The 55,162-nt window shown below is 68.4% G+C and carries 56 protein-coding genes (2 of these 56 running past the window's edge); 38 read left to right on the top strand and 18 right to left on the bottom strand.

What is annotated here, in order from left to right; genetic code table 11:
• The 7 genes from ACYQPG_RS25010 to recJ all read left to right on the top strand — a co-directional run.
• A protein-coding gene (locus ACYQPG_RS25010) for a type II toxin-antitoxin system death-on-curing family toxin (protein WP_419830508.1) crosses the window boundary here: on the top strand, positions 1-74 show its end. 334 nt of this gene lie to the left of the window's left edge; 74 of the gene's 408 nt are visible here — the last part of the coding sequence; the start codon falls outside the window, past its left edge; the stop codon is at positions 72-74.
• Positions 75-159: 85 nt separating this feature from the next.
• Positions 160-1,521: an ABC1 kinase family protein gene (locus ACYQPG_RS25005; RefSeq protein ID WP_147938510.1), complete on the top strand. Its 1,362-nt coding sequence runs from the start codon at positions 160-162 to the stop codon at positions 1,519-1,521.
• Between the two features lie 124 nt (positions 1,522-1,645).
• Positions 1,646-1,939 (top strand): aa3-type cytochrome c oxidase subunit IV, encoded by a 294-nt coding sequence (locus ACYQPG_RS25000; protein ID WP_147906694.1) that lies wholly within the window; start codon positions 1,646-1,648, stop codon positions 1,937-1,939.
• Positions 1,940-2,127: 188 nt separating this feature from the next.
• Positions 2,128-3,357: a Re/Si-specific NAD(P)(+) transhydrogenase subunit alpha gene (locus tag ACYQPG_RS24995; RefSeq protein ID WP_461231952.1), complete on the top strand. Its 1,230-nt coding sequence runs from the start codon at positions 2,128-2,130 to the stop codon at positions 3,355-3,357.
• Positions 3,358-3,381: 24 nt separating this feature from the next.
• Positions 3,382-3,837: a proton-translocating transhydrogenase family protein gene (locus ACYQPG_RS24990; protein WP_147906696.1), complete on the top strand. Its 456-nt coding sequence runs from the start codon at positions 3,382-3,384 to the stop codon at positions 3,835-3,837.
• A gap of 4 nt (positions 3,838-3,841) precedes the next feature.
• Positions 3,842-5,239: an NAD(P)(+) transhydrogenase (Re/Si-specific) subunit beta gene (locus tag ACYQPG_RS24985; protein WP_461231951.1), complete on the top strand. Its 1,398-nt coding sequence runs from the start codon at positions 3,842-3,844 to the stop codon at positions 5,237-5,239.
• Between the two features lie 136 nt (positions 5,240-5,375).
• Positions 5,376-7,199, top strand: coding sequence for a single-stranded-DNA-specific exonuclease RecJ (gene recJ, locus ACYQPG_RS24980; RefSeq protein WP_419830506.1), 1,824 nt, complete (start codon positions 5,376-5,378; stop codon positions 7,197-7,199).
• Positions 7,200-7,254: 55 nt separating this feature from the next.
• On the opposite strand, the gene ACYQPG_RS24975 is transcribed toward recJ, so the two are convergent.
• From ACYQPG_RS24975 to ACYQPG_RS24960, 4 genes are all read right to left on the bottom strand, one after another.
• Positions 7,255-7,749 (bottom strand): CAP domain-containing protein, encoded by a 495-nt coding sequence (locus ACYQPG_RS24975; protein WP_147938513.1) that lies wholly within the window; start codon positions 7,747-7,749, stop codon positions 7,255-7,257.
• A gap of 117 nt (positions 7,750-7,866) precedes the next feature.
• On the bottom strand, positions 7,867-8,940 hold the full coding sequence (locus tag ACYQPG_RS24970) for an HD-GYP domain-containing protein (protein WP_419830505.1): 1,074 nt from the start codon (positions 8,938-8,940) through the stop codon (positions 7,867-7,869).
• Between the two features lie 113 nt (positions 8,941-9,053).
• Positions 9,054-9,206: a hypothetical protein gene (locus ACYQPG_RS24965; RefSeq protein WP_187193691.1), complete on the bottom strand. Its 153-nt coding sequence runs from the start codon at positions 9,204-9,206 to the stop codon at positions 9,054-9,056.
• A 331-nt stretch (positions 9,207-9,537) separates the two neighbouring features.
• Complete coding sequence (locus ACYQPG_RS24960; RefSeq protein WP_147906701.1) at positions 9,538-10,230, bottom strand: GntR family transcriptional regulator; 693 nt, start codon at positions 10,228-10,230, stop codon at positions 9,538-9,540.
• Positions 10,231-10,717: 487 nt separating this feature from the next.
• Between ACYQPG_RS24960 and oxlT the strand changes: the two genes are divergently transcribed.
• Complete coding sequence (gene oxlT, locus ACYQPG_RS24955; RefSeq protein ID WP_147906702.1) at positions 10,718-11,995, top strand: oxalate/formate MFS antiporter; 1,278 nt, start codon at positions 10,718-10,720, stop codon at positions 11,993-11,995.
• A 91-nt stretch (positions 11,996-12,086) separates the two neighbouring features.
• Entirely contained in the window at positions 12,087-12,737 is a 651-nt protein-coding gene (locus tag ACYQPG_RS24950; protein WP_419830504.1) for a class II aldolase/adducin family protein, read from the top strand.
• Between the two features lie 20 nt (positions 12,738-12,757).
• Here ACYQPG_RS24950 and ACYQPG_RS24945 read toward each other — a convergent pair whose 3' ends face one another.
• Together ACYQPG_RS24945 and frc are read right to left on the bottom strand one after the other, a co-directional pair.
• A complete protein-coding gene (locus ACYQPG_RS24945; protein WP_419830503.1) occupies positions 12,758-13,690 on the bottom strand; it encodes a methionyl-tRNA formyltransferase in 933 nt (310 codons plus the stop codon).
• A 119-nt stretch (positions 13,691-13,809) separates the two neighbouring features.
• Positions 13,810-15,087, bottom strand: a complete 1,278-nt coding sequence (gene frc, locus ACYQPG_RS24940) for a formyl-CoA transferase (protein ID WP_147854566.1) — start codon at positions 15,085-15,087, stop codon at positions 13,810-13,812.
• A 494-nt stretch (positions 15,088-15,581) separates the two neighbouring features.
• On the opposite strand from frc, the gene ACYQPG_RS24935 reads away from it, so the two are divergent.
• Positions 15,582-15,866, top strand: coding sequence for a hypothetical protein (locus ACYQPG_RS24935; protein WP_147906706.1), 285 nt, complete (start codon positions 15,582-15,584; stop codon positions 15,864-15,866).
• A 53-nt stretch (positions 15,867-15,919) separates the two neighbouring features.
• Here ACYQPG_RS24935 and ACYQPG_RS24930 read toward each other — a convergent pair whose 3' ends face one another.
• Positions 15,920-16,621 (bottom strand): hypothetical protein, encoded by a 702-nt coding sequence (locus tag ACYQPG_RS24930; protein ID WP_419830502.1) that lies wholly within the window; start codon positions 16,619-16,621, stop codon positions 15,920-15,922.
• Positions 16,622-17,065: 444 nt separating this feature from the next.
• Positions 17,066-17,629, bottom strand: coding sequence for a TetR/AcrR family transcriptional regulator (locus tag ACYQPG_RS24925; protein WP_419830501.1), 564 nt, complete (start codon positions 17,627-17,629; stop codon positions 17,066-17,068).
• A 105-nt stretch (positions 17,630-17,734) separates the two neighbouring features.
• Between ACYQPG_RS24925 and ACYQPG_RS24920 the strand changes: the two genes are divergently transcribed.
• The 4 genes from ACYQPG_RS24920 to ACYQPG_RS24905 all read left to right on the top strand — a co-directional run bounded on the left by ACYQPG_RS24920 (position 17,735) and on the right by ACYQPG_RS24905 (position 23,412).
• Positions 17,735-18,826, top strand: coding sequence for an efflux RND transporter periplasmic adaptor subunit (locus ACYQPG_RS24920; RefSeq protein ID WP_419830500.1), 1,092 nt, complete (start codon positions 17,735-17,737; stop codon positions 18,824-18,826).
• On the top strand, positions 18,823-19,923 hold the full coding sequence (locus ACYQPG_RS24915) for an efflux RND transporter periplasmic adaptor subunit (protein WP_461231950.1): 1,101 nt from the start codon (positions 18,823-18,825) through the stop codon (positions 19,921-19,923). The genes ACYQPG_RS24920 and ACYQPG_RS24915 overlap by 4 nt, the downstream gene beginning before the upstream one ends.
• Positions 19,924-19,945: 22 nt before the next feature.
• Entirely contained in the window at positions 19,946-23,011 is a 3,066-nt protein-coding gene (locus ACYQPG_RS24910; protein WP_461231949.1) for an efflux RND transporter permease subunit, read from the top strand.
• 179 nt (positions 23,012-23,190) lie between these two features.
• Positions 23,191-23,412 carry a hypothetical protein gene (locus ACYQPG_RS24905; RefSeq protein ID WP_419830498.1) on the top strand — a complete coding sequence of 74 codons (222 nt, stop codon included), beginning with the start codon at positions 23,191-23,193 and terminating at the stop codon, positions 23,410-23,412.
• A 15-nt stretch (positions 23,413-23,427) separates the two neighbouring features.
• Here ACYQPG_RS24905 and ACYQPG_RS24900 read toward each other — a convergent pair whose 3' ends face one another.
• Positions 23,428-23,805 carry a 4a-hydroxytetrahydrobiopterin dehydratase gene (locus ACYQPG_RS24900; protein ID WP_461231948.1) on the bottom strand — a complete coding sequence of 126 codons (378 nt, stop codon included), beginning with the start codon at positions 23,803-23,805 and terminating at the stop codon, positions 23,428-23,430.
• A gap of 194 nt (positions 23,806-23,999) precedes the next feature.
• On the opposite strand from ACYQPG_RS24900, the gene ACYQPG_RS24895 reads away from it, so the two are divergent.
• The 3 genes from ACYQPG_RS24895 to ACYQPG_RS24885 are packed head-to-tail and all read left to right on the top strand — an operon-like array spanning position 24,000 to position 26,487.
• On the top strand, positions 24,000-24,983 hold the full coding sequence (locus ACYQPG_RS24895) for an ABC transporter substrate-binding protein (RefSeq protein ID WP_147938522.1): 984 nt from the start codon (positions 24,000-24,002) through the stop codon (positions 24,981-24,983).
• Positions 24,984-25,034: 51 nt separating this feature from the next.
• Positions 25,035-25,772 carry an ABC transporter permease gene (locus ACYQPG_RS24890; RefSeq protein ID WP_419830497.1) on the top strand — a complete coding sequence of 246 codons (738 nt, stop codon included), beginning with the start codon at positions 25,035-25,037 and terminating at the stop codon, positions 25,770-25,772.
• Positions 25,753-26,487 (top strand): ABC transporter ATP-binding protein, encoded by a 735-nt coding sequence (locus ACYQPG_RS24885; RefSeq protein WP_461231947.1) that lies wholly within the window; start codon positions 25,753-25,755, stop codon positions 26,485-26,487. Before ACYQPG_RS24890 ends, ACYQPG_RS24885 begins: the two co-directional genes overlap by 20 nt.
• A gap of 66 nt (positions 26,488-26,553) precedes the next feature.
• Here the strand turns inward: ACYQPG_RS24885 and ACYQPG_RS24880 are convergent, their stop codons facing one another.
• Both ACYQPG_RS24880 and ACYQPG_RS24875 read right to left on the bottom strand, forming a co-directional pair.
• Positions 26,554-28,479: a hypothetical protein gene (locus tag ACYQPG_RS24880; RefSeq protein ID WP_419830496.1), complete on the bottom strand. Its 1,926-nt coding sequence runs from the start codon at positions 28,477-28,479 to the stop codon at positions 26,554-26,556.
• A gap of 163 nt (positions 28,480-28,642) precedes the next feature.
• Positions 28,643-28,969, bottom strand: coding sequence for a HesB/IscA family protein (locus tag ACYQPG_RS24875; RefSeq protein ID WP_147856233.1), 327 nt, complete (start codon positions 28,967-28,969; stop codon positions 28,643-28,645).
• 146 nt (positions 28,970-29,115) lie between these two features.
• On the opposite strand from ACYQPG_RS24875, the gene ACYQPG_RS24870 reads away from it, so the two are divergent.
• Positions 29,116-30,372, top strand: a complete 1,257-nt coding sequence (locus tag ACYQPG_RS24870) for a deoxyguanosinetriphosphate triphosphohydrolase (protein WP_147938526.1) — start codon at positions 29,116-29,118, stop codon at positions 30,370-30,372.
• 24 nt (positions 30,373-30,396) lie between these two features.
• On the opposite strand, the gene ACYQPG_RS24865 is transcribed toward ACYQPG_RS24870, so the two are convergent.
• Positions 30,397-30,819, bottom strand: a complete 423-nt coding sequence (locus tag ACYQPG_RS24865; RefSeq protein ID WP_419830495.1) for a hypothetical protein — start codon at positions 30,817-30,819, stop codon at positions 30,397-30,399.
• A 290-nt stretch (positions 30,820-31,109) separates the two neighbouring features.
• Between ACYQPG_RS24865 and argS the strand changes: the two genes are divergently transcribed.
• From argS to tatC, 6 genes are all read left to right on the top strand, one after another.
• Positions 31,110-32,861 (top strand): arginine--tRNA ligase, encoded by a 1,752-nt coding sequence (gene argS, locus ACYQPG_RS24860; protein ID WP_419830494.1) that lies wholly within the window; start codon positions 31,110-31,112, stop codon positions 32,859-32,861.
• 49 nt (positions 32,862-32,910) lie between these two features.
• The gene (locus ACYQPG_RS24855) at positions 32,911-34,266 is read left to right on the top strand and encodes an SPOR domain-containing protein (protein ID WP_461231946.1); all 1,356 of its coding nucleotides are present in this window, start codon (positions 32,911-32,913) and stop codon (positions 34,264-34,266) included.
• Between the two features lie 310 nt (positions 34,267-34,576).
• A complete protein-coding gene (nagZ, locus tag ACYQPG_RS24850; RefSeq protein ID WP_147938530.1) occupies positions 34,577-35,584 on the top strand; it encodes a beta-N-acetylhexosaminidase in 1,008 nt (335 codons plus the stop codon).
• A gap of 172 nt (positions 35,585-35,756) precedes the next feature.
• Positions 35,757-36,032 carry a twin-arginine translocase TatA/TatE family subunit gene (locus ACYQPG_RS24845; RefSeq protein WP_147906723.1) on the top strand — a complete coding sequence of 92 codons (276 nt, stop codon included), beginning with the start codon at positions 35,757-35,759 and terminating at the stop codon, positions 36,030-36,032.
• An 86-nt stretch (positions 36,033-36,118) separates the two neighbouring features.
• Positions 36,119-36,706, top strand: coding sequence for a Sec-independent protein translocase protein TatB (gene tatB, locus ACYQPG_RS24840; RefSeq protein ID WP_419830492.1), 588 nt, complete (start codon positions 36,119-36,121; stop codon positions 36,704-36,706).
• Complete coding sequence (tatC, locus tag ACYQPG_RS24835; protein ID WP_147906725.1) at positions 36,703-37,503, top strand: twin-arginine translocase subunit TatC; 801 nt, start codon at positions 36,703-36,705, stop codon at positions 37,501-37,503. The genes tatB and tatC overlap by 4 nt, the downstream gene beginning before the upstream one ends.
• 355 nt (positions 37,504-37,858) lie before the next feature.
• Here tatC and tyrS read toward each other — a convergent pair whose 3' ends face one another.
• On the bottom strand, positions 37,859-39,130 hold the full coding sequence (gene tyrS, locus ACYQPG_RS24830) for a tyrosine--tRNA ligase (RefSeq protein WP_419830491.1): 1,272 nt from the start codon (positions 39,128-39,130) through the stop codon (positions 37,859-37,861).
• A 124-nt stretch (positions 39,131-39,254) separates the two neighbouring features.
• On the opposite strand from tyrS, the gene ACYQPG_RS24825 reads away from it, so the two are divergent.
• The 5 genes from ACYQPG_RS24825 (at position 39,255) to ribB (ending at position 45,204) form a co-directional block, all read left to right on the top strand.
• On the top strand, positions 39,255-40,394 hold the full coding sequence (locus tag ACYQPG_RS24825; RefSeq protein ID WP_461231945.1) for an anhydro-N-acetylmuramic acid kinase: 1,140 nt from the start codon (positions 39,255-39,257) through the stop codon (positions 40,392-40,394).
• 69 nt (positions 40,395-40,463) lie between these two features.
• Entirely contained in the window at positions 40,464-41,555 is a 1,092-nt protein-coding gene (locus tag ACYQPG_RS24820; protein WP_419830490.1) for a catalase family protein, read from the top strand.
• 13 nt (positions 41,556-41,568) lie between these two features.
• Complete coding sequence (locus ACYQPG_RS24815) at positions 41,569-42,192, top strand: DUF3578 domain-containing protein (protein ID WP_419830489.1); 624 nt, start codon at positions 41,569-41,571, stop codon at positions 42,190-42,192.
• 682 nt (positions 42,193-42,874) lie between these two features.
• Positions 42,875-43,972 (top strand): chorismate synthase, encoded by a 1,098-nt coding sequence (gene aroC / locus ACYQPG_RS24810; protein WP_461231944.1) that lies wholly within the window; start codon positions 42,875-42,877, stop codon positions 43,970-43,972.
• 155 nt (positions 43,973-44,127) lie between these two features.
• Positions 44,128-45,204 carry a 3,4-dihydroxy-2-butanone-4-phosphate synthase gene (ribB, locus tag ACYQPG_RS24805; protein WP_419830488.1) on the top strand — a complete coding sequence of 359 codons (1,077 nt, stop codon included), beginning with the start codon at positions 44,128-44,130 and terminating at the stop codon, positions 45,202-45,204.
• A gap of 18 nt (positions 45,205-45,222) precedes the next feature.
• Here ribB and ACYQPG_RS24800 read toward each other — a convergent pair whose 3' ends face one another.
• Together ACYQPG_RS24800 and ACYQPG_RS24795 are read right to left on the bottom strand one after the other, a co-directional pair.
• Complete coding sequence (locus tag ACYQPG_RS24800; protein WP_461231943.1) at positions 45,223-45,840, bottom strand: LysE family translocator; 618 nt, start codon at positions 45,838-45,840, stop codon at positions 45,223-45,225.
• 590 nt (positions 45,841-46,430) lie between these two features.
• On the bottom strand, positions 46,431-47,360 hold the full coding sequence (locus ACYQPG_RS24795; RefSeq protein WP_461231942.1) for a histone deacetylase family protein: 930 nt from the start codon (positions 47,358-47,360) through the stop codon (positions 46,431-46,433).
• A 182-nt stretch (positions 47,361-47,542) separates the two neighbouring features.
• Between ACYQPG_RS24795 and ACYQPG_RS24790 the strand changes: the two genes are divergently transcribed.
• The 3 genes from ACYQPG_RS24790 to ACYQPG_RS24780 all read left to right on the top strand — a co-directional run bounded on the left by ACYQPG_RS24790 (position 47,543) and on the right by ACYQPG_RS24780 (position 50,856).
• Positions 47,543-48,145 (top strand): L,D-transpeptidase, encoded by a 603-nt coding sequence (locus ACYQPG_RS24790; RefSeq protein WP_147906734.1) that lies wholly within the window; start codon positions 47,543-47,545, stop codon positions 48,143-48,145.
• A 162-nt stretch (positions 48,146-48,307) separates the two neighbouring features.
• The gene (locus ACYQPG_RS24785; protein WP_147854217.1) at positions 48,308-48,748 is read left to right on the top strand and encodes a hypothetical protein; all 441 of its coding nucleotides are present in this window, start codon (positions 48,308-48,310) and stop codon (positions 48,746-48,748) included.
• Positions 48,749-48,852: 104 nt separating this feature from the next.
• Entirely contained in the window at positions 48,853-50,856 is a 2,004-nt protein-coding gene (locus tag ACYQPG_RS24780) for an acetyl-CoA carboxylase biotin carboxylase subunit (protein WP_461231941.1), read from the top strand.
• A 27-nt stretch (positions 50,857-50,883) separates the two neighbouring features.
• On the opposite strand, the gene ACYQPG_RS24775 is transcribed toward ACYQPG_RS24780, so the two are convergent.
• A complete protein-coding gene (locus ACYQPG_RS24775) occupies positions 50,884-51,096 on the bottom strand; it encodes a hypothetical protein (protein ID WP_419830484.1) in 213 nt (70 codons plus the stop codon).
• Positions 51,097-51,099: 3 nt separating this feature from the next.
• Here ACYQPG_RS24775 and ACYQPG_RS24770 point away from each other — a divergent pair, with 3 nt between their 5' ends.
• The 6 genes from ACYQPG_RS24770 (at position 51,100) to ACYQPG_RS24745 (ending at position 54,168) form a co-directional block, all read left to right on the top strand.
• A complete protein-coding gene (locus ACYQPG_RS24770; RefSeq protein ID WP_461231940.1) occupies positions 51,100-51,222 on the top strand; it encodes a hypothetical protein in 123 nt (40 codons plus the stop codon).
• A 30-nt stretch (positions 51,223-51,252) separates the two neighbouring features.
• On the top strand, positions 51,253-51,684 hold the full coding sequence (locus ACYQPG_RS24765) for a gamma-glutamylcyclotransferase family protein (protein WP_461231939.1): 432 nt from the start codon (positions 51,253-51,255) through the stop codon (positions 51,682-51,684).
• A gap of 145 nt (positions 51,685-51,829) precedes the next feature.
• The gene (locus ACYQPG_RS24760) at positions 51,830-52,678 is read left to right on the top strand and encodes a formate/nitrite transporter family protein (protein WP_147938542.1); all 849 of its coding nucleotides are present in this window, start codon (positions 51,830-51,832) and stop codon (positions 52,676-52,678) included.
• Between the two features lie 56 nt (positions 52,679-52,734).
• Entirely contained in the window at positions 52,735-53,019 is a 285-nt protein-coding gene (locus ACYQPG_RS24755; RefSeq protein ID WP_461231938.1) for an acylphosphatase, read from the top strand.
• A gap of 82 nt (positions 53,020-53,101) precedes the next feature.
• The gene (locus ACYQPG_RS24750) at positions 53,102-53,863 is read left to right on the top strand and encodes a DUF599 domain-containing protein (RefSeq protein ID WP_147906739.1); all 762 of its coding nucleotides are present in this window, start codon (positions 53,102-53,104) and stop codon (positions 53,861-53,863) included.
• A complete protein-coding gene (locus ACYQPG_RS24745) occupies positions 53,860-54,168 on the top strand; it encodes a DUF3253 domain-containing protein (RefSeq protein ID WP_461231937.1) in 309 nt (102 codons plus the stop codon). The genes ACYQPG_RS24750 and ACYQPG_RS24745 overlap by 4 nt, the downstream gene beginning before the upstream one ends.
• Here ACYQPG_RS24745 and ACYQPG_RS24740 read toward each other — a convergent pair.
• Positions 54,105-54,932 carry a YdcF family protein gene (locus ACYQPG_RS24740; protein ID WP_147906741.1) on the bottom strand — a complete coding sequence of 276 codons (828 nt, stop codon included), beginning with the start codon at positions 54,930-54,932 and terminating at the stop codon, positions 54,105-54,107. The genes ACYQPG_RS24745 and ACYQPG_RS24740 overlap by 64 nt on opposite strands.
• Positions 54,933-54,941: 9 nt before the next feature.
• On the bottom strand, positions 54,942-55,162 hold the 3' end of the coding sequence (locus tag ACYQPG_RS24735) for an RraA family protein (protein WP_147906742.1). The gene runs 427 nt beyond the window's last position; 221 of the gene's 648 nt are visible here — the last part of the coding sequence; the start codon falls outside the window, past its right edge; it ends in the stop codon at positions 54,942-54,944.

Raw genomic sequence — 55,162 nt, 5'->3', positions numbered from 1 at the left:
GCGGCCTCGCGGCGGGCGAGATCGACGAATCCGGCCTGACCCGTTGGATCCGAGACAACTGGCCGGCCACTTGAGACGCCGCGGCGCAGCGACCCGGCGCTCTGGCGCGCCGGCCCCGAAGGCTTATGTCCGGACCTGCACCGAGGAAGATCCTGGACAATGGCCGAGACCGACCGCGAAGCCAATCGCTTTTCCGCCCGCGCCGGGCGCTACGCCAGCGTCGGCGCCAATGTCGGTGGCGTCGCCGCCCGGATGGCGATGTCCCGGCTGTTCGGCAAGGAGGGGACGACCAGCGCAGCGGCCCTGGCGCAGGCTCTCGGCGGGCTGAAGGGCCCGATCATGAAGGTAGCGCAGCTTCTGGCCACCATTCCCGACCTGCTGCCACCCGAATATGCGGCGGAGCTCCAGAAGCTACAGGCCGACGCGCCGCCCATGGGCGCTGCGTTCGTGAAGCGCCGGATGCAATCCGAGCTGGGCATCGCTTGGCAGGGTCGTTTCGGCAGCTTCGACCTGAAGCCCGCAGCCGCCGCCTCGCTGGGTCAGGTCCACCGGGCGACGACGACGGACGGCGAGCTGCTGGCCTGCAAGCTCCAGTATCCCGACATGCAATCGGCCGTGGAGGCCGATCTGAAGCAACTCGAGATCGCCTTCGCGCTCCACCGGCGCATGAACAGCTGGCTCGATACCCGCGAGATCGCCAAGGAAATCGGCGCCCGGGTCCGCGAGGAACTCGATTACGAGCACGAGGCGAAGCACGCCAGCCTCTACGGCGAGGTCCTCAAGGATATCGACGCGGTGCGCGTACCGCGGGTCTATCCGGACCTGTCGACCAAGCGCCTGCTCACCCTCAGCTGGCTCGACGGCGATAAGATCCTGAGCTTTGCCGAGGAGCCCGTCGAGGTCCGCAACCGCATCGCGCAGTCGATGTTCAAGGCGTGGTGGCATCCGTTCAGCCGCGCGGCCGTCATTCACGGCGACCCGCATCTCGGCAACTACACCGTCTTCTCCGAGGGCGGTGAGGCGGCCGGCATCAACCTGCTGGATTACGGCTGCGTGCGGATCTTCCATCCCCGCTTCGTCGGCGGCGTCGTCGATCTGTATCGGGGCCTGTTGGAGGATGACGCCGCCCGAATCGTCCACGCCTACGAGGTTTGGGGCTTCAAGAACCTCGACAAGGAAAAAATCGAGATACTGAACATCTGGGCGCGGTTCATCTACGGCCCGCTCCTGGAGGATCGCACCCGCACCGTGGCCGATGGGGTCAAGCCGGGTGAGTACGGCCGGCGCCAGGCGTTCCAGGTGCACCAGGCGCTGAAGGAGCGGGGTCCGGTGACGGTGCCGCAGGAATTCGTGTTCATGGACCGCGCCGCCGTGGGCCTCGGCGCGGTGTTCCTCCATCTTCGCTCGGAGCTGAACTATCACCAGCTGTTCGAGGCCGAGATCGAGCATTTCTCGCTGGAGGAGCTGGCGCAGCGGCAGGCTCAGATCCTGACCCAGGCCGGATTGCCGATGCCGGCCTAGTTGGCTCCACGGGAGTCCACCGAGGGGGCAATCAACTTGCGTGCGTCCGATTGCGGCAGGAAAACGCTTGAGCTACATCCCAATGCGACCACAAGAAGTCGCATCCAAGGGAAACGAGCGCACGATGGCCGAGAGTGAGACGGTGGGCGGGCACACCTACAGCCCGGCGATGGACGCAAGCACCCACGAGCAGACCTATCGCGGCTTCGTTCGCTTCGTCGAGATCGGTACCGGGGTGGTGATCTGCTGGGTGCTGGCCCTTGCAGTGGGCGGTATCCGCGAAGCTTGGCTGCTGGCGATTCTCAGCGTGATCGTGTCGGGCGTGGCCGGCGCCGTTGGGGCGCTTGCCCCCGCGATCGGCTGGCGCGGCCCCCTCGTGGTGGCGATTCTCCTGTTCCTCTACCTGGCCTTCGCCTGAGTTCGCAAAAGATAACGGCTCGCCCCATCGGACGAGCTGTCTGATGACGCGTTGAAGCGCGGCCGTCTCGTCGGCAGGCCGCGGGTTACATTCCCACTTATTCCATCAGCGCAATCTTCTTTCGCGTCTCGAAAAGCCGTGCCGGTTCGCGCATTCGGGAGGCCAAGCTTATCCAGGGGAAGCCTCGCATGCGCATCGCTGTGCTGTCTGAGACGGACTCTGCGGAGCCGCGGGTGGCCGCGGTCCCGGAGACCGTCAAAAAGTTCAAGGCGCTCGGTGTAGACATCACCGTGCAGGCGGGGGCCGGGCAGAAGGCCGGAGTCCTGGATTCCGAGTACGAGGCGGCCGGGGCCGAGATCGCCGGCAGCGCCGCAGACGCGGCACGGGATGCCGACCTCGTCCTGAAGGTTCGGCGACCGGCCGAAGACGAGCTGTCGCTGCTCAAGCGCGGCGCCACCGTAGTCGCGATCATGGATCCCTACGGCAACGAGGCTGCGCTGAAGGCGATGGCCGATGCAGGCGTCTCGGGGTTCGCCATGGAGCTGATGCCCCGCATCACCCGCGCGCAGGTGATGGACGTACTGTCCTCGCAGGCGAACCTTGCCGGTTATCGCGCAGTCGTCGACGGCGCCGCCGAATACGGCCGCGCTATGCCGATGATGATGACCGCGGCCGGCACCGTGCCTGCGGCCCGCGTGTTCATCATGGGCGTCGGCGTCGCCGGCCTCCAGGCGATCGCCACGGCCCGGCGTCTGGGCGCGGTGGTGACCGCCACCGACGTGCGCCCTGCCACCAAGGAACAGGTCGAGTCGCTCGGAGCCAAGTTCGTCGCGGTCGAGGACGACGAGTTCAAGCAGGCCGAGACCTCGGGCGGCTACGCCAAGGAGATGTCGGCGGGCTACCAGGCCAAGCAGGCCGAGCTGGTGAAAGGCCACATCGCCAAGCAGGATATCGTCATCACCACCGCGCTGATCCCGGGCCGTCCGGCCCCGAAGCTGGTCTCCGAGGACATGGTCGCCTCGATGAAGCCGGGCTCGGTCCTCATCGATCTGGCGGTCGAACGCGGCGGCAACGTAGCGGGCGCCAAGCCGGGCGAGGTCGTGGTGACCGATCGCGGCGTGAAGATCGTCGGCCACACCAACGTGCCGGGGCGCCTCGCCGCCACGGCGTCGAGTCTCTACGCACGCAACCTCTACGCCTTCGTCGATACCTTGATCGACAAGGAGTCAAAGGCTCTGGCGATCAACTGGGACGACGAGTTGGTGAAGGCCACCAACCTGACGCGTGACGGTTCCGTGGTCCACGCCTCGTTTCAGGCCAAGACCGACGGACCGGCCTCGGAGGCTGCGGCCGTGGGTCTGGCCAAGTCGGAAACGGGTAAGGCCGAGCCTGCCCCGGCCCCATCCGACGCCCGCTGAAGACCGATCGCGAGGAGAAGCAGTATGGCAAACCTTGTCGTCCCTCCCGATCAGGCCGCTGATCAGACCCGCGTCCTGGCCGACGCGGCGCGCGCAGCCGCCGATGTCGCCCGCAACGCCGCTGACCAAGCCCAGGCCATCGCGGCCGGGATGGGCCACGGGATCAGCGCCGCCACCGGCGGCGCCGTGGACCCCTTCGTCTTCCAGTTCGCCATCTTCGTGCTGGCGATTCTCGTCGGCTACTACGTCGTCTGGTCCGTGACCCCGGCGCTGCACACCCCGCTGATGTCGGTCACCAACGCGATCTCGTCGGTGATCATCGTCGGTGCGCTGTTGGCGGCGGGCGTGCCGCTCCTGGAGAAAGGCACCGGCTGGGCCCGTGCCTTCGGATTCATCGGCATCGTCCTGGCCAGCGTGAATATCTTCGGTGGCTTCCTCGTGACCCAGCGCATGCTCGGCATGTACAAGAAGAAGGCCTGAGACGATGTCCCAGAACGTCTCCGCCCTTCTCTACATCGTCTCCGGCGTCCTCTTCATCATGGCGTTGCGGGGGCTCTCGCACCCGACCACGTCGCGGCAGGGTAACCTCTACGGCATGATCGGCATGGCGCTCGCCGTGCTCACCACGCTGATCGGCCATCCGCCCGCCGGCTTCGGCGCCTGGATCCTCGTGATCCTCGGCATTGGCATCGGCGGCGGCGCGGGCGCGGTCATCGCCAAGCGCGTCCCGATGACGGCGATGCCGCAACTCGTGGCGGCGTTCCACTCGCTGGTCGGCCTTGCCGCCGTCGCGGGCGCTGCGGCGACGCTCCACGCGCCGCAGGCGGTCGGCATCCTCGAGAACGGCCACATCCACAAGCAGTCGCTGTTTGAGATGGCGCTCGGCGCCGCGATCGGAGCGATCACCTTCACCGGCTCGGTCATCGCCTTTGCCAAGCTCGACGGGCGGATGTCAGGCAAGCCGATCATGCTGCCCCAGCGGCACTTGATCAACATCGGCATTGCGGTGGCGCTGGTGGTGCTGATCGCCCTGTTCATCGGCAACGAGAGCAAGGCGGTGTTCTGGCTGATCGTGCTGCTGTCCTTCGCGTTGGGCGGCCTGCTGATCATCCCGATCGGCGGCGCGGACATGCCGGTCGTCGTGTCGATGCTCAATTCCTACTCGGGTTGGGCCGCGGCCGGCATCGGCTTCACCCTCGGCAACCTCGCGCTGATCATCACCGGCGCCCTGGTCGGCTCCTCGGGCGCGATCCTGTCGTACATCATGTGCCACGCGATGAACCGGTCGTTCATCTCGGTCATCCTGGGCGGGTTCGGCGGCGATACCGCCGCAGCCGGTCCGGGCCAGGTCGAGACGCGCCCGGTCAAGCAGGGCTCGGCCGACGACGCCGCCTACATCATGAAGAACGCCGAGCGCGTCATCATCGTCCCGGGATACGGGATGGCGGTCGCGCAAGCGCAGCACAGCTTGCGCGAGATGGCCGACCTCCTGAAGAAGGAGGGCGTCGATGTGAAATACGCCATCCACCCGGTGGCGGGCCGTATGCCGGGCCACATGAACGTGCTGCTCGCCGAGGCGAACGTGCCCTACGACGAGGTGTTCGAGCTGGAAGATATCAACGGCGAGTTCCCGCAGGCCGACGTGGCCTTCGTGATCGGCGCCAACGACGTCACCAACCCGGCCGCGAAGACCGACAAAGCCTCGCCGATCTACGGCATGCCCATCCTCGACGTGGAGCGGGCCAAGACGGTGCTGTTCATCAAGCGAGGCATGGGCTCCGGCTATGCTGGCGTCGAGAACGAGGTGTTCTTCCGCGACAACACCATGATGCTGTTCGGTGACGCCAAGAAGGTGGTCGACAACATCCTCAAGGCGTTCTGAGGCCCTCTACAGGGTGGTTTGGCGAGGGGCGGGCAGTGATGCGCGCCCCTTTGTCGTACCGGCTCGCCGTTCGATCGCGCCCGCTGTTGCTGATGCACCCGCGCGTCCGGGGCCGACACGGTGTAGGGTGCCATCCGTGTCCGCCGCCCCCGCCTCGCTGATCTCCGAACCGCCGCCGTTCCTGGGGGTATCCGCATCTGTGACAGGGCGGCGCTGGCAGGAGCGCTGTGCCGGCTCGGCAGTGCAGAACCAGATCGCCAAGATGGTCCAGGCACACGGTCTGCCCGAGTTGCTGGCCCGTGTTCTGGCCGGTCGGCAGGTGGCCCCGGACGGGGCCGCTCGGCATCTGGCGCCGCGCCTGCGCGACCTGATGCCGGATCCGGACACGCTTCTCGACATGGATGTGGCCGTGCGCCGGCTGGTCCACGCGATCCGGTGCGGTGAGATCGTCGCCGTGTTCGGCGATTACGATGTCGACGGCGCGGCCAGCGCAGCGATGCTCGCCGGCTACCTGCGCCAGCTCGGCCTTCGGGCCCCGATCCACATTCCCGACCGGATCACAGAGGGCTACGGACCCAACGTCGCGGCGATCACCGCGCTCGCAGCCGAGGGGGCGACCCTGCTGGTCTGCGTCGATTGCGGCACCAGCGGCCACGGGCCTCTGGAGGAGGCCGAAAAGTCCGGTCTCGACGTCATCGTCCTGGATCACCACGCCGCCGCCGAGGTGTTGCCGCCAGCCCGGGCCATCGTGAACCCGAACCGCCTCGACGACCTCTCCGGGCTCGGCCATCTCTGCGCCGCCGGCGTGGTGTTCCTGACGCTTGCCGCCCTAAACCGCGCCCTGCGCCGGGACGGCTTCTTCGGGCCGCATCGCCCCGAGCCGGCGCTCACAGACGCCCTCGACCTCGTGGCGCTGGCGACCGTTGCCGACGTCGTCCCGTTGGTCGGCCTGAACCGCGCCTTCGTTACCCAGGGATTGACGGTGATGCGCCACCGGGGCCGGACCGGTCTGGCGGCTCTGCTCGACGCCGCCTCGCTCAGTGAGCCCCCGGAAGCGTGGCATCTCGGCTTCGTGCTCGGGCCGCGGATCAACGCTGGCGGTCGCATCGGGGATTCGGCGCTGGGCGCGCGCCTGCTCACCACCGCGGATCCCGCCGAGGCCGCACGCATCGCCGCGGACCTCGACCGGCTCAACCGCGAGCGTCAGGCCATCGAGGCCCATGCCGTGGCCGAGGCCGAAGCCGAGATGGACCGCGCCCTGACCCACGATCCCGCGCGCGCCGTCCTGGTGACCGGGGACGCCGCGTGGCATCCGGGCATCGTCGGGTTGATCGCGGCGCGGCTGAAGGAGCGCTTCAACCGGCCGGCCTTCGCGTTCGCGATCAGGCCCGACGGCAGCGCCACCGGTTCCGGGCGCTCGATCCCCGGGGCCGATCTCGGCCTGGCCGTCCGGGCCTGCGTCGAGGCCGGGCTCGCGAGCAAGGGGGGCGGTCACGCCATGGCGGCGGGCGTCACTCTTCGGGCCGACGACATCCCCCGCTTCGAGACACATCTGGCCGCGTTGCTCGGCGCCAGCGTCGCCGTCTCGCGGGCCGCCGACGCATTGCTAATCGACGGCGGATTGAGCGCCGGCGGCGCCACCGCCGAGACCGTCCGGCTGCTCCAGCGCGCCGGACCGTTCGGTCAGGGCGCCCCGGAGCCGGTCTTCGCGCTCGGCCGTCACCGCCTGGTCGACGCCGCCGTGGTCGGCACCGGGCACGTCCGGGCGCGCCTGCGCAGTCGCGACGGACAGGCTGTGGGTGCGATCTGCTTCCGGGCAGCCGAGCGGCCGCTGGGCCAGGCCCTGCTGAGGGGCATCGGCCAGGAGATGCACGTCGCCGGTACCCTGTCCTGCGACCGCTGGCGCGGTGCCGAGCGGGCGCAAGTACGGATCGTCGATCTGGCTCCGGCCGAAGCCTGACGCATCGATCCTAAGGTGGCCGCCGGCTTACCGACAATGACGATGCGCTGATCGTTCAGCTTCCTGCCATCACCAGTGCCCAGAACCGCTTGTAGCGGGTGTTGGGCGCATCGACCCGGGCGATGCCGATCCTGCGGATCTGCGGGAGCAGCATGTTCTTGTTGTGCTCGGAGCTGGCCTTCCAGCGCGCCAGCACCTGTTCGAAGGTCTCCGAGCCGGCGCTGAGATTCTCCGCCGCGTAGGACTTCGCCAGGCCGGCCGAGGCCATCCGCGATGTGAAGCTGCCGCCGACATCGTGGCTGAGCTGGCCGTTGCGCGCGTTGTTGCCGGCCTGGAACGCGGCCGCCTTCACCAGGCCGCCGTCGACGACGACCGGGCTCAATCCGTGCTGGACCCGATAGGCCGAGATCGCGGCCGCCGCCGCGACCTCGTCGAGGATCGCGGTATGGGTCGCGTTCTCGACATTGGGCTCGGGCGTGAAGGACAGGCCGCCGCAGCCGGCAAGTGCCAGCGCCAGGGCCGCGGCGAGAGGAAGGAGAGCTTTGGACACGGTCGATCGCAGTTCCGGGAGGGATGCGTCTCCCTCGGGACCGGTTGCGGCGAAAGCGCGGCGCTGGGAGACGCCCGCAGGCGCAACAACCCGACCGTGGCACGACGGCCACGGGTCTTATGCCGCGAGCGCGTCACCCCCGAGCATGACCGGCGCGAATACGCGCAGAAGATCGGGATCCAGATGGCCAATCCCGTCGACCATGATCGCCAGCGCCTCGGCGGGGCTGGCGGGTTGGCGATAGGCGCGCCGTTCGGTCAGCGCCGAGAACACGTCGCAGATCGCCACGATCCGCACGAGATCGGAGATCGCCCGGCCGGAGAGCCGGTCCGGGTAGCCGTTGCCGTCCAGCCGTTCGTGATGATGCAGGACGACATCGATCACCTCGGCCTCGAAGCCGCCCTGTGCCCGCAGCAGGTCGGCGCCGATCACGGGATGCCGCTGCATCAGCCGCAGCTCTTCCGGATCCAGATGGCCCGGTTTGTTCAGGATCTCCGTCGGGATCCGCGATTTGCCGATGTCGTGGAGCAGGGCGGATCGCACGAGGCGGGCGAGATCGATCCGGCTCAAACCGATCTGCGCCCCGAAACTGGCAGCGTGGCCCGCGACCCCGAGGGTGTGCTGGTAGACGCCGACATCATGGCGCCAGACTTCGGCGAGCCAGGCCGTGATCCCGGCCTCCGAGACGGCAGCCAGAACCAGTTCGATGCCACGCTCGACATCGGCGCGCTGCAGGCCCGCCCCGAGCGCCGCACTGTCGAACAGCTCGGCCACGATCCCGGTGGCATCCGTGACGCGGCCGACGAGGCGCTGCATGCGGGTTTCCACCGAGCGCGTCACCGCCTCGATCATGGCGAAGACGTTGGCCAGCACGAGCTGGCGCGGTGCGGCGGCGGGCAACTGCCGAAGATGCGGCGCCGGGCTGAGCGGCTCGCCGCGGACCAGGACCAGGCGCGGGATCGGACGGCCGCGATGGGTCAGGGCCGGCTCGAAAGCCGCGGCCTGCGCCGGATGCAAATCCAGGATGATGAGGTGCGGGCGCCCCGCCGGGATCGCCGAGCCGGCGGCAACCGCCCGGCAATCCATGACCAGCGCGATGGCGCGCTCCAGGGCCGCCCGCTCGGTCGGGCGATCCGAAATCAACAGCACGAACGGGCTGTTTGCGGTCTGCGCTTGTATGCCGAGGGCCAACGCGGTTGCTCCCCGGTCCGCATGGTCAACGATATGTTGACGCTAACGGAAACCTTTGAGCAAAGTGTTAACCCTACGCAATCTGCCGGCGTATAGGCGCCGAAAAACAGTGTTTACGCGAGGCTGACGGCGCCGTCCTGCCGGGTCTGCTGCGCGACGGGCTTGCCGGCATCGGACGCCGGGCTCAGTACGTCGGCGAGCTTGACGGCCAGGAGGGCCTGGCAGGCGGCGAAGGCGGTGAATACGACGACGAAGTTGGCGATCATCGGAAGGCTCCGGTACGGCTCGGCTGGACGCTGAATGGTGCGATGCAAGAAGTGCCATGCCGCAACGCAAACTGGTATGCCAAATACCGAATGCCAAATATGTCGAGAGCGCATGCCCTCGCCGAGGCGGTGAAACCGACCGGCCGACGCATTTCCGAAGGGGATCGCCGCTTTGTAAGCGACAGCCTCGTGCGATCCGCGAGCGACGTATTGCACCGCAAGCGCGGCTGCAATCACAGGCACGGCTGAGGATTGAGGTCGCTTGTAGCGTGCCGTGGCGTTGAACGGACCGCTGAGCGTTGTCGCGCCAATCCCCGCTTGGGACGGACGGTCAGTCCAGATAATCGCCGTAGGTGTCGACGTGTTGCGCCAGTCCAAGACCGTGCTCGCGCACGAGCCGCTCGGCCGTGTCGGCGTTCCGGGCCTCCAGCGCGGCGATGATCGCCACGTGCTCGCGGATCGAATGCTGCGCGCGGTCGCCCTGCCGCAACGCGGTGCTGCGAATTCCCCGCACATGCATCAGCAGATTGCTGGTGAGCTCCGCAATCGGCTCGCAATGTCCGAGCGCGATGATCCGCTGGTGGAAGCGGATGTTGGCATCCGAATATTCGTCGATGTGCTCGGACGGCTGTCCTTCGTAGAATTCCGGGAATGATTCACGCAGGGCACGTAGCTGCGCGTCGGTGGCCCGGGTGCAGGCGAGCCGGGCCGCCATGCTCTCCAGCGCCGTCCAGGCGTGGATCATGCCGACGATTTCGCCCTTGTTCTTCTTGATGACGAACACGCCGCGGCGCGCCTCGGACCGGACGAACCCCTCCTGCTCCAGCACGGTGAGCGCCTCGCGCACGGGTGTGCGGCTGACCCCGAGATCCTGCGACAGTTTCCGCTCATCGAGCCGCACCTCATCGGGCCGCCCGTAGATATCCATGTTGGTTATAGCAGTTTTGAGCGCTTCATAAGCCAAGGTCCGTAGACTGGAGCTGGCGACGATCGGTTTAACGCTCAACGGTTCTGAGTTCGACATGCCTCGTCCAGCCGGCCCACGCCCATATTGTCTCGCACGTGTTCTCTATCGTGCGCTCGTAAAACGAACTAACGCAAACCTTTTCCCGATCCTAGTCAATTACGAGCCGACCCACAGACCCTTGGGCCTGAGCGCAGTCCGGCCTGTGCGCCGTCGAGGAGCACTATCTGGAACGGTAGTTCCGGATTTGGCCCGTACGAATGACGGCGCGCATTAATCCAGCGGCATATTCGTGTATTTTTATGCAGGATCGATTGACAGAATCTCCCGCCGCCAGCACCATCCTTCTGGCATACCGTACACCAGCATGTTTTCGGTGACGGGGTGCGACGGTCAGTGATAACACCGGCAGAGTTTTCGTTTGTCTGTCGGTCAAGAATTTTTCAAAGCATGCCGTTCGCTTTGTTCTGACAAGGGCGGCCGTGTCCGGGCATAAACACCGCCGGGATTAGATACAGAATAATAAATCCAGCCAGGAGGGAAGCGTATGTCCGAGATTCGCAAACCGGTTGGGGCGGGCCGATGGCTGCAGCTCGCATTCGGCGTCGTCTGCATGTGCATGATCGCCAACATGCAGTACGGCTGGACCTTCTTCGTGAATCCGATGCAGGAGCGTCACGGCTGGGATCGCGCCGCGATCCAGATCGCGTTCACGCTGTTCGTCGTCACCGAGACCTGGCTGGTCCCGATCGAAGGCTGGTTCGTGGACAAGTACGGTCCGCGGATCGTCACCTTGTTCGGCGGCCTGCTGTGCGGCATCGCCTGGGTGATGAATTCTTACGCCGAAACGCTGACGATGCTCTACGTCGCCGCCGCGATCGGCGGCACCGGCGCCGGAGCGGTCTACGGCACCTGCGTCGGCAATTCGCTCAAGTGGTTCCCGGACCGCCGCGGTCTCGCCGCCGGCATCACCGCGATGGGTTTCGGCGCCGGTTCGGCACTGACCGTCGTGCCGATCCAGGCGATGATCAAGTCGCAGGGCTACGAGGCCGCGTTCTTCTACTTCGGCATCGGCCAGGGCGTGATCGTGATGCTGATCGCCCTGTTCCTGCGGTCGCCGGCCAAGGGCCAGGTCCCGGACGTCGCCCGGGTCAGCCAGTCCAAGCGCGACTTCAAGCCCGGCGAGATGGTGCGCACCCCGATCTTCTGGGTGATGTACGCGATGTTCGTCATGATGGCCGCCGGCGGCCTGATGGCCACCGCGCAGCTCGGCCCGATCGCCAAGGACTTCAAGATCGCCGACGTCCCGGTCTCGCTGCTGGGGATCACGCTGCCTGCGCTTACCTTCGCGGCGACTCTCGACCGCGTGCTCAACGGCGTGACGCGGCCGTTCTTCGGCTGGGTCTCGGACCATATCGGCCGCGAGAACACGATGTTCATCTCCTTCGCCATCGAAGGTTTGGGCATCTACGCGCTGAGCCAGTTCGGTGAGAACCCGATCGCCTTCGTGCTGCTCACCGGCCTGGTGTTCTTCGCCTGGGGCGAGATCTACTCGCTGTTCCCTGCGACCTGCGGCGACACGTTCGGGTCGAAATACGCGGCGACCAATGCCGGCCTGCTCTACACGGCCAAAGGCACCGCGGCCCTGATCGTGCCCTATACCAGCGTGCTCACGACCATGACCGGAAGCTGGCACACGGTGTTCCTGGTGGCGGCCGGTCTCAACATCCTGGCGGCGCTCCTGGCCCTGTTCGTTCTCAAGCCAATGCGCGCAGCCTACACCAAGGCCCCGCAGACGAGCCTGGCACCAGTTCTGGCCCAGTAACGGCAGGACCCATCCGCTCAGAGGCCCGGCGCCGCTTTACGGCGCCGGGCCTTCATGCGTACCGGATGCCGGCTGCAACCGGAGACCGGGCATGGACAAGGACGAACGGATCGCGCGCGAGGGCGTCGTCGCGGCGGCGCGGGATCTCGACGCGCAGGGCCTGAACCGGGGCACCTCGGGCAACGTCTCGGTGCGGTTCCGCGACGGCCTGCTGATCACCCCCTCGGGGGTGCCGACGGCGCGCATGGGCCCGGACGACATCGTGCCGATGGCACTCGACGGGACCTACCCGGCGGGGCTCAGGCCGTCCTCGGAATGGCGCTTCCATCGGGATATCCTGGCGGCGCGGCCCGAGGCTGGCGCTGTCGTCCACGCCCACCCGATCCACTGCACCGCCTTCGCCCTCTGCGGGCGGCAGATCCCGGCGGTCCACTACATGATCGCAGCCTTCGGCGGCCCCAACGTGCGCTGCGCACCCTACGCGCCCTACGGCACCGCGGAGCTGTCGGAACTAGCGCTCGCCGCCCTCGAAGGCCGAAACGTCTGCCTGTTGGCCAATCACGGCATGATCGCCGCCGGCGGCAGCCTAGAGAAGGCCGTGTGGCTGGCCGTCGAGTTAGAGACCCTGTGCTGGCAATATGCCGTGGCGCTTCAGGTCGGGGCTCCGAACGTCCTGTCCGACCACGAGATCGCCAACACCGTCGAGCGCTTCCGCGGCTACGGGCTCAATGCCACCGACTGATATCGGCGCTCGGTCGGCAGTCAGCGCCCGAGAAACTGCCCGACCGCGATGCCGCCGGACGCGGCGAACTCGGCGGCCGAGACCTTCTTGCCGTCCTCCGGCTTGACCTTCCGGACCTCGATCCGGCCGCCCTGCGCGCAGACGCTGAACCCGTCGTCGTCCACGGCGATGACCTCGCCCGGCTTGCCCTTCACGTCGCCCAGGCGGCGGACCGGGTGCAGGCGCGCATCGAAGATCTGCAGCTTCTTGCCGGCCAGGGTGGTCCAGGCGCCCGGAGCCGGGTTCGCGGCGCGGATCAGGTTGTAGATCTGCTCGGCATGGGCGGACCAGCGAACCTCGGCCTCCGCGGTACGGAACCAGCCTTCGTAACTCGCTGCGTCCTCGTCCTGGTCGATCTCGATATGCTGGCCGGCCGCCACGAGGTCAGCCGCCTCCAGCATGGCGTCCACGCCCATCGGGAACAGGTTGTTGAAGTAGATGTCTCCGAGGGTCGCATCCCCGCCGATCTCGCAGACCTTCTGCAGGATCACCGGGCCCTCATCGAGGCCGTCAGTGGGGCGGAAGATCGTCAGCCCGGTCTGGAGGTCGCCCTTGGCGATCGGCCAGTTGATCGAGGACGGACCGCGATAACGCGGCAGCAGGCTCGGGTGGTATTGGATGGTGCCGTGCTTCGGGATGGTGACAAAGCTCTGCGGCGCGAATTGCAGCACGTACGCCATGATGCCGATATCGGCCTCGAGGCCGCGCATCGCCGCCTCGGCCTCCGGGCTCTTCAGGCTTGGGAATTGGAAGACCGGCAGCCCGTGCTCCTCCGCCGCGGTCTTCAGCACGTCGGGCTTGGCACCGGGCTTCTCCGGCGCGCAGAACACGCCCGCCACGGTATCCCCGCGCTTCAGAAATGCCTCCAGGACGGCCTTGCCGAAGTCCTGCTGACCGATGACGGCGATGCGCATGGGCGATCCCTGGCGTCGTCCGGCCCCGAAGCGAGGCGGGATTTCTTGAGTTGGACTACGACGTTAAGCGGGCAGTCGGCGGCGATCCCGGACGCTCGGCCCGGAATCGCCTGAGGGCCTTACTCGGCCGCGATCTTCTGTACGCCACCGATGGCGCCGGAGCCGGAGATCTCGCCGACCTCCTCCTCCGAGTACTTGAGCACGTCGCGCAGGATCTCCTGGGTGTGCTCACCCAGGAGCGGCGAGCGCACGACCTCGGTCGGGCTCGCCGAGAGCTTGATCGGGTTGCCGACCGAGAGGTAGCGGCCGCGCGTCGGGTGATCGACCTCCACGATAGTACCGGTCGCCCGCAGCGCCTCGTCGGCGGCGATCTCCTTCATCGATAGGATCGGGCCGCACGGGATGTCGTGCCCGTTCAGGATGTCCATGGCCTCGAACTTGGACATCTTCATCGTCCAGGCCTCGATGCGCGTGAAGATCTCATTGAGGTGCGGCAGGCGCGCCTTCGGGGAGGCGTAGTTCGGGTCGGTCTTCCAATCGGGCTCGCCGATGATGTCGCAGATCGGATCCCAGACCGCTGCCTGGGTGATGACGTAGATGTAGGCGTTCGGGTCCTGCTCCCAGCCCTTGCAGCGCAGGATCCGGCCCGGCTGGCCGCCGCCGGAATCGTTGCCGGCCCGCGGGGTCGCCTCGCCGAACGGGATGCCTTCGCCGAACTGGCTGTATTCCTTGAGCGGGCCGTGCTCGAGGCGCTGCTGGTCGCGCAGCTTGACCCGACAGAGGTTCAGCACGCCGTCCTGCATGGCGCAGTCGACCTTCTGGCCGAGGCCGGTCTGGGTGCGGTGGTAGAGCGCCGTGACGATGCCCAACGCCAGGTGCAGGCCGGTGCCGGAATCGCCGATCTGGGCGCCGGTCACCATCGGGATGCCGTCCCGGAACCCGGTGGTGGAGGCCGAGCCGCCGGCGCATTGCGCGACATTCTCGTAGACCTTGCAATCCTCGTAGCGGCCGGGGCCGAAGCCCTTCACGGATGCCAAGATCATGCGCGGGTTCTTCGCGTGGATCTTCTCCCAGGTCAGACCCATCCGGGCCAACGCGCCGGGGGCGAAATTCTCCACGAGGACGTCGCATTCCTCGATGAGGCGCCAGAGCACCTCCTTGCCCTTCGGGTTCTTGGAATCGAGCGTGAGGGAGCGCTTGTTGTGGTTCAGCATCGTGAAATACAGGCTGTCCACATCCGGGATGTCCTGCAACTGCTGGCGGGTGGCGTCGCCGACTCCCGGCCGCTCGACCTTGATCACGTCAGCGCCGAACCAGGCCAGAAGCTGGGTGCAGGTCGGGCCGGATTGCACATGGGTGAAGTCCAGGATGCGGACGCCTTCAAGGGCCTTGGTCATGGTCGGTCTCGGATCTCGGATCGGGTTTCGGGAAGCGGCGGGCTGTGTCTCAGGTCGGGTCCGTGATCGGCCTGGCGCCGACGGACGGTGACGGGCTGCAGCGGTGAGGTCTCGCGCGCCGCGCCGTCGCGACGGCTGCGTAACGATCGTGGAGACCCGCGTCCCCGCGTCTCGGACGGATCATGCCGAACTCCCTCCCGATGCGCGGTCCCGTCGATTCGCGGACCCGTCACGCCGGCCCCATCGAGAGGGCCGTCACACTTGTATACCACATGCCATTCGCGGGAGGCGAGTAGAAAGAAGCACTCGCGAAGGTTGTAGGCATCGCCGTAGCATAGACCCAAGAGTTCTGCGTCTCAACGCTGCGGGCTCCGTGCACTGGGGGAACTGATCCGGTCCCTCTTGGCATACGTCTTAAGGCGGTCCATCATTCCGCCAAAATCCACCGTTCGCCAAACGGACGGTCCCGCGACAACGCTGAACGAGGAACGCCCATGCTCGCCAGCACCAGCTTGATCAAGTCTTCCTGGATTGCCGTCGATGTCGACCGCGACCGGGCGGAACGCGTGCTCGTCGTCGAGACCTACATCGCCGTGAGCCCGCTGGAACCGAATTTCGATGCCGCGCAATATGACCGCGTATTGTGCTGCGTGCAGAAGGTGTTGAAGGCGCATCCCGACATCGACCGCGCCTCGATCCTCAGCATGCACCGCGGCTCCGGCTGCACCGCCCTGTTCCGCGAGCCGCCCGCGGATCTCGCGAGGCCCGCGGCCGCCTGAAGTCCGCACCACGCTGGCGGCTTGCATTGCCCGCCCTGTGGGCGTGGCCCGAGTTACGGCGCGCTCGGCTCCGGGCCTGGCTGCGGCTCGTGCGAGTCCAGCGCCACCCGGGCGGCATGAAACCACCAGAGCGGGATATCCCGGTTGGCCGTGGCCAGGTCCGACGCCCAGCCCTCCTTCGGCATGACCTCGGCCCTGTCGGCGAACAGGCGGAGCGCGCTTTCCGCCCGTTCGCGTCGGCATCGTTCGCGGATCGCGACGCGCTCTGCTTCCGCCCGGGCATCGGTCTGCTCGATCAGGCGGCGGGTCGCCAACTCGTCGGCATCGAAGGCGAAGCGTTGCCAGAACGCTTCGGCCTCCCGGGCGACGTCTTTTTCCCGCAATGCCGTCGTCAGTTCGGCGTCGGCGGCCACGCGCTCGGCTTCCGCCGCGTTGACCCGCGCGAGCACCCGGTTGTTGGCCTCGAGCAACTCGCGTTCGCGCTCCGGCGCCATGCGCTGACGCCGCAGGACGCGCAATTCCTCGTCGCGCGCGGTGACATCGGTTCGATCCGTGATCAGGGCGGCGAGGGGACCTTCGGCCAGGGCGTCGGCGCGTTCGAGATAGCGCTCGCGCAGCCCGGGGTGATGCGTATCGAGGGCGTCATCGTCCCACGCCGGGTAATCGGCGATCCCGCTGCCGTCATGCTCGTAGAGGGTGCGCGCCAGGGCACGGCGCAGGTCGTCGGGCGGCGAGATCGCGACGTGTTCGTTCATGACGCTACGCTGGCGGCGAGTAACGGGATGGCAGTCAACGCGCTCGTTCAGCCGACGGACTCAGGGGCGCATGACGAACACACGTCATCGCACGGAAAATCGCGACCCGCACGCAAAGCCCTTGTCAGCCACGGGCGTGACAGTGCTGAGAGTCTTCTGACGGCTTCGGTCCAGCGATACAGGAATGAAGCAGCCGCGCGCTTTACAGGCTCGATGACCGCGGCTCAGCGCGTAGATCTTTCCGGGCGCCGTGACCATCGCGGCGCCGTGCGATCCGCATTGCAAGGTCCGTCACCTGCACACATGTCCGGTTTGCGTCGGCCTCAATCCGAAGGCCGGCGGCCGGCGGCCGGCTTTCAGTAGGATGCTCTCGATCTGCCTCCGCCAGGGGGGCGGCCATCGCGAAGCGCCGTCCACAACCAAAGGCCCGGGTGCGCGGCGAGCCTACGCGTCCGATTTGCGGGCGATGCGTTCCAGGACGTCGAACATCGGCTTCAACTCGTCCAGGTCGAGCTGATGGAATCCCAGGGTCCGGCCCATGATCACCCCGAGGATCGCGAAGAACAGCACCGAGCCCTCGCCGGGGCACGTGCTGTTCATCCCGCCGAGCCGGTCGAGTTGATCGGCCACGAAGGCCCGGTAATCGTTCAGAGCTTCGGGATACTCGATCGACGCCAGGAGCAGCGCCCGCGATGACTCGTCGTCGTCGCAGTAATGCGAGCGGACATGCGCCACCATCGCCATCGGCAATTGCGACGGCCCGGGCGGAACTTCACCCTCGCAGGCGACGATTTCCTCACGCAGCTCGGTGAGCTTGCGGGCCACCAGGGCCAGGATCAGCGCATCCTTCGATGCGTAGTGGTGCAGGACGCCGCCCTTGCTGAGACCGGCCTCGACCGCGACCGCATCGATGGTCAAGGCCCGTGCGCCGCCCTTGCGCAACACGGCGTCGGCCGCCTCCAGGATGATTTCCGGCCGTTCCGCCAGCCGCTGCCGTTTCGCACGCATAGGTCACCATTTTAGAAACCGACTGGACGGTATGTAAGCGATGGAGTAGGACCGCGTCACGCCGTTGGGCGCCCTTCGTCTGCAACGGCCGCCGACAAGATCCGCATGTTCGCTCAACGATACACAGCTCTCGTGCTCGCGACGATTGCGCTGGCACCAGCGGCCCGGGCGGCCGAACCGGCGGCGGAGCCCGATTCGGCGCTCGTGCGGGTCCGGATCGTCGAGGCGCGGCGTACGCCGGTCGCCTCGGAGGTCGTGCTCACCGGCGACATCCAGGCCCAGGCGCAGGTCAATGTCTCGTTCCGGACGAACGGCAAGGTCGCCGAGCGTCGGGTCGAGGTCGGCGACCACGTCGAGCCCGACCAGGTCCTCGCGGTGCTGGAGCCGCTGACCCAGCGGGCGAACCTCGACAACGCCAAGGCCGCCGTGGCCTCGGCCGAAGCGTTGCTGACCCAGGCCAAGATGGCGTTCGAGCGTCAGAAGCAGCTCCTGGCCGGCGGGTACACGACGCGGCCGAGCTACGACAATGCCGAGCAGGAGCTGCGGACCACGCAGGCGGCGCTCGATTCGGCCAAAGCCGCGCTGGGGACCGCGCAGGAGCAGTTCTCCTACACCGAGTTGCGCGCCGGCATCTCCGGGATCGTCACGAGCCGCAGCGTCGAGGTCGGCCAGGTGGTCCAGTCCGGCCAGACCGTCCTGGTGCTGGCGCAGGATGGCCCCCGGGATGCGGTGTTCAACGTCTACGAATCGCTGACCGCCCGGCCGCCGGGCGACAAGACCATCACGGTCACGCTGCAGACGAACCCGTCGATCTCGGTGAACGGCACGGTCCGCGAGATCTCGCCGACGGTCGATGCGTCGAGCGGCACGGTACGGGTCAAGATAGGCCTGGAACAGACGCCACCGGCCATGGGGCTCGGCGCGGTTGTCATCGGCCACGGGCGGTTTGCGCCACACGATGCGGTCATCCTGCCCTGGTCCGCGCTCTACCGCTACGGCGGACGCCCCGCGGTCTGGGTCTACGATCCCGGCAACCGAACCGTGTCGGTCCGCGCCGTCGAGATCGATAAATACGGGCCGGATGTCATCGCCCTGAAGGGCGGGATCGAGCCGGGCGAGCGCGTCGTGATCGCAGGTATTCAATTTCTGCGCCCCGGACAGGAGGTTGCTGCCAACCTCGTCGAGAGCAACCCATGAGCACGCGTGCGGTTCTGACTCTCACCGCCTGTGCGGTGATTCTCGGCGGATGCGGCGGACACGATGACCAGAACGCTGAGGCCGCGCCTGCACCCGTGCGGCCCGTCCTCATGCAGGTCGCCGTGCCGAAGGACGCCGTCATGTTCGGCCCCTTCGCGGGGACGGTCGAGCCGCGCTACCAGTCCCAGCTCGGCTTCCAGATCCCCGGCCGGATGATCGCGCGCGACGTGACCGTCGGCGACATCGTCACCAAGGGGCAGCGGCTGGCCGCCCTCGACACCGTGGTCACGCGGTTCGACCTCACCCGCGCCGAGGCCGATCTCGCGGATGCCCGGGGGCAGGCCGAGAATGCCGACGCCGCCGAGGCGCGCGCCCGGCGGCTCATGTCGGGCAACAACGTCTCGCAGGCGACCCTCGATCAGGCCGTGGCCAAGCGCGACACTGCGAAGGCGCGGCTCGATCAGGCGGCAGCGAGCCTTCAGAAGGCCCGGGACCAGATGGGCTACACCGAGCTCAAGGCGGAGTTCGACGGCGTCGTCACCCAGCGCCTCGCCGAGATCGGGCAGGTGTTGAGCGCCGGACAGGGCGTCGTCACCGTCGCCCGGCCGGAGATTCGCGAGGCGGTCGTCGACATCCCGGAGCAATATGTCGGCGCGTTGCCGGCGGATGGGGTGTTCACGGTGTCGCTCCAGAGCGCGCCCGAGCTGACGGCCCGGGGGCGCGTCCGGGAGATCGCGCCGCTCGCCGAGGCCGGGACACGGTCCCGGCGCATCCGCATCACGCTCGACGATCCCGGCCCGGCCTTCCGCCTGGGTGCGACGATCGACGTGGCGCTCTCCCGCACGGTGCCGCGCCACGTCCTCCTGCCCGCCGCAGCGCTGCTGGAAGACGGCCCGCGCCGCTCGGTCTGGGTCGTCGATGCGGCCGGAACATCGGTGGCGCGCCGGGACGTGACCCTGGCCTCTAACCCGGAGACGGTCGAGGCCGGACGCGTCGCCATCCGTGACGGTGTCGAACCGGGCGAGCGGGTCGTCGTCGCCGGCGTCCACGCCCTGCAGCAAGGCCAGGCCGTCCGCCTGACCGACGACGCCCGTTGATCCGGTCGGACGAGGGTTTTCCGTGAAGGCTTTCAATCTCTCCGACTGGGCGCTCGGGCACCGCTCGTTCGTCTGGTTCCTGATGGCGGTCTCGCTCGTGGCGGGCGTGATGGCCTATAGCCGCCTGGGCCGCGAGGAGGACCCACCCTTCACGATCAAGACCATGGTCGTGCAGACGACGTGGCCCGGCGCCACCATCAAGGACACCCTCGATCAGGTCACCGACCGCATCGAGAAGGAGCTGCAGCAGCTCAACGCCCTGGATTACGTCCGCAGCTACACGACGCCGGGGTCGTCGACGGTGTTCGTGCAGTTCCGCGACACGCTGAAAAAGTCCGAAGTTCAGCCGGCTTTCTACCAGGTCCGCAAGCGGCTCGGTGACATCAAGGGTCAGTTCCCGGACGGCGTGCAGGGCCCGTTCTTCAACGACGAGTTCGGCGATGTCTACGGCAACATCTACGCCTTCACGGCCGACGGGCTGACCTACCGCCAGCTGCGCGACTACGTCGAGGGCATCCGAACCGAAGTGCTCAGGGTCCCCGACATCGGCAAGACCCAGCTGATCGGAACCCAGGCCGAGACCATCTATCTCGACTTCTCGACCCGCAAGCTCGCCGGCTACGGCATCGACTTCCAGGCGCTGATCAAGGCGCTTCAGGCCCAGAACGCGGTGTCGGCCTCCGGCGTGGTGCAGGCCGGGCCGGAACGCGTCTCGCTGCGGGTCAGCGGCTCCTTCACCTCGGAGGCCTCGCTGCAGGACGTGAACCTGCGGGTCAACGACCGGTTCTTCCGGTTGGCCGACATCGCCGAGATCAGCCGCGGCTACGAGGATCCGCCCGCCCCGATGTTCCGGGTCGACGGCAAGGCCGCCATCGGCCTCGCCATCGCCATGCGGCCCGGCGCCAACCTGCTGCATTTCGGCGAGGCCCTGAAGGCGCAGATGCGGCGGATCGAGGCGACGCTGCCCGTGGGCGTGGGCGTCCACTTGGTGTCGGATCAACCCAAGCAGGTCGAGCACGCGGTCGGTGGCTTCACCGAGGCGCTGGTCGAGGCCGTGGTGATTGTGCTCGCGGTCAGCTTCGTCAGTCTTGGCGTGCGCGCCGGACTGGTGGTCTCGGTGTCGATCCCGCTGGTGCTGGCGATCGTCTTCGTGGTCATGCAGATGATGGACGTGACGCTCCAGCGCATCTCGCTCGGCGCGCTGATCATCGCGCTGGGCCTCCTTGTCGACGACGCCATGATCACGGTCGAGATGATGGTCGCCCGGCTGGAGCAGGGCGACACGCTCCGCAAGGCGGCGACCTTCGCCTACACCTCGACGGCCTTCCCGATGCTGACCGGCACGCTCGTGACGGTGGCGGGCTTCCTGCCGATCGGCTTCAACGGCTCGGGCGCGGGTGAATACACCTACTCGCTGTTCGTGGTGCTGGCCGCCGCGCTGCTGGTCTCCTGGGTGGTGGCCGTGCTGTTCGCCCCGCTGATCGGCGTGACGCTGCTGCCCAAGACCGTGAAGCACCATGCCGAGAAGCGCGGGTTGTTCACCCGCCTGTTCCTGGCGATGCTCAAGCTCGCGATGGCCTGGCGCTGGACCACGGTTGCCCTTTGCCTGGCGCTGATGGCGCTGGCCATCGTCGGAATGGGCCATGTCCAGCAGCAGTTCTTCCCGTCCTCGGATCGCTCAGAAGTGCTGGTCGACCTGACGCTGCCGCAGAACGCCACCATCGCCGAGACCAAGGCGCAGATGGACCGGTTCGAGGCGAAGCTGAAGGACGATCCGGACGTGACGAGCTGGTCGTCCTATGTCGGCCAGGGCGCCGTGCGCTTTTATCTGCCCCTCGACCAGCAGCTCTCCAACGCGTTCTACGGCCAGATCGTGGTCGTGACGAAATCCCTCGAGATCCGCGATCAGGTCATAACGCGGCTGCAGGCGATCGGCCGGCGCGACTTCGTGGGCACCGATGTTCTGATCCAGCCCCTGAGCCTCGGCCCGCCGGTCGGGCGCCCGGTCCAGTACCGCCTCAGCGGCCCGGACATGGAGACGGTGCGCCGCCTCTCCCTCGACCTCGGCAACGTGGTCGCCGCCGACAAACGTCTCGACGTGCCGACCTTCGACTGGAACGAGCCCGGCAAGGTCCTGCGGGTCGAGATCCTCCAGGACAAGGCGCGCCAGCTCGGGGTCACCAGCCAGGACATCGCCGGTATCCTCAACGGCATCGAGGGTGGCCAAGCGATCACCCAGGTGCGCGATTCGATCTATCTCGTGAACGTCGTCGGGCGGGCGCGGGCGATCGAGCGATCCTCGCTCGATACTCTCCAATCGCTGCAGGTCGGCCTCGCGAACGGCTCCGTCGTGCCGCTGCTGTCCTTCGCGCGGATCGGCTACGACCTGGAACAGCCGATCGTCTGGCGCCGGAACCGGCTGGCGACCGTGACGGTGCGGGCCACGATCCGCGACACCACGCAGCCGGCCACCATCGTGACCGCCCTCCAACCCGGCATCGACGCCTACGCGAAGGCGCTGCCCGAGGGCTACGCGCTGGAGACGGGCGGCGCCGTGGAAGAATCAGCCAAGGGCCAGGGTCCGATCGCCGCCGTCGTCCCGGTGATGCTGCTCACCATGGCGCTGCTGCTGATGGTGCAGCTCCAGAGCGTCGGCCGGATGCTGCTGGTCTTCGCCGTGGCGCCCCTCGGGCTGATCGGCGTGGTCCCGGCGCTGCTGCTGTTCGACAAGCCGATGGGCTTCGTGGCGATCCTCGGGATTTTGGCGCTGATCGGCATCATCATCCGCAACGCCGTGATCCTGGTGAGCCAGATCGAGGAGTTCCGGGACGAGGGCATGGCACCCTGGGATGCGGTCTACGAGGCGACCCACCATCGGATGCGGCCGATCCTGCTCACTGCCGCTGCGGCCAGCCTGGGCCTGATCCCGATTGCCCGGGAAGTGTTCTGGGGACCGATGGCATTCGCCATGATCGGCGGTATCCTGGCGGCGACCGTCCTGACACTCCTGTTCCTGCCCGCCCTTTATGTCGGCTGCTACCGGATCCGGCCTGAGAGCCGCGACCGGCACGCGGTGCAGAGTGCCTGAGCATCCGACATCACGGATCGCAGCGTGGCCTACGCTGCGATGAGCGGTCGGCCCGCCCCTCCGCCCCCTCAGGGCGGGCCGACCGTGAATCTTTCCCTCCGCATGCCTGCCGCGCAGTGGCTGGAAACTCCCGGCTGTTCCGACGCGTAAGGCGCCTGGAGCCGAGGAGCACCGCCCGCATGAACGCCTTCATCGCCGTCGTCCTGGTCTGTGCGAACGGGATCGCCCAGGAGGCCTGCACGGACTCAGAAGCGCTGGAGGTGCGCAAGGTCCGCGTCGCCAACGAACTCGGTTGCGCCACCGGCTGGCAGGAGATCATCGCCCGCACCGAGCGGCGCGACGAGATCGGCAAGTCCGCCTACCTCAAGACCGAGTGCCGCCGGGTGAAGGAGCCACAGTGACCGGATGCGGCCCCGCTACTTGTCGTACTTGATGTAGGCGAAGCGCGGATCCGACGGCGTGCCCTCCAGACCCTGTCCCTCCAGGGCCGGCTGCCAGGACACGACATCTTCGATCTTCTTGGCCAGGGCGAAATCCTTTTCGGTGATGCCCTTGGCCGCATGGTTCATCAGCCGAACCTCGACCCAGGCGTAGGACGCCGTGATGTCGGGGTGGTGCCAGGCGGCCTCGGCGAGGTGGCCCACCGTGTTGATCACCATGAGCGTGCCCTTCCACCCCGCCGTCTTGTAGGTGCGGCGGATCCAGCCGTCCTCCAGCCGCCAGTCCGGTAGCTCCGCCTTGAGCCGCGCTTCCACGGCCGCCTCGTCCAGAACGCCTTCGCGCCGTTCGATCATTCGCCTCGTCCTTTTCGTTCCGTCGGAGGCCGAGGGTGCCCGCGCCGTCGGCGGCGCGCAAGCGCGCAGGGGCGCCGGCCCCGGTGGACGGAGCGCCATGCGGGCCCTATGACCATTTTCCAACGGCGTCAGGACAAGTCCACGCCCAAGTCTGCGATCGTCCAAGACCGCACAATACGATGGGAGAAGGCGTGATGCTGTCACGGCGCGCAATGCTCGCCGGCGGCCTGCTCGGCGGCCTCGGCCTGCGGGCGGCGCGGGCGGACGTGCCGGCGATCCGCCTGGGGAGCCTACCGTTCGGCACCTCGACCTGGGAGGCGGCGGTGATCAAGGCCCGCGGCCTGGATACCGCCAACGGTTTCCAGCTCGACGCGGTCAAACTCGCCGGCAACGACGCGGCGCGGATCAGCTTCATCGGCGGACAGGTCGACACGATCATCGGCGACCTGCTCTGGGCGGCCCGCCTCGGCAACGACGGCCAGGCCGTGCGCTTCATCCCGTACTCGACCTCGGAGGGCGCCGTGATGGTGCCGGCCGACAGCCCGATCAAGAGCCTCAAGGACCTCGACGGCAAGCGTTTCGGCGTCGCCGGCGGCCCCCTCGACAAGAACTGGCTGCTGCTGAGGGCGCAGGCCCGGGATGCCGCCGGCATCGATCTCGAGCGCGCCACCGAGATCGCGTACGGCGCACCGCCGCTGATCACGCTGAAGCTGGAACAGGGCGCCCTCGACGCGGCGCTGACCTACTGGACCTATTGCGCCCGGCTCGAGGCCAAGGGCTTCCGCCGGCTCGTCGGCGCCGAGGACATCATGCACGCGCTCGGTGTCGCCGGCGACGTCTCCCTGATCGGCTACCTGTTCCAGGATGCCACCGTGAAGGAGAAGCCCGAGGCCGTGGCGGGCTTCGCCCGGGCATCCCGGTCCGCCAAGGATATGCTGGCCTCCGACCCGAGCACCTGGGAGATCGTGCGCCCGCTGATGGCAGCCGAGAACGAAGCGACGTTCGAGGCTCTCAAGCGCGACTTCCTGGCCGGCATCCCGCGCCGGACGGTGGCGGCGGAGCGAACCGACGCCGAGAAGCTCTACGCCGTCATGTCCCGGCTCGGCGGTGCCCGCCTCGTCGGCAAGGGCGCCGGGCTGCCGCCGGACCTCTATTACGACAACGGACGCGATGGCTGAGCTGCCCGCCAGGCCGGCGTTCAGGGCGGGAATTCGGATCGCCGGAACCGCATGGGCGCGCTGACCCGCATCGCGTCCCTCATCGTCCTTCTCGCCGCCTGGCAATTCGCCGCGCTGGAGGCTGGCTCGCGCCTGTTGCCGGCTCCGATGGCGGTGCTGCGCTTCATCCTGCAGGAGGCCGAGCGCGGCGACCTGTTCCACAATGTCGGGATGACGCTGCTGCGGGTCGCGATCTCCTTCGCGGTGGCGATGGTGCTGGGGATCCTTCTGGGGGTGGCGCTCGGCCGCTCGAAGACCGCCGACCTGACCCTCGACACGCCGCTACTCGTCCTCCTCAACACACCGGCGCTGGTGATCACCGTGCTGGCCTATGTCTGGGTCGGCTTGACCGAGACCGCCGCGATCCTGGCCGTGGTGCTCAACAAGCTGCCGAACGTCGCGGTGATCGTGCGCGAGGGCGCCCGCAACCTCGATCCCGGCCTCGACGAGATGGCTCGGGCCTACCGGTTCGACCGGCGCACCTGGGCGCTGGACGTGCTGGTGCCGCAGCTCCAGCCCTACGTGGTCACGGCGGCCCGTTCCGGCCTGTCGCTCGCCTGGAAGATCGTCCTGGTGGTCGAGCTGCTGGGGCGGCCCGACGGGGTCGGCTTCGCGATCAACTACTACTTCGTGCAGAGCACCGACGTGGCCGCGATCATCGGCTACAGCCTCGTCTTCATGACCGTGATGATCGGCATCGACGTCCTCCTCCTCCAGCGGCTCGAAGCGCATGTCCGCCGCTGGCGCTGAACCCGTCCTGCAGGTCGCGATCGACGCGAAGCGCTACCGCTCGAAGGGCGCCGAGCCGGTGGAAGCCGTCCGCGACCTTTCGTTCGCGGTCGGAGCCGGCGAGATCGTCTGCCTGATCGGGCCGTCCGGCGCCGGAAAGACCACGACGCTGCGGATCCTGCTCGGCCTCGACACCGATTTCGAGGGACGCGTCTCCGGGGCCGATCACGCCGGCATGGTGTTTCAGGAGCCGCGCCTGCTCCCCTGGCGCAGCGTCGAGCATAATGTCCGGCTGGGCCTGCCGCGGACTCGGCGCGGACGCGACCTCGACGCCCTGTTCGCCAAGCTGGGCCTGACGCCCTGGCGCGGCAGCTACCCGAAGGCCCTGTCGCTCGGGATGCAGCGGCGCGTCGCGCTGGCCCGGGCGCTCGCCGACGCGCCGCGGGTGCTGGTGCTCGACGAGCCGTTCGTCTCCCTGGACGATGCCGCGGCGGCCGAGCTGCGCGGGTTGGTGGTCGATACCGTGGATTCGGCCGGCATGAGCGTCCTGATGGTGACGCACAACGTCGCCGAGGCGATCGGGATCGCGGACCGGCTGCTGCTCGTCTCGAAGCGGCCGGCGACGCTCATGGCGAACGTCACGCTCGACCGCCCGCGCAAACAGCGCGACCGTGCCTGGGCCGAAACCACCCGGGCCGCCCTGGCGGCGCAACATCCGCGGATCATCGCGGAGTAGCCTGCACGCCGTGCGGACGGTGCGCGGACGGTGCGGTTACGGTGCGCGGACACTTGGACCGAGGGGTCAGTTCGCCTTGGCGTCCACGTCCATCCGGTCGAGCAGGGCTGCCGGCGAGCGCGCCGCGCCGATATCGATGAAGCCGATGCCGGCGGGCTCCTTCGACTTGGCGTGCAGCACGAGCTTACCCGGCTTCATCACGAATTGGCCCATCGCCGCCCCGATGCCCTTGGCCGCCGCCGTGTTGCCGAGGATCACCGGTACGCCGAGCAGGCTGGCGGTGACGTATTCCTTGCGCAGCTCGTCCGGTCGCAGGCTGAGATCCTTCGATTGCGCGGCGAGGAACCGCTCGAACAGGCCGGCATTCTCGACCGTGAGATCGAGGCTCTTGGCGCTCCCCGTGAACATCAGCATCGTGGCGGCGGGCAGGCTTCCGTTGAACAGCTCCGGTCCGATGCCGCCGACGGTTCCGGACAGCCGGACGGTCCCGATCTCACGCCCCGAAATCGTGACTTCGCGCAGCGACAGGTCGCGGGCTTTGCCGTCGAGGGCCGCGTCGGCCACGAGATCGAGGTCGAGATCCCGATAGCCGTAGGCCGGTAGCGCGCCGATGATCGGCGCGCCGGCCACGAACTCCGCCGGAAGGCTCAGGCCGGTGAGGGTCAGCCGTCCGGCATTCGGCACGCCGTCCTGCGGCGGGCCGAAGGACAGCTTGGCTTCCCGCAGGGCCACCCGGCGTGTCGGCGCCGGTGTGATCGTGACGGAAAGCGGGTCGCCGGGCGGCACGGTCGCGTTTTTGGGCTCCGAAAGCCTTCCGTCGGTGGGCCGACCCATCGTCGGCTTCCCCGGCGCGGAGGCGCGGGGGGGCGCGCGGGGATCCGGCGGGACGGCCTTGGGAAGCTCGGCGTCGAGCGGGAGATCGATGCTCAGATCGGTCAGGGTCAGGCCGCCCAGTGCCGGCGTCAGCCGATGCATCTCGGCATCGCTGAATCCGGACCGGCTGGCGGGATCGGCCGCGGCGTTGCGCAAAGCCGCGATGGTCGGCGCGAGCGAGACGTCCGCCAACGCGAGGCGGGCGAGATGCGCGCGCAGGCTGCCGCGGGCGAGCGTGATGTTCTCCAGGACCGTGCCCGCATCCGACCCGGCGGCGTAGGTCGCCCGCGCGATCTCGAACAGGACCGGTCCCTGCGGATCGGTGTTGCTGACGCTCAAGCCCTGCATGTCGAGGCTGCCCAACGTGGTGGCCTCGATCAGGTCGGCGGCGGAGGCCGCGAAGGTCCGACGGTCGTTGGGCCCCTGGAAGCCGGCGGCCACGATCTCGAACGCGCCGTTCCAGCCGTCCGGCACCTGTCGGCCGCCGAGGTCGCGCCCGTTCAGGCGCACGATCTTCACGGTGGTGCCGCGCGCGTCGGAATAGGTCACGTCCGAGACCTGGATCGTGCCGTAGACCTTCTGCACCGGGCCCTTGCCGTCGCCTGGAACGGTGTAGAGCCGATTCAGCGCCGCGAGGTCGAGGTCGGTCGCCCGGACTTGTCCGTAGGTGCCGTCGCCACGGTTCGGACCCGTGACGGCGCTGACCGTCGCACCCGCCGCCGTGAGTTCGCCCACGCGTCCGGCCTTCACGTCGCGGAGGACCACGTCGCGGTAGGTCACGGTCTGGCGGTCGTTGCCGGGGCCGGCATGCTCGGAGCTCAGCACCGGGATCGTCAGGCTGCCCGCGTCGAGCCGTGCCAGCCGGGATTCCCAGGGCTCGGCCGAATCGGGCTTGAGGATCGCCGCGAGCTCATCCTTGGCCAGGCGCGTGCCGCTGGCCGTCAACTTCGGCGCCCGGAGCATCGTCCCGCCGAGCGGCAGCATGACGTCGGTGATCGTCACGTCCTGGACCGCGGCGGCGCCTTCCTGGGCCGCCAGCGGGGCCGGTGCCGCCGCCCCGGCGAGGCAGGCGAGGGCGCAGGTCGCGGCCAACGCCGACCGGAGGCGGGATCGGACCATCGGATGGATCATGGGAGGGTCCGGATCACGGCAGAGCGGGCTTGCCGCATGGGTGCCGCGTTTTACCGGCCGAGGCAATCGGACACCGGAGGCGCGGGCCTTGAGCCGGCTCCAGTGTCGTAGCCGCGCAACGGCCGTCCCGAGGGGAGGTCGTCGCGTCGGGTCAGAGCGAGAACGAGGTGCCGCACCCGCAGGATGCGGTCGCCAGCGGATTCTCGATCTTGAAGGACTGGCCGATCAGGTCGTTCACGAAGTCGATGGTCGAGCCCGACATGTATTCCAGCGACACGGGATCGACGATCACGGTGGCGCCGTCGCGCTCGATCGCCACGTCCTGCGCCTCCCGGGACCGGGCGATGTCGAACGCGTAGGAGAATCCGGAGCAGCCGCCGCCGTTGACGCTGATGCGCAGAGACGCGCCCGGGGGCTCCGCCCCCATGATCTCGTTGATGCGCTTGGCGGCGCGGGGGGTCAGGGTGATCTCAGCCATCTTTAGCTCTGGCCACGCAGCTGTTCGGTGGACGGCGTCGCCCGGCTGTTGCCGAGCACGCCTAAGCCTACAAGATATGGGTTCGAGGCCCGCGCCGCAACGCGCCGGGCGGGGAGGGGTCATGATCAGGCTGCGCGAGATCGAGGATGGACGCCGTGCGGCCGAACGGTGAGCGCTGGCGGGCGGCCTACGCCACGGATCCTGCGCGGACGCGCGGACGGCTGATCGCCGAAGATTCCTCGCCGACACGTAGCGATTTCCAGCGCGACCGGGACCGGATCATCCACTCCACGGCGTTCCGCCGCCTGAAGCACAAGACCCAAGTCTTCGTGCACCACGAGGGCGATCATTATCGCACCCGCCTGACACACACGCTGGAGGTCAGCCAGATCGCGCGGGCGCTCGCCCGGGCGCTCGGTCTCGACGAGGATCTGGCGGAGGCCCTGGCGCTGAGTCACGACCTCGGCCACACCTGCTTCGGCCACACCGGCGAGGATGCGCTGGAGGCCTGCATGGCGGCCCATGGCGGGTTCGATCACAACGCGCAGGCGCTTCGCATCGTCACGCGGCTCGAACGGCGCTACGCAGGTTTCGACGGGCTGAACCTGGCCTGGGAGACCCTGGAAGGGCTGGTCAAGCACAACGGCCCGTTGCTCACAGAGGACGGTAAGCCGACGGCACGCTACGTCGAGCGCGGCATCCCGGCCGCGATCCTCGAATACGACGTCCTGAACCCGCTGGACCTGTGGAGCCAGGCCGGACCGGAGGCGCAGGCGGCGTCCCTGGCGGACGACATCGCCTACGCGGCGCACGACCTCGACGACGGTCTGCGCGCCGGCCTGTTCGAGATCCCGGAGCTGCGCGCGGTGCCGTTCCTGGCCGACATCCTCGACGAGATCGATCGCCTGCATCCGGGCCTTGACCCGTCCCGCGTCATTCATGAGCTGGCCCGGCGCGTGATCACCCGCTTCGTGGAGGATGTGATCCGCGAGGGCGGCCGCCGGATCGCCGCACTGGATCCCGGACGCGTGGAGGACATCCGACACGCGTCCGAGCCGGTCATCGTGTTCTCGCCGGCCATCGCGGAAGCGGATGCCGACATCATGCGGTTCCTCTGGACCCGGATGTACCGGCATCCCGGTGTCGTGGCGGTGCGCAAGAAGGCCGACGCCATCGTGAATGACCTGTTCGCGGCGTTCACGATGGCTCCGGCCCGGATGCCCGAAGAGTGGAGCGCCGGCCTGGCGGATGCACCGGAAGGGCGCATCGCCCGGCGAGTCGCCGACTACATCGCCGGGATGACCGACACCTACGCGGTGCTGGCCCATCGCAAGCTCTTTCCGACGACGCCCGACTTGTACTGGGAGTTGCCGAGCCGGGGCCTGCCCCTCGCCGAACCGTGAGATCCGGCGGGGCATTGAACGCGATCAGCAGCCGCAGCCGCAGGTGAAGCTGCCATAGCAGCCCCCAGAACCGTATCCGCCGTACCCGCCATAAGCGGCCGGGTAGGCGTAGTCGTAGCCACCATAGGCCGCGGGATAGCCATAGCCGCCGCCATAGCCGCCACCGTAACCGTAGGCGCCGTACGCGCTGCCGGCGGCGAGCCCGAGCCCCAGGCCGATGCCCGCGCCGGCCAACCCGTAACCGAGGCCGCGTCCGTAGCCGCCGCGATACCCGTAGCCACGGCCATAGCCGAAGCCGCGGCCGTAACCGCCGCGCCCGGCGAAACTGCCGTGATAGCCGCCATAGCCGCCGTGGAATCCTCCGCCCCGGAAGCCCCTGGCCTCGGCGCTCGGTGCCGCCAGGGCTACCGCGCAGAGGGCCGCGCCCGCCAACATCAAGGTCTTCATGAAGATCTCCAAGATCCAGAATTTTGCGATCGTGTCGATCACATAGACTCATGGGACCCAAGACAAGATGGTCCGGGGGGCGTCGGTAGTCATCGCGTGGGGATAAACTGCGCTGGTCCGGCCGAATGCCCGATCGTTCCAGCGGCGCGGTTAACGCCGGCTTGCTCCGCGGACCGGCCGGCCCGTACCGCCGCCGTGACACTCTCCCGCCCCCTTGCTAGACGGCTCCCGGCGGGCGCGGGCCGAGACGGCCCTGCGGCAGCATCCCCGCGCGAGCGAGACCGAGACCGATGAACATCTTCGCCCTGTTCGAGGCGCGTGTGCGCGAGGCCGTGGAGGCGCTGACCCGCGCCGGCCAGCTGCCCCAGGGCCTCGACCTCGGCCGCGTCGTCGTCGAGCCGCCGCGCGACACGACGCACGGCGATCTGGCCACGAACGCCGCGCTGGTCCTGGCCAAGGAGGCCCGCACCAACCCGAAGGCCCTCGGGGAGGCCCTGGCCACGGAACTGCGCGCCGACCCGCGCATCCTGGAGGCCAGCGTCGCCGGCCCGGGCTTCATCAACCTGCGGCTGGTGCCCGGACTCTTCCAGGATGTGATCCGCAGCGCGCTCTCCGATCCGGACCAATTCGGCCGCGCGCAGCTTCCCGGGGGGCCGATCAACGTCGAGTACGTCTCGGCCAACCCAACCGGGCCGATGCATGTCGGCCACGGCCGCGGCGCGGTCTTCGGCGACGCCCTGTGCAACCTCCTGGTCGCAGCCGGCCGCAAAGTGACGCGCGAATACTACATCAACGACGCCGGGGCTCAGGTCGACGTCCTGGCCCGATCCGCCTACCAGCGGTACCGCGAGGCTCTGGGCGAGCCGTTCGCGATCGCCGAAGGGCTCTATCCGGGCGATTACCTCAAGCCCGTGGGCGCACATCTCGCCGAGACCCACGGCCGCGCACTCCTCGATCAGCCGGAAGCGCACTGGCTCCCCGCCGTGCGCGAGACGGCCCTCGCCATGATGATGGACATGATCCGGGCCGACCTCGCGGCGATCGGCATCCGGCACGACGTGTTCTTCTCCGAGCGGACGCTGCAGCAGAGCGGCGCCGTGAAGACCCTGCTCCAGGAGCTGCGCGAGCGCGGTCTCGTTTACGAGGGCCGCCTGCCGCCACCCAAGGGCCAGCTGCCCGAGGATTGGGAGGATCGCGAGCAGACGCTGTTCCGCACCAAGGATTTCGGCGACGACAACGACCGTCCGCTGCTGAAGTCGGACGGATCCTACACCTACTTCGCCTCCGACATCGCCTACCACCGCGCGAAGTACCTGGCGGGCGCCACCGAGCTGATCGACGTGCTCGGCGCCGACCACGGCGGCTACGTCAAGCGCATGCAGGCGGCCGTGAAGGCGGTCAGCGACGGCAAGGCGACGCTGGACGTGAAGCTGTGCCAGCTGGTGCGGCTGTTGCGCGCGGGCGAGCCCGTGAAGATGTCGAAGCGGGCCGGCGAGTTCGTGACCCTGCGCGACGTGATCGACGAGGTCGGCCGCGACGCGATCCGGTTCATGATGCTCTATCGGAAAAACGACGCGACCCTCGATTTCGACCTCGCCAAGGTGGTCGAGCAGTCGAAGGACAACCCGGTCTTCTACGTCCAATACGCCCATGCCCGCGTCCGCTCGGTGCAGCGGCAGGCGCGCGAGGCTTTCCCCGGCGCGGACCTGTCCGTGGCGGCGTTGCTGCGCGAGGCCGATTTCAGCCTCCTGACCGATCCCGGCGAGGTCGAGGTGATGCGGCTGATCGCCCAATATCCCCGCGTGCTCGAATCGGCGGCCGTGGCGCACGAGCCGCACCGGATCGCGTTCCACCTCTACGAGACGGCGGCCGCCCTCCATACTTTATGGAACAAGGGCAAAGACTTGCCGCAATTACGGTTTGTTAATGCAACCGACCGAAAGTCGACCTGGGCGCGGCTGGCGCTCGTCGAGGCTCTACGGAGTACCCTCGCGGCCGGCCTCGCAGTGCTCGGTGTGACCGCGCCGGATGAGATGCGATAGGCTCGATATGCATCGGGCCGGTGACCGGCCGTGATGTGAGGATGCTGCCATGACGAACGCTTCGCGCGCTCAGGTCGATTTGGACGCCCTTGCGCGCGATCTGCGTCAGGAGCAGGGGCGTGTTCCCCCGGGGGGCGCCAAGCCCGATCCGCTGGCCGAGCTGGCGCGGATCGTCGGACAGGATGACCCGTTCCGTGCGCTCCTGGCGGCCCGCGACGAGATGCGCGGCGCGGCGCCCGTGCAGCCGCAGGCCAACTGGGACGGCCGGGTCGAGCCGAGCTTCGCCCCCGAGCCGCCCAAGCCGAACCCCGCCGACGCCTTCGACCAGTACCTGGCCTCGGTAGAGCGCGACACCCACGAGGAACCGGTCGCGTACGGCGCGGAAGCCGGGGATCCGCAGGAGGCCGCCGCCGCGGACTACGCGGAGGGTCGCTCGCTGCGCCGGGTGAACCCGCGCCGCCGTCTGGCGTCCGTCGGAGCCGGCATCGCCATCGTCGCCGTGGCGGTGACGGGAGCGCTCACCTACAAGGGCCTGCAGGGCTCGGGCAGCGCCGGCGGCGTACCCGTGGTCCAGGCCGATTCGACCCCGCTCAAGGTCGCCCCGAAGGTCGCCGACGGCGTCGAGATCCCGGACCAGAACCGGCAGATCTACGATACCAAGGGCAAGACCAAGGAAGCCCAGATCAAGATCGTCAACCGCGAGGAGCAGCCCATCGACGTGGCCGAGGCGGCCCGCGCGGCGCAGGGGACCGGTCCCGCCGGCGGTGCGCAGAGCGGCACCACGCCGGGCAACGGCCCGTTCGAGGCGTTCGGCGAGCCGCGCCGGGTCCGCACCGTCGCGGTGAAGCCGGAGGCCCCTCCCGCGCCGGTCCAGCGCGAGGCCCAGGCCGACGCCGCGCCGGCCCCGATCCCGACCATGGTGTTGCCCACCGACGAGCCGCCCCAGACCAAGTCCAAGCCCGGCCGCCAGGCCGCCGCCTCCCTGGCGGCGCCGGATCCCGAGCCGGTCCAGGCCGCGCCGAATTCCATGGCGGCCGATGCCGCCCCGCCGAAGTCCGTCGCCGTCAAGCCGGCCCCGAAGGCCGCGCAGCGGGTCGCCACCGTGGCCACGCCGGCCCCGGACGCCCCGGATGCCGTCGACGACACCGTCAAGACGGGTTCGGTCGGCGGGTTCTCGGTCCAGCTCGGCGTCCGCAGCTCCGCCGCCGAGGCGAAGGCGGCGCTCAAGCAGATGCAGGCCAAGTACAGCGGCCTTGCCGGCAAGCCCGAGCTGATCCGCCAGGCAGAGGTCAACGGCAAGACGATCTTCCGCGTCCGCGTCGGGCCCCTGGCCAAGAACGAGGCAACCAGCCTGTGCAGCACCCTCCAGGGCGAGGGCGGGCAGTGCTTCGTCGCCAAGAACTGAGGCCGCGGTAGCGCCGGCCACCGGTCAGGCTCCGGATTTGGTGCACTACGAGGTCGACGCCTCGCCGCCGGACGTGAACGTCGGCTAGGGGCGGGCGTGTTGCGCCCCAGCCTGAGAGGGCAGGGGCTGATCTGAGGGGGGCGGTGCACGCGAGTCCCGCCCGCAACACTCGGTCTCGGACACGGGCTCCAATCGGTCGGGCCCGCGGTTTCGCCTTGCCGCCTCCCTGTTCCCGCCCGACTCTGCCGCCACCGATTCGCCGAACCCGACATATCCTCCGCCGCACCCAAGCGGCCACCGAGAACCCCGCATGACCGCCCGTGCCCTGATCCTCGGCTGCGCCGGCAAGACGCTCTCCGTCGAGGAGGCCGCCTTCTTCCGGGACGTTCGGCCCTGGGGCTTCATCCTGTTCAAGCGCAACATCGGCACGCCGGACGAGGTCCGGGCGCTGACGGCGGCGCTGCGGGACTGCCTGGGTTCCGACGCCGCCCCGATCCTGATCGATCAGGAGGGCGGCCGGGTCCAGCGCATGGGCCCGCCGCACTGGCCGGCCTACCCGGCGGGCGGCCGCTACGGACGCCTGAACGGGAGTGCCACCGCGATCGCGCGGCTCGGGGCCCGACTTATGGCCCATGACTTGGCCGAGGTCGGCATCAACGTCGATTGCGCGCCTGTCCTGGACGTGCCGGCGCCGGGATCGCACGACATCATCGGCGACCGGGCCTACGGATCGTCCCCGGATCGGGTGGCCGAGATCGGCCGGGCCGTCGCGGAAGGCTTGATGGCCGGCGGCGTCCTACCGGTGATGAAGCACGTGCCCGGTCATGGCCGCGCCGCCTGCGACAGCCATCACGGCCTGCCGGTAGTGGAGGCGACCCTGGCGGCGCTGGCCGCTCAGGATTTCCGGCCGTTCCAGGCGCTCGCCGACCTACCGATGGCGATGAGCGCCCATGTCGTCTTCACGGCCATCGATCCCGACCGCCCGGCGACCCAGTCGGCGACCGTCATCCGCGACGTGATCCGCGGCGCCATCGGCTTCGACGGCCTGCTGATGACCGACGACCTGTCGATGCACGCGCTCACCGGCACGTTCCGCGACCGAACCGAAGCCGCCTTCACGGCGGGGATCGATGTCGGCCTGCATTGCAACGGCGCGATGGACGAGATGCGGGCCGTCGCTGAGGCGGCACCGACCCTCGACGGCGCCGCCGCGAGGCGGGCCGCTGCAGCCCTGGCATGCCTGGACCGTGCCGGCGACGGGCTCGACGTGCCCGAAGCCCGGGCCCGGTTCGCGGCCGCGCTCGCGACCGCCGCCTGATCCGCGGCCTTCCACCGCGGGCATCCACTGTCCCTGATGCCGCCTCTGCTTGTGTTCGGGCGGTACGATCCCTAGGTTCGCCCGGAATTCTTCAACCGGCCGTGGCGTCCCGCCCCCATATGGGAGCGCAGGCAAGTGGGCGCGGCCAGGTGGGCGCACGCAGGAGGTTGCCATGGGCAGCATGAGTATCTGGCACTGGGTCATCGTTGCCGTCATCGTCATGCTGCTGTTCGGACGCGGCAAGGTCTCGGACCTGATGGGTGACGTCGCCAAGGGCATCAAAGCGTTCAAGAAGGGCATGGCCGAGGACGAGACGCCGCCGGTCAGCAGTCAGCCGGTCGCTCCGCCGAACGAGCCGGTCCGCACCATCCCCCACGCCGCCGAGACGAGCCCCGGGACCGCGGTTCCGGCGAGCCATCTGCCCGGCGGCGAGCGTAAGCCGGTCTGAGGACTGTCAGGGCGCGCGCTGTGGTGTAGAGCCTGACGGGGTTCGGATCGAGGTCCGGATCCCAGGGCAGCGGGACCGTCGACGACATGCTGGACATGAGCTGGGGCGAGGTGATGCTGATCGGCGGCGTCGCCCTCATCGTCATCGGGCCGAAGGACTTGCCGAAGGCGCTGCGCACCGTCGGGCAGATCACCACGAAACTGCGCCGCATGGCCGGCGAGTTTCAGATGCAGTTCAACGAGGCGATCCGCGAAGCCGAACTCGACGAGGTCCGCAAGGAGGTCGACGGCATCCGCAACACGGTCCGCACCGCGAGTTCCGGCTTCAATCCGGTCCAGACGATCCGGGACGAGCTGAAGGGTGCGGTGGAGGGCCGGGTCGCCGCCCGCCAGGGTTCCGAGCCCCTCGGCCCCGAGAAGCCGGTCGCGGACACGCGTTCCCTGGCCGACGCTACCGCGCAGCTCAAGGCCGAGCAGGACGCGGTCGCACCGGCCAACGCAGAACCGGCTGCCGCTGAGACTGCACCGCATACTGACGCGGTGCCGCACGCCGCCCCGCCCGAGGCCCCGCTCCCGGTTCCCGGCTCGGTCGACGATCCCTACGGCCCGCCGCCCGAACCTCCGACCCCGCACGACGCTCCCCTGGATCCGAAGAACGGCGCCACTGCCCGATGATGAGCGACGCCGACGAGGCCGAGATCGAAGCGTCACGAGCGCCGCTGCTCGAACATCTGATCGAATTGCGCGCGCGGCTGATCAAGTCGCTGGCGGCCTTCGTGGTGATGTTCTTCGGCTGCTTCTTCTTCTCCCGGGATATCTACAACATCCTGGTCTATCCCTACGTCTCGATCGTGGGGGTCCAGAACGCCGAACTGATCGCGACGCACTTCCTCGAGCAGGTGTTCACCAACATCAAGCTCAGCGTGTTCGGCGCCGCGTTCCTGGCCTTTCCGGTGATCGCCACGCAGATCTACGCGTTCGTGGCGCCGGGCCTGTACCGGAACGAGCGCAAGGCGTTCCTGCCCTACCTCGTGGCCACGCCGATCTTCTTCATCCTGGGCGCGCTGGTGGTCTTCTTCCTGGCGATGCCGCTGCTGATCAAGTTCTCGGTGTCGCTGCAGCAGGTCGGCGTGGCCGGCGAGCCGACGATCAAGCTGTTGCCCAAGGTCGACGAGTACCTTTCGCTGATCATGACGCTGATCTTCGCCTTCGGCATCGCGTTCCAGTTGCCTGTGATCCTCACGTTGCTCGGCCAGATCGGCATCATCGACGCGGCGTTCCTGCGCGAGAAGCGCCGCTACGCGATCGTTCTCGTCTTCGTCGTGGCCGCAGTGCTGACCCCGCCGGACGTCATCTCCCAGCTCTCGCTCGCGCTGCCGATGCTGATCCTCTACGAGGCCTCGGTGTTCTCCGTGTCGCGCGTGGAGAAGCTGCGCGCGGCGCGTCGGGCCGCGGAAGGGTTGGATCCGTAAGGATCGGCGTCGGCAGCGATCAACGGTTCGGAATGCGTTTCACCGCTGACCTGTGACCTCCGGCGTGCCGACGATGCCAAGACGGCAAGATCGATCGCCGTGTCATTCCGGGGCGCCGCAGGCGAGCCCGGAACCTATAATCGCCAACGGTGCAAGGCCTTAAGCTGTCAGCGTGTATGGATCCCGGGCTCCGCTTAGCGGCCCCGGGATGACAAGGAGGAGGCTTGTGCCGCTGCGCGCGTCCTGCCCCGCCCGTCCCAACCATTCAGCACACGGGCCGGGAGTCCAGTCGAGCGAACCGGCCCCAATCACTCTTGATTCTTGAGGGATGCGAAACAGCCACCTCGTCGGAGCCCTACGCCGTCCGCAGCAGCACGTGACGCTTCTTGCCGAAGGACAGCTTGATCACCCCGTCCCGGGTCAGATCCGCCGGCGTCAGCACCGCCTTCTCGTCCGTCACGGCGGCATCGTTCACCCGCAGCCCGCCGCCCTTGATCTGGCGGCGCGCCTCGCTGGTCGAGGGCACCAGCTTGGCGATGTCCGGCCCGAACGCGGTGAGCACGCCGAGTCCGGCTTCGAGGGTGGCGGCCGGAACGGTGACGCTGGGGAGATCCGCCGCGAGGGTGCCCTCGACGAACGTCTTCCGGGCGGTCTCGGCGGCGGCTTCCGCCACCTCGCGGCCGTGCATCAGCGCCGTGGCCTCGGTGGCGAGCACCGTCTTGGCCGCGTTGATCTCGGAGCCGGCCAGCGCCGCGAGCCGCGCGATCTCTTCCATCGGCAGCAAAGTGAACAGCTTCAGGAAGCGGACCACGTCCGCATCCTCGGTGTTCCGCCAGAACTGCCAGTAATCGTACGGCTTGAGCATGTCCGGGTTGAGCCAGACCGCGCCGGCGGCGGTCTTGCCCATCTTGGCGCCCGAAGAGGTGGTCAGCAGCGGGCAGGTCAGGGCGTAGAGCTGGGGCGTGCCCATGCGCCGGCCGAGATCGATGCCGTTGACGATGTTGCCCCACTGATCCGAGCCGCCCATCTGCAGGGTGCAGCCGTAGCGGCGGTTCAGCTCCACGAAGTCGTAGGATTGCAGGATCATGTAGTTGAATTCCAGGAACGACAGTTCCTGGTCGCGCTCCAGGCGCATCCGGACGCTGTCCATCGACAGCATGCGGTTCACCGAGAAATGGCGGCCGATGTCGCGCAGCATCTCGATGTAGTTGAGCTTGGTCAGCCACTCGGCGTTGTCGACCATCACGGCATCGCCGGCGCCCTCGCCGAAGCGCAGGAACCGGTCGAAGGTCTTGCGGATCTCGGCCTTGTTGGCGTCGATCTGCTCGACGGTCAGGATCTTGCGGCTCTCGTCGCGACCGGACGGGTCGCCGACCCGGGTGGTGCCGCCGCCCATGAGGGCGATCGGCTTAGCCCCGGTGGCCTGAAGCCAGTGCAGCATCATGATCGACAGCAGGTGCCCGACATGGAGCGAGGGCGCCGTGCAATCGTAGCCGACGTAAGTCGTCAGCCGCCCTTCGAGCGCCGCGGTATCGATCCCGGCGAGATCGGAGGTCTGGTGAATATAGCCGCGCTCGGTGAGGATCCGCAGGAAGTCGGATTTCGGCGCGAAGCTCTCGGCATTCATGGCTGCGGTCTCGGGTCGCCAGCCGGCGCGACAGGCAAAGGCTCTGCGTGCTAGCTCGCGCTGGGGTTCAGGATACGGCGCGCTCTTAGCAGGGCGTTCGCCGAAAGGCACGGGGTCGAGCACAATGGCGATGATGCGCGCGATCGGACTGATGAGCGGCACCTCGCTGGACGGCGTCGACATCGCGCTGATCGAGACCGACGGCGAGCGGGTCCACGTGGTGAGGGGCCACAACAACTTCCTCGAGCCGCTTGGGCCGACCGGCTATCGCGGCTACTCCGACGACGAGAAGGCGCTCCTGCGGGTGGCGACCAAGGATGCGGAATCGGTGCTCCATCCGGGCGACCGGCCCGGCCGGCTGCCTGAGGCGGAGGCCTTCGTCACCCAGGCCCATGCCGAGGCCGTCGAACGGTTCCTCGCCAAGAACGGCCTGGACGCGAGCACGGTCGACGTGATCGGCTTCCACGGCCAGACCGTAATTCATCGGCCGGACCAGCGCATCTCGATCCAGATCGGTGACGGGCAGGCGCTGGCGACCCGGCTCGGCATCCCGGTGGTCTCCGATCTGCGCCGGGCCGACATTGAGGCCGGCGGGCAGGGGGCGCCGCTGGTGCCGGTGTTCCACAAGGCGTTGGCGCAGGCCTCCGGATTCGACGGACCGTTCGGCATCCTCAACATCGGCGGCGTCGCCAACGCCACCCTGATCGATTCCAAGGGTGGCGTGATCGCCTTCGACACCGGCCCCGGCAACGCCCTGATCGACGAGTGGATGCAGGAGCGCGAGGGCAAGAACCTCGACGACGGCGGCCGTACCGCCGCCCGGGGCCGCGCCGACGAGCCGCTGCTCGCCTGGCTGCTGATGCACCCGTTCTTCTTTCGCCGACCGCCGAAATCCCTCGACCGCAACTGGTTCTCGCACAAGCTGGCGGGTCAGCTCTCCACGGAGGACGGCGCCGCGACGCTCACGGCCTTCACGGCGCGGGCGGTGGCCCGGGCCCTGGACCACGCCCCCGAGATCCCGACCCGCTGGATCGTGGCGGGCGGCGGCGCGCGCAACGGCGAGCTGGTGCGGCTCCTGAACTATCACCTGCGGTCCGAGATCACGACTGCTGACGCCATCGGATGGTCGTCGGCCTACCTGGAGGCGCAGGCCTTCGCGTATCTGGCGGTCCGCTCCCTCCGGGGCCTCCCGATCACGTTCCCCTCGACCACCGGGGTGAGCGAGCCGAAGACCGGCGGGGTGCTGGCGCGACCGATTGCCTGATCGCGAGGCCCGAACCCGACGAACGGCCCGTCTGTTGGACTTGGATCGAGGCGATCAGGATCCGAGACTTTGGCCGAGACCTACCTGCGCTACCACGACGGCATCGAGACGCCCGCGCCTGATGAGGCCGAAACGATCGATGCGATCATCGCGTCGATGACCCGCGAGAGCGAGACGACGGCCGCGCGCTACGGCCATGCGGTGCGGGCGTCGCACGCCAAGGTCAGCGGCGTGGTCACGGGCGAGCTTCAGGTGCCGGACGACCTCCCGCCCGAGCTAAAGCAGGGTCTGTTCGCCAAAGGCGGCACCTATCCGGTGATCGTGCGATTCGCGCAGGGGCCGGGGGAATTGCTGAAGGACAGCGTCTCGACCCATCGGGGCATGGCGATCAAGGTCCTGGGCGTCCCGGGCGAGACGCTACCCGGCCACGGGGCCGCCACGCAGGATTTCGTGCTCGCCACGGGCCCGGTTTTCCCGAACCCGGACGCGAAGGGCTTCCTGGGCAGCATGAAGCAGCTGGAAGCCGGCACGAAGGCGCCGGAGGCCGTAAAGTCCGTTGTGTCTCACATCGCAAGGGCGGCCGACGCGGTGGTGAAGTCGGCGACCGGCGAGAGCTCGGCGCTGCTGGACTTCTTCGGACACCAGCCTCTGCACCCGCTGGCCGAGCCGTATTATTCCCAGGCCGCGCTCCGCTACGGCGATCATGTCGCGAAGATCGCGGCCTTCCCGGCCGGCGCGCGGCAGCAGGCCCTGGCGGACGAGGAGCTGCATCCGGGCCAGGACCCGGACGCGTTCCGGCACGCGGTCGGTGCCTTCTTCGCGGGCGATGCGGCCGTCTTCGAACTCCGCGTCCAGCTCTGCACCAACCTCGACGACATGCCGGTGGAGGATGCATCGAAGCGCTGGGACGAGGCGGCCAGCCCCTATCGCACCGTGGCGCGACTCGTCCTGCCGGCCCAGGATGCCCGGTCCGAGGCGCGGACGCGCTACGCCGACGACGTGCTGTCCTTCCGGCCGGCCCACAGCCTGGCGGCGCATCGCCCCCTGGGCTCACTGATGCGGGCACGGCTCAAGACCTATCAGGCGCTCTCCAACTTCCGCCACGGCCGCAACCAGACGCCGGAGACGGAACCGACGTCCATCGAGCAGGTACCGGCGTGATGCCGGCGGGTGGGTGAGCCTCGGCCACGCCCTGGGCCGGATCGTCGAGGAATACCCGCTCGCCCGCCTCGATCCGCCGGCCAGGCATCCCCTCGCGGCGGTAATCCGACGCGGGGCGCCGGATGAGCTGCGGGCAGCCCTCGAACCGATCGATGGCCCGTTCCTCGTCAAGGGCAGTCCCGGCCGGGGCACCCGTTGGGCCGCCGTCCCGTGGCTGGCGGTGTTCGACCCGGCCGTCACGACCAGTGCGACGCGGGGCTACTATCTCGTCTACCTGTTCCCGGCGCACCGCCCGGTCGTCCACCTGTCGCTGGCGCAGGGGACCGTCGCCGCGATCCGCGAGCACGGGCCGCGCGCCGAGGCCTACCTGCGCGCCAGCGGGGATGCCCTGCGCGCACGCCTCGCCGACTTCGCCGAGCGCCTGCCGAACCGGTCCATCACCCTCGGCAGCGCCGGCGAGCTGCCGGAGGGCTACGAGGCCGCGCACATCCTCGGCCTGACCTACGCCCTCGACGACCTCGGCGACGAGCGGCGGCTGCGCGCGGATCTGGCGGCGGGCGTGGCGGCTTATCGGGCGCTCAAGGGGCGGGGTGGTCTCGAACGGGGAGAGGCCAAAGAAGGCCTTTCAATCGCATGAACTACCATTCGTATTGAATTATGGATAAATGCATGAAATAAACATTCGGTTTATAGCAAATCGATTGCCATCTAATAAACTCGGATTGACAGAGTGCGATCTAACGACGGGCAATGAATTCGTCTGAAATTCACCTTCGCACAGGGCCCTGTTGAGGTGAAAATGCCGAGCAAGAAGCTCGAGTCACGACAGATGGACAGATCGCTCTCAAAAACAGACCCTCTCCGCGGACCATTCTTATTGTGAATGAGCGAACAAAGCTGACCGAAAATTATGTCAATGCGATCGCTGGATCGATCTTCGCCGTTGGTGGACTGGTGCCAATCTTTGCAGTCTTGCACACATCGAGTCCGCCGAGCGTTCCGATCCCCGGGGTTGTTTGCATCGCGATTGTTTGCTGGATCGCGAGCGCGAGCCGACATTACGCTGCGCGGCGCTTCTTGAAGGAGTTGGTGTCATGAGCATCGTGAATCTCCTCGTCCTGCTGAGCGTTCCCGCGGCAGCGCTTATCCTCGGGTTTGGGGCGCTTCATTTTGCGAAGCGGGCCAACGAGCCCTGAATGCGGCGAGCTTCCTCAGGCTCGTATCGAATGCCAGCCCGGCGGGTTGATCGCGAACTGAACGATCGCATGCATCACCTGCCGTTTGTGCCACCGGCGCTCCCGCGCTAGACGGGCCGCGTCATGTCTCACAACACCTTCGGCCACCTGTTCCGCGTCACGACCTTCGGCGAGAGCCACGGGGTCGCGCTCGGCTGCGTGGTGGATGGCTGTCCGCCCGGCCTCGCGCTGGAGGCCGACGAGATCCAGGCGGAACTCGACCGCCGCAAGCCCGGCCAGTCGCGCTTCACCACCCAGCGCCGCGAGCCCGACCAAGTGAAGATCCTGTCGGGAGTGTTCTCGGACGACCGCACCGGCGGGCGTCAGTTCACGACCGGCACGCCGATCGCGCTGATGATCGAGAACACCGACCAGCGCTCGAAGGACTATTCCGAGATCCGCGACAGCTACCGGCCCGGCCACGCCGACTACACCTACGATGCCAAGTACGGCATCCGCGACTATCGCGGCGGCGGCCGCTCCTCGGCCCGGGAGACCGCGGCCCGGGTCGCCGCGGGCGCGGTGGCGCGCAAGGTGATTCCGGGCATCACCATCCGGGCCGCCCTGGTGCAGATGGGACCGCACGCCATCGACCGGTCGCGCTGGAACTGGGAAGAGGTCGGCAACAACCCGTTCTTCTGCCCCGACCCCGAGACGGCCGCCCTCTACGAGACCTACCTGGACGGGATCCGCAAGGACGGCTCCTCGGTCGGCGCCGTGATCGAGGTGGTGGCCGAGGGCGTACCTCCGGGCCTCGGCGCCCCGGTCTACGGCAAGCTCGACGCGGATCTCGCTGCCGCCATGATGTCGATCAACGCCGTGAAGGGCGTCGAGATCGGCGACGGGTTCGCGGCCGCCGCCCTGCGCGGCGAGGACAACGCCGACGAGATGCGCAGCGGCAACGGCGGGCGCCCGCGGTTCATGGCCAACCATGCGGGCGGCATCCTGGGCGGCATCTCCAACGGCGAGCCGGTGGTGGTGCGTTTCGCCGTGAAGCCGACCTCCTCGATCCTGACCCCGCGCCGCTCGGTGAACCGCGACGGCGGCGAGGTCGACCTGATTACCAAGGGCCGCCACGATCCGTGCGTCGGCATCCGCGCCGTCCCGGTGGCGGAGGCCATGATGGCCTGCGTGCTGGCCGATCACTATCTACGTCACCGCGGACAGGTGGGAGCCGCCTGACGCGCCGCAGCCGAGGCCGATCGCCCCGCGATCGACCGAGCGCTTCGGATCCACGATTTCACAGTCTCGCCCGCGCCGGACCCTTTTCCGGCGCGGGCGAGCCGGGCCTGTCCACCCCGCGCGGGGCGGAGAGATGCGAGACGAGAGAGCGATCCGTGCCCCATTGCACCGTTACCGAGGCCATCGCAGCCTTCGCCCGCGGCGAGATCGTGGTCGTCACCGACGATGACGACCGCGAGAACGAAGGCGATCTCGTCGTCGCCGCCTCGCTCTGCACGCCGGAGAAGATGGCGTTCATCATCCGCAACACCTGCGGAATCGTCTGCGCGCCGATCACCCAGGATGAGGCCCGCCGGCTGCATCTCGACCCGATGGTGGCCTCGAACGACGCGCCGCTGGGCACCGCGTTCACGGTCACGGTCGACACCAAGCACGGGCTGACCACCGGCATCTCCGCGGAGCAGCGCTGCAACACCGTGCGGGCGCTCGCCAACGGCAACATGGGCGCCGGCGACTTCGTCCGCCCCGGCCACGTCTTCCCGCTGATCGCCCGCAACGGCGGCGTGCTGATGCGCTCGGGCCATACCGAGGCCGCGGTCGACCTGTGCAAGCTCGCCGAACTGCCCCCGGTCGGGGTGATCTGCGAGCTCGCAAACGACGACGGCACGGTGATGAAGGGCCCGCAGATCGAGGCCTTTTCCGAGACGCACGGCCTCAAGCGCGTCTCGGTCGCCGACCTCATCGCCTACCGGCAGGCCCGGGACCGGCTGGTGGAGCGGGTCGGGCACTTCACGGTCCATTCCAACCACGGCGACGTGACGGCCTACGCGTTCTCCACGCCGTTCGAGACGATCCAGCAATTTGCCTTCGTGATGGGCGAGATCGGCAACGGCCAGGACGTGCTGGTGCGCCTGCACCGCTCCAACGTCGCCGCCGACGTGATCGGCGGCGGCAAGCAGATCGACGCCGTGCTCAAGCGCTTCGCGTCCGAGGGTCGTGGGGTGCTGGTCTACCTGCGCGACGGCACGGCGGGCGTTCCCATGAAGAGTGCCACCGAGGAGGGCACGGAGGCCCTGCGCGCCCGCCAGTGGCGCGAGGTCGGCCTCGGCGCCCAGATCCTGCGAGACCTCGGCGTCGTGTCGATCCGCAACCTCGCGACCTCGGCGCGCTCGTATGTCGGCCTCTCGGGCTTCGGTATCGAACTCCTGGGCGACGAGCCGCTGGAGGGGTGATCCGAGGCCGGACGCGCCTCAGGCGCGGCGCGCGATGGTCCAGAATGCGGCGCCTGCCATGATGGCGGCGGCGCCCCTGTTCAGCCGGGCGCGGAAGGCAGGTTCGCTCAAGGCATCCCGCGCCCGTGCCGCGAGGGCGGCATAGGGCGTCATCACCACAGCGAGCACCGATCCGGTCAGGCCGACGAGTGTGGCGTAGTCCCCGGTCGTGATGGTGCGAAGGTCGATCAGCGTCGGCAGTACGGCGAGGTAGAAGACGATCGTCTTGGGGTTGGCCAGGGTGACGGTGAGCCCGGCGACGAAGCTCGCCAGCGGCCGGTCGGCCGGGCCGCCCTCCACCCGGTCGGTCCGGCCGGCCGAACGCCAGAGCCGGACCGCCAGGATGGCGAGATACAGGCCGGCGCAGAGCCGGACGACCAAGAACAGTTCGCCCAAAGTCTCCGCGATCAGGGCCAGCCCGAACACCGCCGCAGACAGGAACGTGAGGTCGCCCAGGACCAGCCCCACCGCGAAGGCCATGGCGGCCTTGAAGCCCGAAGAGAGAGCACGCGCGATCAGGGCGACGACGCCGGGGCCGGGCACCGCGGCGGCGACGCCGAGCGCCAAGGCGTAGGTGAGGAAGCCGGCCGACGTCATCGCGCCGAGCCCGGGTCCAACGGGCTTGCGGCGGCCGGGCGGGCCGCCTCCGGTCTCGCGCCGATCATTCTCTGTGACATCGCGCGATTCGCCTGCCCGTTGGTGGACCCGACTATGGCGTGCCGGATGCCGGCGGCAACCGGACACGCGAGGGGCCTACCGGTCAGCCGTTTCGAGGTGTTTGGATCGCTCTGCACGCGAGGCGCTTCGGCCATGGGACCAAGCGTTTTGGAGGGCGCAGGCTAGGTCCGAGGGCATGCGACCAGCTCTCGCCAAGGTGACCGCCGAGAAGTGGGCGGGGAAGGAACAGACCTGTCGCCGACGGTTATGCTTCCTCCGCGGATCCCAGGGTTCCGCGGACATTTCAGCCGCTGCCCTGTCATCCCGGGGCGCAGTAGGCGAGCCCGGGATCCAGAACCCCGTACGGCGCAAGTCACTGATCCGACACTGGTTCTAGATCCTAGGCTCCGCTTCGCGGCCCCGGGATGACGAGGCAGTTTTCAGAACGCCCTCGGCAAAGACCAGGAGTCACTGGCCAAGCGGGACAGTCCTGTGCCGACCTTTGCTCGAACATCTCGATAGGTCTGGGCCTACCGGCCCATGAGTGCGTCGACATGGGCGGACACGGATTTGGCGAGGCCTTCCAGGCTGTAGCCGCCCTCGAGCACCGAGACGATCCGGCCGCCGGCGGACCGCTCGGCCAAGTCCATCAACTTGCGGGTCGCCCACCCGAAATCCTCCGCTTCCAGCCGGAGATTGGCCAGCGGGTCGAGGCGGTGAGCATCGAAGCCCGCCGAGATCACGATCACGTCGGGCTGGAAAGTCTCCAGCCGCGAGAGGATGCCGGCGTCGAACGCCTCGCGGAACACCTCGCCGTCGTCGTTGGGCCGCAGCGGCACATTGACGATCGTGTCCTTCTCGCCGCGCTCCGAGGCGGCGCCGCTGCCCGGATACAACGGCATCTGGTGGGTCGAGCAGTAGAGCACGCTGCCATCGTCCCAGAAGATGTCCTGGCTGCCGTTGCCGTGATGCACATCCCAATCGACCAGCGCGACGCGCTCGGCACCATGCTTTTGCAGGGCGTAGCGGGCCGCGATGGCGGCGTGGTTGAACAGGCAAAAGCCCATCGAGCGGGTCCGCTCCGCATGGTGCCCGGGCGGGCGCATCGCCACGAAGGCGTTGCGGCATTCGCCGGCCATGACCGAATCCAGGGCATGGTTGGCGCCCCCGATCGCCCGCAGGGTCGCCTCCAGGCTACCGGCGGACAGGATGGTGTCGGCATCGATCCCGACCATCCCGTGCTCCGGGACCGCCGCCACCAATGCGTCCACGTACTCGCGCGGATGCGCCAGGGTGGCCACCTCGATCTCCGCCCTGGGCGCCGCGACCCGCACGAGGCCCGCGAAGCGCTCGTCCTCCAGGGCGCGCTCGATCGCACGCATCCGCGCCGGCCGCTCCGGATGGCCCTCCGGCACCTCGTGGTCGAAACTCGCGGGATGGCTGACGTACAGGGTGGTCACGACGGTCGCTCCCGGGTGCGGTCCTGTCGCGCGCCTGCAACAAGAGCCGGCAATGTGCCATGGGCGGAACGCGCGGACTACGGGTGCGTGCCCGCCCTGATTATAGTTGCTCGACTCTTCCGCGGGCGCATTGCGGCCGGGCCGCATGCCCGGCGGCGCGGAGGAGGTCCGAGAACAGCCGCATGCGTCTCATCCCGCGTCTCATCCCGCGTCTCATCCCGGCCATCGCCTGCGTCGTCCTGCTCGCGGGCTGCACGTTCAAGGCCGTGCCCGACCCGAAGGTTTCGGCCCGCGACGCCGAGTTCATGGCGCTCGTGCCCGACGCCGAGTTCGATCCGCACTTCGCGCGCTACCAGGTGAGCGATCCGACCGGACAGCCTCCGGGCACGATCGTCGTCGAGACCAGGGAGCGCCAGCTCTACCTCGTGCTGCCGGACGGCAAGGCGATCCGCTACGGCGTCACGGTGGGTGATGAGGCCTATGGCTGGACCGGGACAGCCACGGTCACCCGCAAGGCCGAGTGGCCGGCCTGGAACCCTCCGGCCGAGATGATCCGGCGCTGGCCGCACGTTCACGCGATGGAGGGCGGACCGATGAACCCGCTCGGCGCGCGCGCCCTCTACCTGTCCGATCACGGCAAGGACACGCTCTACCGGATCCACGGAACCAACGAGCCGGAGAAGATCGGCCAAGCGGTCTCGTCGGGCTGCATCCGCATGCGCAACATCGACGTGGTGGACCTGTTCGATCGTGCCCCGGTCGGAGCCACGGTCATCGTCCGGTAACGCAACTGGTCAACGTCCCAATAAGCCTGCTTGCTCGGTGCGTGTTTACCTGAACTTCCGTTCAGATCTTGCCGTTAACTTCCGGCAGGGGTGCCGTCCCGTAAGTTCAAATCACACCGGGACAAACACCGACCGCAGCAAAGGTCGGAGGAGCAGGCAGCCATGACCATGATCTCCGTTCAACAGTTCTGCAACCATGCCGTTTCCACTGGCGCGATCAGCGACGAGGACCTGCTGGTCCTCAAGCGCGAGGTTCTGCCGGAGGGGATCATGAGCCGCGACGAAGCCGACATGCTGATCGCCCTGGAGCGGGCCGTGATCGGCTCCGAGGCCTTCGCGGACTTTCTTGTGGCTTCGGTGGTCGACTTCGCCGTGTGGGGCCTGCGCCCGACCGGCTACATCGACCGGGATGTCGCCGCCTGGCTCGCTAGCTCGCTCAGCGGCCGGGACGGCCCGAGCCCGGTCGGCGCCCGGATCGCCATGGAGATCGTCCGTGAGGCGGAAGGCAGCGCCGAGACCTTGATGGCCTTCGCGCTGGACGCCAACCGCTGGACCCGTGAGGCGGCCCAGGCTCCGCGCCTCACCTTCGCGCTCGCCGCCTGAGCGACCCTTCGACCAAGGCGCAGCTTCCGTCCGCGGCGCAACTGATCTATCGGGACAGTCAAGCCGGTGTGCAATCCGGCGATCTCGAAAGTGATGCGCCAGCGATGTTCGATAAGATCCTGATCGCCAACCGGGGCGAAATCGCCTGCCGGGTCATCAAGACCGCCCGGAAGATGGGCATCAGGACGGTGGCAGTCTATTCGGACGCCGACCGCGATGCAGTGCACGTCGCGATGGCCGACGAAGCGGTCCATATCGGCCCCGCCGCCGCGGCGCAGTCCTACCTGGTCATCGAGAAGATCATCGAGGCCTGCCGGCAGACCGGCGCCCAGGCGGTCCATCCCGGCTACGGCTTCCTGTCCGAGCGCGAGGCCTTCCCGAAGGCCCTCGAGGCCGCCGGCATCGTGTTCATCGGCCCCAATCCCGGCGCCATCGCCGCCATGGGCGACAAGATCGAATCCAAGAAGGCGGCCGCCGCCGCCAACGTCTCAACCGTCCCGGGCTACCTTGGCGTGATCGAGAGCCCCGAGCACGCCGTCGAGATCGCCGACGGCATCGGCTACCCGGTGATGATCAAGGCCTCCGCGGGCGGCGGCGGCAAGGGCATGCGCATCGCCCATTCGTCGGGCGAGGTCGCCGAGGGATTCGCCCGCGCCAAGTCCGAGGCGTCCTCGTCCTTCGGCGACGACCGGGTGTTCGTGGAAAAGTTCATCACCGACCCGCGGCACATCGAGATCCAGGTGATCGGCGATAAGCACGGCAACGTGATCTATCTCGGCGAGCGCGAGTGCTCGATCCAGCGCCGCAATCAGAAGGTGATCGAGGAGGCGCCGTCGCCGCTGCTCGACGCCGAGACGCGCCGGAAGATGGGCGAGCAGGCCGTCGCCCTCGCCAAGGCCGTGAACTACGATTCCGCCGGCACGGTCGAGTTCGTCGCCGGCCAGGACAAGTCGTTCTACTTCCTCGAAATGAACACCCGTCTCCAGGTCGAGCACCCGGTGACCGAGATGATCACCGGCCTCGACCTCGTCGAGCTGATGATCCGGGTCGCGGCGGGTGAATCGCTGCCGCTCACCCAGGAACAGGTGAAGCTGGACGGCTGGGCGGTCGAGAGCCGCGTCTACGCCGAGGATCCGACCCGCAACTTCCTGCCCTCGATCGGACGTCTGACAACCTACCGGCCGCCGGAGGAGGGCCGTCAGGGCACCGCGATCGTGCGCAACGACACCGGCGTGGAGGAGGGCGGCGAGATCGCGATCCACTACGATCCGATGATCGCCAAGCTGGTCACCTGGGCGCCGACCCGGGCTGAGGCGATCGCAGCGCAGGGCGACGCGCTCGACGCCTTCGCGATCGACGGCATCCGCCACAACATCCCGTTCCTCTCCGCACTGATGGCGCATCCGCGCTGGCAGGAGGGCGAGCTCTCCACCGGCTTCATCGCCGAGGAATTCCCGAACGGCTTCGTCGCCCCGGAGCCCGCGGGTGCGGTGTCGATCCGCATGATGGCCGCGGCGGCGGCGATCGACCACAAGCTGAACCAGCGCAAGCGCGGCATCTCCGGGCAGATGCGCGCGCCGGGCCTGTTCGCGTTCGAGCGGGACCGCGTCGTGATCCTGGCCGGCCAATCCTACGCGGTGACCATCGAGCCGGAGGGCGAGGACCTGATCGTCACCCGCGATGACGGCACGGCGCTGACGGTGGCGAGTGCGTGGCGCCCCGGCGAGCCGGTCTGGATCGGAACGATCGGCTCCGAGCGCGTCGCCATCCAGGTGCGCGGCCTGCTGAACGGCGTGTTCCTGCAGCATGCCGGCGCGGCCGCCGAGGCCCGGGTCTACACCCGCCGGGAAGCCGAACTCGCCGCGCTGATGCCGGTGAAGGAGCAGGCCGGCTCGGGCAAGCAGGTGCTCTGCCCGATGCCGGGTCTCGTGAAGCAGATCCTGGTCACCGAGGGCCAGGAGGTGAAGAACGGCGAGCCGATCGCGGTGGTCGAGGCGATGAAGATGGAGAACATGCTCCGCGCCGAGCGCGACGCCACGGTCGCGAAGATCCACGCCAAGGAAGGCGACAGCCTCGCGGTCGACGCGGTGATCCTCGAATTCGCCTGATCGCAGCGCGCTCGTCGTGACTGCAGTTCACAACGAGCAGACGAAGCTCCTGGCCACCGCGCTGAACAACATCGCGGTGGCTTTCGCGGTGATCGGGTTCGTAACGCCGATCACGGCCATGAGTTTTGGAGTCGCGAGCGCGCCGACCTTGCGTCCGGCCACCGCATTCTTCGCGGCGATCTGGCTTTCCGCAGGCATCGGCTTACATGCGATCGGCAGGCGCGTGCTGCGGAGCATCAAGCCATGAGCTCGGGCGAAATCTTCGTGACGTTCGTGATTCCCGCCGTCACCGTCGCCGTGGCCTACGCGGCGATGCAGGCGAACGAGTGGGCCGTGCAGCGCGACGAGCGCAAATCGGGGAAGTGACTCGACCGGTCGGCCGCTGATCGCTGCGGTATGCCCCTCTACTTCGCCTACGGCGCGAACATGGATGCCGCCGCGATGGCCCTGCGCTGCCCGGTCTCGCGGCTGATCGGCGGCGGCTCCCTGAAACGGCATCGCTTCATCGTCATGCGCGAGGGCTACGCCTCGGTGGTGCGCGATCCCGCCCGGGTGGTGCACGGAGTCCTGTGGGAGCTGGCGCTCGACGACATCCCGGCGCTGGACCGCTACGAGGGCGTCGCGGGCGGGCTCTACGCCAAGGCGACGCTGCCCGTGACCACGGCCGCCGGCACCAAGCGCGCCCTGATCTATCTCGGCCGCTCCACCGCACCGGGCCGGCCAAGACCCGGATACCTCGACGCCGTGCTGGCGGCCGCGCGTGCCGCCCAGCTTCCGCCGGCCTATATCCGCGAACTCAGTACCTGGATGCGCGGACCGCCCGCCTGAACGGGCGGCAGTTGGTACGCAACCTGCTTGCTCGCGATCGACCGGGGCAGCCACACCAGCCTTTCGCCCCGGAAAGCTGTCGTATTTGCGCAGCGCGCCCTTCGGTCAACGGCGATCGGCGGCCGCGTGCGAGGGAGAGGTTCGCATGTCCTATCTGGCGCCCGCCGATTTCGTGAAGAAGGCCGTCGATGCCGGTGAATCGAAGGTCTTCATGGCCACCAAAGACACCTTCATCCGGGCCTACATGGCCGGCGCGATCCTGGCGCTCGCGGCCGCCTTCGCGGTGACGATCAACCAGACCACCGGTCAGCCGCTGGTCGGCGCGCTGCTGTTCCCGGTCGGCTTCTCGATGCTGTACCTGCTCGGCTACGATCTGTTCACGGGCGTCTGCGTGCTCACGCCGCTCGCCTTGATCGATAAGCGCCCGGGCGTCACCGTGGCCGGCATCGCCCGGAACTGGACATTGGTGTTCTTCGGCAACTTCGCCGGCGCGCTCACCACCGCATTGATGATGGCCATCGTGTTCACCTTCGGCTTCGCCACCGAGCCGAACGCCGTCGGCAAGGCGATCGCCGGCATCGGCGAGGCGCGCACCCTCGGCTACGAGAAGTACGGCGCCGCCGGCATGCTGACGCTCTTCGTGCGCGCGATGATGTGCAACTGGATGGTCTCCACCGGCGTGATCGGGGCGATGCTGTCCACCTCGGTGCCCGGCAAGGTAATCGCCATGTGGATGCCGATCACGGTGTTCTTCTTCATGACCTTCGAACATTCGGTCGTGAACATGTTCCTGTTCCCGTCGGCGATCCTCATGGGCGGCCACCTGACCGTCATGGATTACCTGCTGTGGAACGAGATCCCGACCCTGCTCGGGAACATCGTCGGCGGCCTCGCCTTCACCGGCCTGATGCTCTACTCGACCCACGTCCGTACGGGCGAGACGCGTTCGGCCCGGGTCGGCGCCGGCGTGCGTCGCCCGATGGCGGCCGAATAAGCTGTATGGCAGCCCGGGCCGTTCGCGCGGGCTTGTTGCGAGGCGGTGCCGATCCGATGAGCGTGACCTGCACCGTCTCAGTAATCGTCAAGGGACGCGTCCAGGGCGTCTCCTACCGAGCCTGGACCCAGGCCGAAGCACGCGCGCTGGATCTGACCGGCTTCGTCCGCAACCGCGCCGACGGCTCGGTCGAGGCCGTGTTCTGTGGCGCGCCGGATGCGGTGGACCGGATGGTCGCGTTATGCCGCTCCGGCCCGCCCCACGCCCGCGTCGGCGAGGTCATCGTGCAGGAAGGCGGCGATCCGCCCGAGACGCACGGCTTCGACATCCTGCGGGGTTGATCCGGGCGGGTTCTGCGCGGCGGGCCGGACTGGTATGGCCGTCAGGCCGTATCCGAATCCGCTTCCCTGGCGCTCCGAGATCATGACCGACCCGACCACCGGCAGCGCCGCCTTCTCGCCCCTCGATATCGGGGCCCTGGTGTACTTCATCCTCGCCTGGGTGGCGTACGGCCTGTCGGTCGGGCGCCTGCGCGGTCGGATGGTTTCCCTCAGCCAGATCATGAACGTCCACCGGTCCAACTGGGCCCGGCAGGTCATCGGCCGCGACAACCGGGTGGTCGACACGCAGATCAACGCCTCGCTGCAGAACGGGACCGCCTTCTTCGCCTCGACCTCGCTGATCGCGCTGGGCTCGGTGCTGACCCTGTCGCGCTCCGGCGACGACGTGCTCAACCTGTTCGCGACCCTGCCGTTCGGCACGGTGGCGAACCGGACCACCTGGGAGTTGAAGGTCGCCGGCCTCGCATTCGTGTTCGTCTACGCGTTCTTCAAGTTCGCCTGGGCCTACCGGCTATTCAACTACGCGGCGATCCTGCTCGGGGCCGTGCCGTCGAAGGGGTCCGGCGCCAGCGACACCGAGATGCTGCGGGCCGTCCGCCGGGTGGCGGCGATGAACGTCAGCGCGGGGCGCCATTTCGCCCGGGGGCAGCGCGCGTTCTTCTTCGCGCTGGCCTATCTCGGCTGGTTCATCAGCCCATATGTGTTGCTCGCCTCGACAACCTCCGTGGTCATCATCATGTGGCGTCGACAGTTCGCCTCGGAGATCCGCAAGGCGTTGCTGGAGGCCGGTGAAGGGCCGCACGAGGGTCCGCTCCTGGCCCCCGCCGAAGAGGCACGGATATGACCACGACCAAAGCTGACGAGGCAACGATCGAGGAAACCCTGCTTGGCCTCGTGGCCGAGCGTGGGGCCGGCAAGACGATCTGCCCGTCGGAGGTGGCCAGGGCTCTGGGCGGTCCGCATCCGGACGGATGGGGCCCGCTGATGCAGCCGGTGCGCCGGGTGGCGGTGCGGCTCGCCCATGCGGGCCGGGTCGCGATCCTGCGCAAGGGTAAGCCGGTGGACCCGGACGACTTCCGGGGGATCTACCGGCTGGCGCTGCCGGGTGCGGCGACCGGCTCCGGCCCGGGCAACCAATCCGGCGTGTAGCCGGCGAGGCGATAGACCGCGAGGCCGATCCACTCTTTCACGGCCAGATCGAGCTGGAGGAGCCCCTCCGAAGCGAAGCCGTGGAAATGGGCGACGTCGCCCCAGCCCCGGGTCCGGTAATCCACCGGGAAGGCATCGACCGTGAAACCCGCATTCCGGAAACACCCGATCGCCCGGGGCATGTGCCAGGCCGACGTCACGAGCAACCAGCGCTCGCCGGGCTTCGGTTGAACCAGCGCAGCGGAGAACATCGCGTTCTCGTAGGTGTTGCGCGATCGGTTCTCGAGGATCATGCGCGTCCGCGGCAGCCCGATGACATCCGCCTGGCGACTGACGATGTCGGCCTCCGAAATGCCGCCCCCGATGAAGCCACTGCCGCCGGAGAAGACCAGCCGGGCCCCGGGGAAACGGCGGGCTAGGTCGGCGAAGTAGATCTGCCGCTCGCCGGCATCGTTGACGATGACCTGATCCCGCACCTCGGACGGACCCGCTTCGATGGCACCGCCGAGCACGACGATCCCGGTCGGCGCGGGCCCGTCGTCCGGGTACGGCGCGAAGCGCTGCTCCAGCGGCAACATCGCCATGTCCGACAGCGGTGACAAACCGCCCAGTATCAGGCCCAGCAGGCCGAGACCGGCGAGCCCCAGACCGGAGCGTCGCCGGCGCGTCACCGCCACCAGACCGAGGCCGATCAGGACGGCGAAGAGGCAGAAATTCGATGGGGTGATCAGAAAGTAGACCACCTTCGAAAGCGGAAAGAACATCGGTAGGCCTCAAGCCGGCTTCGTCTCGGCCTCGAACCGGGCCAGGGCCGCGGCGTCCGGCGGAAGCAGGCTGGCGAGGTTTTCGCCCCTCTCGGCCTCGCGCTGGATCCACAGGTCCAGGCGCTGTTGCTCGACGGCCTCCAGGGCGACCCGCTCGGCGAGGTCGGCCGGTAGCGCGACGATCCCGCCGGACCCGCAGACCACGATGTCGCCGGGATGGATGGCGGCCC

It is taken from the genome of Methylobacterium sp. CM6246, assembly GCF_054818005.1.
This window is presented reverse-complemented; position numbering and strand designations above follow the sequence as displayed.

Bases quoted from the DNA above. Each gene is read 5' to 3' on its own strand.
- ACYQPG_RS24785 (WP_147854217.1), top strand. From the start codon at position 48,308: ATGACCATGATCTCCGTTCAACAGTTCTGCAACCATGCCGTTTCCACT.
- argS (WP_419830494.1), top strand. From the start codon at position 31,110: ATGAACATCTTCGCCCTGTTCGAGGCGCGTGTGCGCGAGGCCGTGGAG.
- ACYQPG_RS24800 (WP_461231943.1), bottom strand. From the start codon at position 45,840: ATGACGTCGGCCGGCTTCCTCACCTACGCCTTGGCGCTCGGCGTCGCC.
- ACYQPG_RS24900 (WP_461231948.1), bottom strand. From the start codon at position 23,805: ATGATCGAACGGCGCGAAGGCGTTCTGGACGAGGCGGCCGTGGAAGCG.
- ACYQPG_RS24890 (WP_419830497.1), top strand. From the start codon at position 25,035: ATGGGCGCGCTGACCCGCATCGCGTCCCTCATCGTCCTTCTCGCCGCC.
- ACYQPG_RS24780 (WP_461231941.1), top strand. From the start codon at position 48,853: ATGTTCGATAAGATCCTGATCGCCAACCGGGGCGAAATCGCCTGCCGG.
- ACYQPG_RS24960 (WP_147906701.1), bottom strand. From the start codon at position 10,230: ATGTCGAACTCAGAACCGTTGAGCGTTAAACCGATCGTCGCCAGCTCC.
- ACYQPG_RS24740 (WP_147906741.1), bottom strand. From the start codon at position 54,932: ATGTTCTTTCCGCTTTCGAAGGTGGTCTACTTTCTGATCACCCCATCG.
- ACYQPG_RS24965 (WP_187193691.1), bottom strand. From the start codon at position 9,206: ATGATCGCCAACTTCGTCGTCGTATTCACCGCCTTCGCCGCCTGCCAG.
- ACYQPG_RS24915 (WP_461231950.1), top strand. From the start codon at position 18,823: ATGAGCACGCGTGCGGTTCTGACTCTCACCGCCTGTGCGGTGATTCTC.
- aroC (WP_461231944.1), top strand. From the start codon at position 42,875: ATGTCTCACAACACCTTCGGCCACCTGTTCCGCGTCACGACCTTCGGC.
- tyrS (WP_419830491.1), bottom strand. From the start codon at position 39,130: ATGAATGCCGAGAGCTTCGCGCCGAAATCCGACTTCCTGCGGATCCTC.
- ACYQPG_RS24790 (WP_147906734.1), top strand. From the start codon at position 47,543: ATGCGTCTCATCCCGCGTCTCATCCCGCGTCTCATCCCGGCCATCGCC.
- ACYQPG_RS24750 (WP_147906739.1), top strand. From the start codon at position 53,102: ATGACCGACCCGACCACCGGCAGCGCCGCCTTCTCGCCCCTCGATATC.
- ACYQPG_RS24945 (WP_419830503.1), bottom strand. From the start codon at position 13,690: ATGCGCATCGCCGTCATCGGTCAGCAGGACTTCGGCAAGGCCGTCCTG.
- ACYQPG_RS24845 (WP_147906723.1), top strand. From the start codon at position 35,757: ATGGGCAGCATGAGTATCTGGCACTGGGTCATCGTTGCCGTCATCGTC.
- ACYQPG_RS24825 (WP_461231945.1), top strand. From the start codon at position 39,255: ATGGCGATGATGCGCGCGATCGGACTGATGAGCGGCACCTCGCTGGAC.
- ACYQPG_RS24950 (WP_419830504.1), top strand. From the start codon at position 12,087: ATGGACAAGGACGAACGGATCGCGCGCGAGGGCGTCGTCGCGGCGGCG.
- ACYQPG_RS24895 (WP_147938522.1), top strand. From the start codon at position 24,000: ATGCTGTCACGGCGCGCAATGCTCGCCGGCGGCCTGCTCGGCGGCCTC.
- ACYQPG_RS24920 (WP_419830500.1), top strand. From the start codon at position 17,735: ATGTTCGCTCAACGATACACAGCTCTCGTGCTCGCGACGATTGCGCTG.
- frc (WP_147854566.1), bottom strand. From the start codon at position 15,087: ATGACCAAGGCCCTTGAAGGCGTCCGCATCCTGGACTTCACCCATGTG.
- ACYQPG_RS24885 (WP_461231947.1), top strand. From the start codon at position 25,753: ATGTCCGCCGCTGGCGCTGAACCCGTCCTGCAGGTCGCGATCGACGCG.
- ACYQPG_RS24765 (WP_461231939.1), top strand. From the start codon at position 51,253: ATGCCCCTCTACTTCGCCTACGGCGCGAACATGGATGCCGCCGCGATG.
- ACYQPG_RS25000 (WP_147906694.1), top strand. From the start codon at position 1,646: ATGGCCGAGAGTGAGACGGTGGGCGGGCACACCTACAGCCCGGCGATG.
- ACYQPG_RS24905 (WP_419830498.1), top strand. From the start codon at position 23,191: ATGAACGCCTTCATCGCCGTCGTCCTGGTCTGTGCGAACGGGATCGCC.
- ACYQPG_RS24930 (WP_419830502.1), bottom strand. From the start codon at position 16,621: ATGAACGAACACGTCGCGATCTCGCCGCCCGACGACCTGCGCCGTGCC.
- ACYQPG_RS24880 (WP_419830496.1), bottom strand. From the start codon at position 28,479: ATGGTCCGATCCCGCCTCCGGTCGGCGTTGGCCGCGACCTGCGCCCTC.
- ACYQPG_RS24745 (WP_461231937.1), top strand. From the start codon at position 53,860: ATGACCACGACCAAAGCTGACGAGGCAACGATCGAGGAAACCCTGCTT.
- ACYQPG_RS24985 (WP_461231951.1), top strand. From the start codon at position 3,842: ATGTCCCAGAACGTCTCCGCCCTTCTCTACATCGTCTCCGGCGTCCTC.
- ACYQPG_RS24760 (WP_147938542.1), top strand. From the start codon at position 51,830: ATGTCCTATCTGGCGCCCGCCGATTTCGTGAAGAAGGCCGTCGATGCC.
- tatC (WP_147906725.1), top strand. From the start codon at position 36,703: ATGATGAGCGACGCCGACGAGGCCGAGATCGAAGCGTCACGAGCGCCG.
- ACYQPG_RS24770 (WP_461231940.1), top strand. From the start codon at position 51,100: ATGAGCTCGGGCGAAATCTTCGTGACGTTCGTGATTCCCGCCGTCACC.
- ACYQPG_RS24755 (WP_461231938.1), top strand. From the start codon at position 52,735: ATGAGCGTGACCTGCACCGTCTCAGTAATCGTCAAGGGACGCGTCCAG.
- ACYQPG_RS24875 (WP_147856233.1), bottom strand. From the start codon at position 28,969: ATGGCTGAGATCACCCTGACCCCCCGCGCCGCCAAGCGCATCAACGAG.
- tatB (WP_419830492.1), top strand. From the start codon at position 36,119: ATGCTGGACATGAGCTGGGGCGAGGTGATGCTGATCGGCGGCGTCGCC.
- ACYQPG_RS24865 (WP_419830495.1), bottom strand. From the start codon at position 30,819: ATGAAGACCTTGATGTTGGCGGGCGCGGCCCTCTGCGCGGTAGCCCTG.
- ACYQPG_RS24855 (WP_461231946.1), top strand. From the start codon at position 32,911: ATGACGAACGCTTCGCGCGCTCAGGTCGATTTGGACGCCCTTGCGCGC.
- ACYQPG_RS25005 (WP_147938510.1), top strand. From the start codon at position 160: ATGGCCGAGACCGACCGCGAAGCCAATCGCTTTTCCGCCCGCGCCGGG.
- ACYQPG_RS24990 (WP_147906696.1), top strand. From the start codon at position 3,382: ATGGCAAACCTTGTCGTCCCTCCCGATCAGGCCGCTGATCAGACCCGC.
- ACYQPG_RS24925 (WP_419830501.1), bottom strand. From the start codon at position 17,629: ATGCGTGCGAAACGGCAGCGGCTGGCGGAACGGCCGGAAATCATCCTG.
- nagZ (WP_147938530.1), top strand. From the start codon at position 34,577: ATGACCGCCCGTGCCCTGATCCTCGGCTGCGCCGGCAAGACGCTCTCC.
- ACYQPG_RS24870 (WP_147938526.1), top strand. From the start codon at position 29,116: ATGGACGCCGTGCGGCCGAACGGTGAGCGCTGGCGGGCGGCCTACGCC.
- oxlT (WP_147906702.1), top strand. From the start codon at position 10,718: ATGTCCGAGATTCGCAAACCGGTTGGGGCGGGCCGATGGCTGCAGCTC.
- ACYQPG_RS24995 (WP_461231952.1), top strand. From the start codon at position 2,128: ATGCGCATCGCTGTGCTGTCTGAGACGGACTCTGCGGAGCCGCGGGTG.
- ACYQPG_RS24935 (WP_147906706.1), top strand. From the start codon at position 15,582: ATGCTCGCCAGCACCAGCTTGATCAAGTCTTCCTGGATTGCCGTCGAT.